Source organism: Westiellopsis prolifica IICB1, from assembly GCF_004323185.1.
GTDB lineage: Bacteria > Cyanobacteriota > Cyanobacteriia > Cyanobacteriales > Nostocaceae > Pelatocladus > Pelatocladus prolificus_A.
The window spans coordinates 110,319-167,989 of sequence record NZ_NAPS01000002.1; the positions used below are offsets into that span (position 1 = coordinate 110,319).

Below are 57,671 nucleotides of genomic sequence, written 5' to 3' on the forward strand. Positions count from 1 at the left end.
TTTCTGGGTTCGCCGAAATGATTTTTGTGTGCGCTGAAATGATTTTTGTGTGCGCTGAAATGATTTTTGTATGCGCTGAAATAGTTTATAGTCCCCTAGTATTTATCCAGGGGAGGGTCAATCTGTGCAAGATAGTAGAAAACTTAAATGGTTCCCGTGATTTATGAAGGCGGTATGTTTTATCCTGAGATGGCATGTCAGCCTATTGATTTAGGAGCATACACTGTAGTCGTTGGCACTGCAATCACGGGGATTGATTCTTTAGTCAAAACGTATACGAAAGAATTATAAATCTATAAACTACAAATTAAAGCTCTACGGGAGCCTTGGATACAGAAAACTCGTTGGCTAATGCAGTAGGAACTAAAGTCCAACCTGCTTTTAAAAGTTTCTGATAAGTTGCCCAACCTCTAGAACCGCCAGGGATTTTATAATCTGGTACTGCATACTGAGGGAAAGCTGTGTAAGGACGCCATGGTTGATGAGGTGCAGTTTGCAAATGCAAAATTTTAGTCTCATTCTCACCAGAAGTAGATAACCAGCACATTCTTTGCTGCATAGTAAACTCCTTTGTATTTTTATATTTAGATGCATAATGGCAGACTTTTGTCAAGCTTAACATCACCCCATTGGGGTACTTTTTTGGTTAGTTTTCCAGATGCATATATTCATATAATTCTTTCTTCAGTCTGAGCCAAAATTACGCACCTTAATAAATATCAGACAGCAATAAACAACACTTGTGTTCCACTAATATTAAGTGCTGTCAAACAAAAGTGGTGTATCGACAAATACGATTTTTTGTTTCTCAAATCTTTTTAAGTGTAATCACTTATCCAAATTGACATCAGCTACGTGTCTATGGTTTAGCATACATAGCTTATTCAAATGCAAGGAACATAAAACTTGTCACCAACAATATCACGAATTTCCGCTACTAACTGATAGTAAGTAGAATCTAACAATGCTGGTTTTGCATCTTGTATATGAATTGTTTCATCCAAATCAATCCATGACTTACAACCACCATACTCAGGTAGATAGGGGATTTCGCGAACTTGGGGTAGATTGTATGTCCGCAGCAGCAGAATATATAATGGCTGACGTGCTTTCCACTTGAGGCGATCGCTAATAAAATGCTCGTTCCAAATATGAAAGGGAAGCAAAGCATTGACGATTGATTCATCACAAACTGGAAAAATATCCGTAATTTTTGCCCAACTACCGATGCGTATTGTCTCTGGATGCCAACCAGGTGTCACGGGACAAACAAGGTTAGCATACTCAGGCTTCAATAGAAAAGGTTGTTGATGTTCGTAAGTTGGGTAAAGCAAAATCTCGTCATGGACTACTTGAAAGCGTCCATTACGTTCGTGAATACCACCTTTGCGAAGCAGCATGATTGTTTTTCCTGCTTCTAAAGCATTGACGGTAATTGCCCATTCTTTGAGTGCGTGAAAAGTTGTAGTCACCATAAGCATCTACTTTAACTCCGATTTTATTTGATGCCAAGATCAGTACACTATGTCACTATCTGTGTAAATGAATTTTAGAAATATCTATAAATATCTATAGAAAACAACAGAAGACATAGCTGCGACTTGCATATTTTATCCTCCCTATACTCAGCAACTTCACTTTGAATCGGAGGATACAAGTTTTGATTTTTTTATATATGCAACATTAAATCTGTTTTTTTGATTACAGCATAATGTAATCTAACACTAACCTTGAGGCAGACGAACAACTAATCAATAGAGATAAATATTAATAATAAAGTTCCATATCTAGTAAATTCTTTTGGCTGACATACTGACTTACATATAAGGGACTTCCAAATAAGAAATATTGGCGTTGCAAGGGATAAGGAATACAAGGGAAATAAATTGTATTAGATGCAGGAGTTAAAGAATCTGTTTTTTGGATTTCCCTAAATAAATGTTGTGATTATTTGTGAAAACTTCTGCAAAATTCTTCGCAACTAATATTTTTTAGCTGGAATACAAAAATGAGCGTAAACAACAATAAAAGTTTGTGTTCAAAGCTTGCTACTGTTGTTGTGATTGCTAGTACCAGTGTTGTGCTAAATATTTTCACAGAACTTCCATCTATTAGCACACCATACTCTCAAATTGAAGCAAAATCTTCAGCAAGTTCTATCGATCAACCTATTAACTTAAAAATTGTTATTAGCCGACGTCAAGTAATCCTCTATCGGGGAAAAACTCAAATCAAATCTTATCCGATTGCAGTCGGTCGTCCAGGTTGGGAAACTCCAACTGGTAATTTCCAAATACTTAATATGACAAAAGATCCAGCTTGGATGCATCCTTTTACAGGCGAATCTATCCCAGGAGGAAGTCCTAAAAATCCTCTTGGTCGCTACTGGATTGGATTTTGGACAAATGGTACAAATTGGATTGGTTTTCATGGTACTCCTGATCCTGAATCAGTTGGTAAAGCAGCTTCCCATGGTTGTATTCGTATGTATAACAAGGATGTTCAAGAATTATTTGCTCAGGTAAATATAGGAACACCAGTAACTGTATTACCATAGATTTGGTAGTCTTCTTCCCAACAATATATCAACCCAAAGAGCTACTCAAATGTGCAATGTGAAAGCGGCATTTTCTATCAAAACTTAAAGAAATCAAAGCAATATTTCTGATTTTCCAAAATTTCAATTCCAGAACACCGACTTAATTAATAAGTCGGTTATTTTGTTGTTTGCAAATGATTTACAAAGCTAAATTGGCAATGTGTTTGTATTTATTGTCACAGTTAAAGTTTACTAAAATATTTAATTTAAAAAATTCTAAATTCACCTAAAGACAGACGAGCAAGTAAATTAATAGCGTTAATTATTAGTAATAAATTTGTCAAATTACCAATCAATTTAGACACTTGTGATTATGATATTTAATTCGGATCATAAGTTCTCAATACTTGGTTAAAATCTAGCAAATTACTCAGTATTTGATTAGTTGTTCAGGTTGAATTTCAGGAGATAAAAATGCGCGGAAACAACAAAAAATGGTTCACAATGTTTATTAGTTTTGTAGGAGTTACTAGTACTAGCGTCTTACTAAATCTTCCAACATTAGCAATGCCCAATTTCAGTGATAGTAGCATAGAAATTAGTGAAGCTTCTCCATCAAATAGCAGGTTATACTCGCAAAATAACGGTACTACCACAACACCTGGAACTACAAATGAAGGTACTACCACAACACCCGGAACTACAAATGATGGTACTACCACAACACCTGGAACTATAAATGATGGTACTACCACAACACCCGGAACTAGAAATGAAGGTACTAATGCAACACCCGGAACTGGAGGTAGACAAAATAATGGTAATATCAGAGCATTATGGTAAATTGCAAGACAATTTYAGTGATAGTAGCATAGAAATTAGTGAAGCTTCTCCATCAAATAGCAGGTTATACTCGCAAAATAACGGTACTACCACAACACCTGGAACTACAAATGAAGGTACTACCACAACACCTGGAACTACAAATGATGGTACTACCACAACACCTGGAACTATAAATGATGGTACTACCACAACACCTGGAACTACGAATGAAGGTACTACCACAACACCCGGAACTGGAGGTAGACAAAATAATGGTAATATCAGAGCATTATGGTAAATTGCAAGACAATTTTCTAACTTCACCAGACTGACAACTTTGTTGATATTGCTACATTTTGTTGCATCATTTTAAATTCTCAACAACAAAGTTTGTGAAAAATTGTAGATGCGATCGCTGTAAATTACCTGAATTTTCCATTTGTCAAAATTTTTCTCCAGAATATAAGCTCCTGATAACTATTAGTGAGATTTTAGTAGTTATCAGGAGTATTTACTATATCTGGGAATCTGGTTTTATCTATAAATAGGACTTACGCACACTCTATGAATCCTTGGCGTTCTTGGCTCCTTGGCGGTTAAATAAATTAAGCTTTTTGGCGACTTTTGCGTAAGTCCTAATAAACTTAACCTGATTTTGATAGACTTCATGACCAACGACATCTCACCCTCAAATAAATTTGGGGCTTATAGCTAAAACCCACTTAAAGTGGGTTAAAAGACAATACCTGAGTCTTACACCGAGCTTCGCAAAATTCAAATACAACTTATATATATTTTTTACGTATTAGTTATAGGACTAAAATATATTGGACATTATTAACTCACTTATTTATTGTAGTGATTAAGGCAACAGGCGTAATCAAACTGTAACCTTTCAAATACCGAAAGGTAATGAAAAGTTCTCGCCATAAGGATTAACTGACATCTTGTACCAGTTGCAATCAGCCGTCAAATAAATTTTCGGCTCAAAGCTTAAACCCATTAAAATGGCTTAAAACTTTAACTAGTCGGTTTAAAACCGACTTTAGCTTTAAGCCCAAATTTTAATTTAGGGTTAGGTGCAAGATATAAGTTGAGCTTATCGGTGAGTGATTGACTATTTTTGATACCATCTAAAAAATGCGACGGCTTAAAACAGGTTCAAGTATGAGCAAAGGTACACTTTTTGACAAAGTTTGGGACTTACATACTGTTGGTACACTTCCTTCAGGACAGACACAACTATTGATCGGACTACACCTGATTCATGAAGTTACTAGTCCCCAAGCCTTTGCTATGTTGAGGGAGCGGGGTTTAAAGGTATTGTTTCCAGAGCGGACGATCGCTACAGTAGATCATATTGTGCCAACAACAAATCAGGCACGTCCTTTTGCTGATACACTAGCAGAAGAAATGATGCAGGCGCTAGAGCAGAACTGTCAAGAGAATGGCATTACGTTCCATAATATCGGTTCTGGTAATCAGGGTATTGTGCATGTAATTGCACCAGAACAAGGACTTACCCAGCCAGGAATGACGATCGCCTGTGGAGATAGCCACACTTCAACTCATGGTGCATTTGGTGCGATCGCTTTTGGTATTGGTACTAGCCAAGTCCGCGATGTTCTCGCCTCCCAAACCCTGGCTTTATCTAAACTCAAAGTCCGCAAAATCGAAGTTAACGGTACTCTCAAACCAGGTGTTTACGCCAAAGATGTCATCCTCCATATCATTCGTACTCTTGGTGTCAAAGGTGGTGTGGGATACGCCTATGAATACGCAGGTACTACCTTTGAGCAAATGAACATGGAAGAACGGATGACCGTTTGTAACATGTCCATTGAAGGTGGGGCGCGTTGCGGTTACATAAATCCAGATCAAGTCACTTACGCATACCTTAAGGGTAAAGACTTTGCTCCCAAAGACGCAGACTGGGAGAAAGCAGTTGCTTGGTGGGAATCAATCAAGAGTGATGCTGATGCTGAGTATGATGACGTTGTAGTATTTGAAGCCGCCGAAATTTCTCCCACTGTGACTTGGGGAATTACACCCGGTCAAGGTATCGGCGTTAACCAGTTTGTACCCTCCGCCGAACAATTAGCAGAAGAAGACCGCCAAATTGCCCAAGAAGCTTACATATACATGGATCTAGCTCCTGGTCAACCCATTCAAGGCACAAAAGTCGATGTCTGCTTTATTGGTAGCTGTACCAACGGTAGAATTAGCGATTTGCGAGAAGCAGCCAAAGTTGCTCAAGGACGTCAAGTTGCTGAAGGGGTCAAAGCTTTTGTTGTCCCTGGTTCCGAGCGGGTGAAACAACAAGCTGAAGCAGAAGGACTAGATAAAATCTTTCAAGCAGCAGGTTTTGAATGGCGCGAACCGGGATGTTCGATGTGTTTAGCTATGAACCCGGACAAACTCCAAGGACAGCAACTCAGCGCTTCTTCTTCTAACCGTAATTTCAAAGGTCGCCAGGGTTCTGCTTCTGGTCGTACTTTGTTGATGAGTCCAGCAATGGTAGCAGCTGCGGCGGTGAAAGGTGAAGTTTTCGATGTGCGCGAGTTGTTGAATTAGTTCTTAGTGTCTTGGTGTCTTGGTGGTTAATAAAACATCTGTTTGAACCACATAGACGCGCCAGCGGCTACTTGCAGAAGTCGCTACGCGCCTACCCGCAGGGTAGACACAAAGACACAAAGTTTGATTTTTCCTCTACTCCTCAATCCAAAAATTCTTCAAAATTTCTTATGGTAAGTGAAGTAAAAGCAATTTCCGGACGTGGTATTTCTTTGGTAGGTGATGACATTGATACTGACCGCATCATTCCTGCTCGTTTTTTGCGCTGTGTTACCTTTGATGGTTTGGGCGAACATGTATTTGCTGATGACCGTGCTGCACTCAAAGGAGAACATGCTTTTGACCAACCGCAGTATCAAGGCGCAAAGGTTTTAGTCGTTAATCGTAATTTTGGTTGTGGTTCTTCACGGGAACATGCACCCCAAGCGATCGCAAAATGGGGTATTCAAGCATTAGTTGGTGAAAGCTTTGCCGAAATCTTTTTTGGTAACTGTGTAGCGATGGGCATTCCCTGCGTTACTGCTGATTCTACCACCGTCAAACAACTGCAAGAAATCATTGTTGCTAATCCCCAAGCACCTGTGACAGTAAATTTAGAAACTATGCAGGTGCAATGTGGTGATTTTTCTGCCCCTATCTCAATTGGAGAAGGTGCGAAAAATATGTTTGTTTCGGGTACTTGGGATGCTTGCGGTCAATTAGTCGCCCACGCAGATCAAATTCGGGCGACGGCGGCGAAATTACCGTATTTGAGTTGGAGTCAAGTAGCTGTTAGTTAAGTAATTAAGTTCGATAAATATGATCAGACTAAACTATTGAATCGCCCGTAAGCCCGCAAGTAAACTGCGCGGCTCATAGCCGAAGTCTACTTTTAGTAGACTGAACAAATAACTCCTTCAACCCACTTTAAGTGGGTTTTGGTTATGAGCCAGCTATTTATTTGAGGGCGGGATTTCGTTGCTCATGAAATCTATCGCACTCAGTTTATGAATAGTCACTGAAGCACTTAATACAATAAACTTTCCCAACAATCAATTTTGGCAACAAGACGACACATAAAAATGCACAAACTACTGATATTTAATAATGATAAACTCCTACGTCGAGCGTTAACCCATCGTTCCTATGTTCATGAAAACCCAACAGAAGGCGAACACAACGAACGCCTAGAATTTTTGGGTGATGCTTTACTTAATTTTCTTAGTGGTCAGTATCTCTATTGTCGTTATCCTGACAAAGGAGAAGATGAATTAACTAGACGGCGTTCGGCGTTGGTAGATGAGAAGCAACTAGCCAAGTTCGCTATTGAGGTAGGTTTAGACTTACGAATGCGATTGGGTAGAGGTGCTATTCTTGATGGTGGTTTTCAAAATCCGAATTTGCTTAGTAGTACCTTTGAAGCTGTGGTTGGTGCTTATTATTTAGATAATAATTCTGACATAGAAGCGATTCGGGCTGTTGTAGAACCACTGTTTGATGGTGTACCAGAAAATATAGTTGATAATCGGGCGAATGTAGACTCAAAAAATCGCTTTCAAGAGTGGGTGCAAAAGAATGTTACCCTCACTCCACCTAAATATGTAACAGAACAGGTGGGAGGTTATATTCACGCACCTGAATTTGTTGCTAAGGTGTTTGTGGATGAAAAAATTTATGGAATAGGTAGCGGACGCAGTAAAAAAGATGCTGAGAAAGCTGCTGCTGAAGATGCACTGGCGAAGGTAAAAAAAGATTAAGTTAAATTCAGGACTTACGCACAGGGAACGGAAAAATGAACCGCAGAGGACGCAGAGTACACGGAGAAATAAGAGTTTGAGAGGTTTTTTGCTTTGCGTAAGTTCTAAAATTCTCTGACTCTTTGTCCCTTCACTATTACCAATTTGTCAGGGTGTATTTGTGAATTGCTTTCCTTCTAGCAGTACTTTAAGTTTTCCATACTCAATTACAAAGATTGTATAAATTTTTGATTTTTAGCTTCTCGGTGTAAACAGTTGTTGTTTATATTTACCTTATAAACTTCTGACTAAGTAAAAACCGAAACCAAGCTGTGTTTGATTTTAGTTCTAATGAAGAATGTCCTAAGACTGATAATTCGTTCTTTCTGAGATATTCAAACTCAACTCAATGTCTCTCACAACCATTACACTCTTCTGTTAAAAGTATTACTAAAAGAATCATTGATATACTAGGAGCGATTGTTGGTCTTGCAATTACAGCGATATTAACTATTCCCATTGCAATTGCCACCTTTTTTGACGATCCTGGTCCCCTATTTTATAGTCAAATTCGTTGTGGTTTGAACGGGCGTACCTTTCGGATGTGGAAGTTCCGCTCTATGATTGTTGGTGCAGATAAACTCAAGCACTTAGTCAAAAACGAAGCCACAGGTTACATTTTTAAATCCACTGAAGATCCACGTATCACTCGTGTAGGTAAATTTTTACGTAAAACTAGTTTAGATGAATTTCCTCAATTTTGGAATGTTTTGCGAGGGGAAATGAGTTTAGTCGGTACTCGTCCACCCACTCCTGATGAAGTCATACATTACCAAATACATCACTGGCAAAGATTACGAGTTAAACCAGGTGTAACAGGAGAATGGCAAGCAAATGGCCGTTCGAGCATCACCGATTTTGAGAAAATAGTTAGCATGGACATAGACTACCAACGCAAATGGTCAGTAATCTACGACTTAAGTCTGATTGTCAAGACGATATGGGTAGTTGTCAAAAAACATGGAGCCTATTAAAATTTTTATTCTGATTTTTTTACCCTTTCACACCGCTACCTGTTTCTGTGGGTACAATATAGCGTTGTAAAAACAAAAACAATAGCATGACTGGAACAATAGAAATTACTGAGCCAGCAGCTACTAACCGCCAATCAAGAGAAAAAGTACCCGCTAGTTTCGCTACACCTAAAGGTAGTGTATACAAGCTTTCGTCTTGAATCACAATCAAAGGCCACAAAAAATCACTCCAAGAACCGATAAAAACGAAAATTGCCAGAGTAACCAATGCAGGACGAACTGCTGGTAACATCACGTACCACCATATACCTAATTCGGAACAGCCATCCATACGTGCTGCTTCTTCCATCTCTTTGGGGACACTCATAAAAGCTTGTCGCAATAGAAAAATCCCAAAAGCAGAAGCTAGGCTAGGAAAAATCATTCCTAAGTAGGTATTTCTTAAGCCCAACTGGACTGTCAAAATATACAGGGGTATCATCACAATTTGAAACGGAATCATAATTGTGGAAATAACTGCGATAAAAATCCAGTCTCTTCCCGCGAATGAAAGTCTCGCTAAGGGATAAGCAGCTAAAGCGCAAAATAGTAAATTTAATCCGACAGTCAGTAGAGCAACGAAAGTACTATTGAATAGATATTGTCCAAAAGGATTAGATTGCCAAACGTTAACAAAGTTTTCTAAAGTTGGTTGGCTTGGTAGTAACTGCGGTGGTGACTGAAAGATATTTTCACTTTGAGATTTGAGTGCTGTACTTAACAGCCAAAATAAAGGAAAAAGCGTTGCTAGTGCGATCGCACTCAATATAGTATATGTGACGATGTTTTTGAAGGGTGAATTGCGGCTGGAAAAACTCATAATCTTGATTGGGAATGGAATTCAGCAATATTTGATTTTAGTCAAATTTTATTCATACCAGCCGATTTGAACTAGTATGCAAATTAAACCTGTTGATAGAGTAATAGAGACTGACGTTGGATAGAAGATTGAGTGGTTGTTTAGATCACTATTTTTCTGATGTCAGTCAGTACTATTGAAGCTTTTGCAGGCCAAGTTGCGATCGCATCACTCAATACTTATCAAAAGCGCTTTTCTCCTCACAAAGGTTTTTCCTGTCCCCATCGATTACTTTATGGGGGTGATTCTTGCTCGGACTACATCAAGCACCAATTAATTAACCAGAATTTGCTCACAGCTATACAAATGGCTCCTCAAAGATTCAAAGCGTGTAAAATCGCTGCTCAAACTCTGCAAAATCAACGCGCAGCAAGTGGATGTATTGTAATTCCTTGTTGTATACCGATTTAAGCCTGGAAGCGATCGCTTTGAGTGCGATCGCTTCCAGACTATGTCCAATGTGTAGCTACTTGATATCTAAAAACATAATATTTATTATCGTTTCACTTCATATCAGCAGTACTGACAAAATTCTTAATTCTCTTTGCTCACTACATCAATAGGTTTCAGTTTTATATATCATAAAATGACATTTTCTGTAGTCTACTTAACGACATTTTTATAAAAAATAGCATACACTAGGAAATATAAGCCTTCCTCAAGATATAAAACACGGAAGGATACAAAGAAAAGCAATATACCAGGAGAAAAACCGTATGCAAAGAGTCCTGGGATCAACAGAATTGGAATACGCCTTTTTATTTACCCTACGAAAGGTAAACTCCATAATTACAGAAGGTTTCCAACCATTTTTTAATAACTTACCTGTTGACCCTTATATTAAAGGTAACTATCGTACTAGAAGGTTATCACGTTTTATAGTTTCTGAAGATAAGTTAATCAAATTACCTCATGGTTATCTGTTTCAAAGCAAAGATTATAACCCCTTATTAGGTGATATTAAAAGAGAGTTTGCAGAATTAGATGATGCACTCATAGAACTAGATATATTTAAAAACCTAGTTTTCGCATTTACTGATTCTTGTAAACTGCATCCAGAAGCAGAAATCGGAGTGCATCAAATCAGAACTAGTTGTTCACCAGAGAATTTTGGTAATCCTGCACCTGAAGGTATTCATAGAGATGGGACTGATTTTATCGGTATCTTTTCTGTTGATAGAAACAATATTCAAGGTGGAGAAACCCATTTATATACTGCTAAGAAAGAAAAGCCCGTTTTCAATAAAATTCTCTATCCGGGAGAATTACTACTGATAAACGATCATCAATTCTTTCACTTTACTACTCCTATTAAACCCATAGGAGAGGGTGTAGGAACGAGAGATGTTTTTGTACTAACTTCGCCAAGTTTGCTTTCTGACTAGTTGTTTATTGTTTCTCTGACTAACTAAATAACAAATCTAATCAACAGCAAATATTTTGCAATCAACAAGATATGGGGAATTGAAAGCAGTCATTTCCCCAGCTTCTTTTCCTGGAATTGGAAACAATCGTGCTGATAAAGGCTTATCTAGCTTGATGGCTAAAGTTGCTATATCCATTAATATTGCTGCAATCTTTTCTACAGAAATATTACCAGGTATGGGTACTGTATCAAGTCCACAACCACAAACTGCTGAGTACAATAGTAAATTAGTAATATCATAAGTTTTTTCGTTTGCTCTGGCAGCCAAACCTACATCTTCGCAAACAGGAAGCATCAAACCAGAATAACCACAAATTTTGACTGGAACACTTTTTAAAACACGAGTCAACATTCCAGAAACTGTTAGCGTTCCTTGATAGCCAAATTTGCTATTCATCAGTTTTTCATAAGCAAAAGCAATACTGTCTTGTCGCTCTAAAGGTGGTGCTAATGATGTATCAATACCGTTATAATTAATACCAAATTTTGCAGAGATTTTTTCACATATATCTGCTATTTTATTTAATTCCTCTGCTAAAAGTAATTGCAGATTATTTTCTGCTAATTGAATGTTAGTGTTTGCTGTAGCAAAAGCTTTCATTACTAAATTACTGCACTCTACACCAAGAGCAAAAGATGTATCACCTTCATGGTAGGCAACCGGGAAAAATGGTATGGTTGAGTTACAATTTGCCCAAGCACAAAATCGAAAGTTACCATAACCATTTTCAGTTTCTTGAGAAATACGTTTAATTGCTTTTGCTGATTCTAAAGTACTTTCATAGTTAATACCAGTTTTTTTGTCGCCAATTTTAGAGGAAGAAAAAATTAAAGATGTGCTTTTATTTATTTCTGGAATGATAGCAATCTTTTCCGGGCGACTGGCATATCCAATATTAAAAAAATTGATGTTAAGTTCATCACAAAAATTTTCTATATTTTGAATAATAGTGATGATTTCTGTAGCAGAGAAATCTTGTAGATACTCTTCCCATGAATTTGTAGCTATTCTCGTTGTTTGCACTTCATAACCAAATTGTTCAAACAAAAGTTTTGCTTGCTGATTAAACTCCGCAGCTTGCTTGATTTTATCTTTTTCCTTGGGAGAAGCTAAGGAAATTCCTGTTGTAATAGTTCTAATTTTCATATTTAAATTGAAGTTATAAATTTCAGTATTTTTATATAATTATATCTAGAATAAATATAGTTGAGATAAACAGGACTTACGCAAAAATCGCCAAAAAGCTTTACTTATTAAACCGCCATAGACGCGCAAGCGACTACTTTCAGAAGCCACTACCTACGGAAGCCGCAGAAGCGTCTACGTGTCTACCGGAACGGTAGAAGCCAAGAAGCCAAGAATTGGTAGAGTGTGCGTAAGTCCTAATAAAATTGGAGTGCGATCGCACTTAGTTCAACTTTATCCAAAATTAAAAACTGTACTTTTCTTTGTGTCTTTGTGTCTCCGTGGTTAAAAATCGACTTTTGAAACACCAAGACATGAAGGTGAAAGAGTAATTTCGCGTCTCTACTCACCAAAACATATGATTAAGAAAGTGATTTAAGAACTTCGGTTCTTTCGGTTCTTGATAATCTTTCGGTAATAAATCCGTTAGTGCGACTTCTAATTTATCTACAACTGCTTGTATTTCTTGTGCTTTGGGACGACTAGATTGAGGAGAAATAATCGGTTCGCCAAATCGAACAGTTAATTGTTTGCAGAGGTACAGATTTTGTGTCCCAACTAAAGCTATGGGTAAAATTGGTACTCCAGAACGCAAAGCATAAATAGCAACACCGCGTTTGAGAGGAACAAATAACTGACCTTCAGCCTTGCCCAATCTTCCTTCTGGAAATAGAATTATACTTTCCCCACAAGCAAAAATGCCTTGAACAATACGATCTAAGCGTCGCATAAATTCTATAGATTTACCTGTGGGGACATTTTTTTCTATAGCATCTGCTAATTCAACTAAATCTTCATGTCCAGTTTTCGCAGCTTGTATTACTGCTAATTCTTCTTTCCAGATCCGTTCTATAGGTATGACTCCCTTAGCTAAATGTAGAAATTTTCGTTTCCACCACTGGTTGTAAAGGGTACGAGCATCACCAAAAATATAGGTGTAGGGATGTGCGGGTAATTCTGATAGTAATAAAAACGGATCAATATGATTTAGATGATTAGCAGCAATTAAGACTGGTTGAGTAGGAATCCGTTCTGAAAACTCAACTTTCACTCGAAATAAACTATGGATGAGAGTCCGTATTACCTTTCGCCGCATTTCACCGCTAACTTTGTGTTCTGAAGCACCTTCCGCAATTGCTTCCGCCGACTGTAGCGCTTGGTGGATAATTTCATTAGTATAGCGATCGCGTGCATAAGCAACACCTTGTTCTGCACGTTGAATCATTGCTTCTGTTAGCGGTGTCAAAACTGCTTCTTGTGCATCATTTGAATTTGGCTGTGGAATTAATGGACTGTTGGACATGAATTTTTGGTAGACGGTTAGCTAATTGTCATCTTCAATAAAAAAGCTCTCTTGCCTTTAGCACACAAGAGAGCAGCGGTGTGGTATGAGGAGCAAATCTAATGTTTGCTACCAGAAATTCTACCAAAATTTCTATGAATAATTAATGACATGGGTATGAAAATTCTGTGTAGATACGTAGCAGCTTGTTACGAGACATTAATTCATGCTCCCATTCCCGAATACCGCTTCAATCCTTGTCGCCATAACCAACGATTCAAACCCAGAAAAAACAAAATCCAACCCAAAATTGATATCAATCCCTGTGTCAAATTTACAGGTATTCCTACCAAAATACTTGCTGGGAAATTAATTAAATAGGGAAAAGGAGTAAAGAGTACTACCGTCCTGACTGATTCTGGGAAAACTTCAAGAGGGGCAATCATACCAGATAAAAATAAAAAGAACAAAAACCAGAAATCTTCCAAAGCGCTTGCTCTTTCTGTCCAAAAGGAAAATATAGCAAAAGTGTACTGAATCACGAAGCGTAAAATAAAAGCTAATATCACCACTAAACTAAACAATAAAAAAGTTCCGAAACTCGGTATCCAAAAAGCTTGAGGGTAGAGTATAAAAAACAATCCTACTAACAGAATTGCGAATGGTATACGAGCAAATCTTTCACTAATATGGGCAGCAACATGATGCCATACTGGATCAATTGGTTGTAGCAATCGGTTAGAAAGTTTACCTTCTACTACTTCCTTTTCCACTTCCCAAATTACCCATACAACTGTGAACTGTCTCACCAGAAAAACAGCCAGAAAGTAACGAGCAAAATCCACGGGTGTTAAACCGAATTGTCCACCTTGAGCAGCTTGTATCCAAACTCCCATTAGGATAATTGGTAAAGAGCCAGCTAAAACCCATAAAATTAGTTCTGCGCGATACTCCATCATGTAGGAGTAGTACACAGACAGAAAAGTTAATATTGTTTTGATAAGTCTTTGCATAATTTGTCATTAGAGACGCGAGGAACATCGCGTCTGTACAATAGTATTAATGGTGTTTGTACAATAGTCATTAGTTATTAAGCACCAACAATGTAAAAACAACAATTTTTAGCTAGTAACTACCCCTGCTTGAAATACTCTTCCAATGACTTCTTCCACTGGTGGTTCATTTACGGTTAAATCAATCACATCTAACTCTGCTAGGATTCGTGAAACGGTGCGTGTTAAGTCTTCTTGTTGCACCATAAAACAGACCATTCGTCCATCTAATTTTTGGACATCACCATAGAACATGAGTCTTTGTTTTGACAGAGGTTGTGTTAATTCCACATGTACTTCTCGATAAGGTGCAAACTTTTCTAATAGTCCATCGAGACTACCGTCATACATCAACTTACCTTGGTGAATTAATAATACTCGTTGACACAGAGCGGTAATATCTGCCATGTAATGACTTGTCAAGAGTACTGTCGCTTGATAACGCTGATTATACTCTCGTAAAAAGTCGCGCACCCCCATCTGAGCATTAACGTCTAGTCCCAAAGTTGGTTCATCTAAAAATAGCACCGAAGGACGATGTAAAAGTGCTGCTAAAATTTCTGCTTTCATACGCTCACCTAAAGACAGTTTGCGTACTGGTTGGTTAAGTTTTCCTTCTAGAGACAGCATTTCGGTGAGTTCGCCGACTCGCTTTTTAAATTCGCGATCGCTTATATTGTAAACAGCAGCGTTAATTTTCAATGAATCCACTGCTGGCAAGTCCCAAATTAATTGTTGCTTTTGTCCCATTACTAAGGTTATTTTTTGCAAAAATGGTTCTTGGCGACGAAAGGGAACATAACCAGCGACTTTAACTATACCGCTAGAAGGATGAATCAATCCTGTGAGCATTTTGAGTGTGGTGGTTTTTCCAGCACCATTTGGTCCTAAAAACCCAACTACTTCCCCAGGTGCTATTTCAAAGGAAACATCTTGAACTGCTTTGATTTGGCGATAGGTGCGGCGAAAAAAGTGGGTAATTGTTCCCGCAATACCTGGTTCTTTCACAGCGACAGGATAAACTTTGCTCAGATTTTGAGCTTCAATGATTGGCATAAGGTAGATGGTAGTTAGTGGTTAATAGTTGTTAGTTGGTGGTTAACGGTTGTTTAGGGAGCATCGTAATTTTTTCAATATACCGCTAAGGGTTCAAACCCTTAGCTAATAGCACAAGTCGTCTTCATACGACCTCATATAATCAAGCTATGAAACTGCGATTCCAATCGCAGGCAGGTTTTTTGAACTTCCAAACGACAACCAACAAAATTATCTTAAACGTCCTGATCGCAAAATACTAATTACCAGCCACAAACCCAAGAAGGTTGCTGTAGCAAATAACACGTTACTTAGAAGAGAAAATTGTGGTGTTCTGGCGTTACTTGAAATAATTGCTGCTCCCATAATCAGTGAACCTACTAGGATACTAAAAGAAAGCCGATTGGCAGCATCATCGGTGGTACGACGCAAGCTATCTAGGCCACGTACATTTAAATTCCACTGCAATGTTTCTGATGTGACTCGATCTAGCAATAATTCGATTTGTCGGGGAGATTGTAAAGAGAGGCTTTTCAAGTCTAGCGCTGTTCTCAGGAGCGATCGCACTGGTGATTCTCCGAACAACTGACGACGGAATAAATCTGTAATTAATGGTTGAATTTCATCTATAAAATTCAGATCTGGATTAAATGATCGTGCTACTCCCTCTAAGTTAGCTAGGGTTTTGGCATATAAACCCATATTACTAGGTAAACGAATTTTATTATTACGAGCGACTTGTAACAGTTCATAAATGATCTGACTGAAATTCATTTGCGCCAAGTTCAAGTTATAGTACTTCCGCAACATCCGGTCATAATCATTTTCGAGACGAGACAAAATGACAGGTTGATTTGAATCCGCTAATTGCAAAGTTAACTGGGCGCACCGTTGAGCATCTAAATCAACTATTGCTAATAACATTTCTGTTAAAATTTGCTGTGTCCGCGGATCGAGTCGCCCCATCATCCCGCAGTCAATTAAAGCAATTCGCCCATCTTTAAGATAAAAAATATTGCCTGGATGAGGATCGGCGTGAAAAAATCCATCTATATATAATTGTTGGAAAAAAGCACGAAATAACAAGGTAGTAATTTCTTGTCTTTCTACAATCGGGCTTTTACCGTTTTGGCTACTTAAATTTGCCGACAACAACGGTACACCATCCAACCATTCCATTACTAGTAATTTTTGTGTAGTCAAATCCCAGTAAATTTGTGCGACTTTGATCTGATTTGGATCAAACCAGCGACTCGCAGATAAATTGCGCCGCAAATCGTCAGTATAACTAGCTTCTACTGTGAAATCTAACTCTGCTTCCAAAGCTTTGACAAACTCTTCGGCGATCGATTTGATTTCGTAGCTTTGACCAAATTCAGTGCGTGCTACTAAATCAGCAATACCTTGAATCAAAGCAATATCTCCGGCAACAGTAACATCAATTCCTGGACGTTGCACTTTCAAAGCAACTTCTCGACCATCTTTGAGGGTAGCTCGATGGGTTTGAGCAATGGAACCGGCTGCTACTGGTACAGGATTAATTGTTGTAAAGGTTTCTTCTAAAGGTTGTTTGAGTTGTTGACGAATCAGAACTTCTATTTCTGACCAAGAAACTGGTGGGACTTCATCTTGTAGTGTTGATAGTTCTTCGATATAAGAACCACTTAGCAAGTCTGGACGGGTAGAAAGTAGTTGACCCAATTTGACGTACACAGGCCCCAAATCAACCAAGATATTTTTTAAAACTGCTGGTGTGGGTAACTGAGGCTCATCAGCTTTACCACCTGTGAGCAATCTTCGCATATAGTCCCAGCCATTACGGAAAAGAACTTCAACGATTTCTCGTTGACGGGGAACTGTTTGAGTAAGAAACATAATTTTAATAAATCGCTAATAAGTAGAAGGAAAAGAATTGTTAAATGTTTTAGGGTATTTAGAATTTCACTTCATACCTCGAAAACGTGCTTTTGCTTGCTCAAATGCGTCTTGCATCACAGATTGAATTTTTTGAGGATCGGGTTTTTTACCTCCCATTAAATCACCGAAGTATACACAAGCACCTTCACCCAATGCCCAGGTATAGGCAGCAGACCAAGAAGCAGCAATAACACTACCAAATCCAGGTATAAATTTAACTAGCTCCCGTGCAACTGTTCTTGCAAAAAAGCCACCTGCGATCGCACTCACGACACCACCAGCTTGAGAACGTGTAAGTGTTTGTCCATATAATTTACCTAATAACCCGACCATTGATACTTGCAATGCAATTAACACAGGCATTGTAGCTAAAGGTAGAGGTGTGGCGGCGATTGTGGCGGCGATCACAGCAAAAGCCAAAATATAACGACGTCCCACATCTCGGTAGAGATTACCAATCTTCTCACCAGTTTCCTGATCTAATAACTGGTGAATTGCTCTGGCTTCGGCTTCTGGTAGTAAATCTGCTAGAGTATCTCTCAATACTTCTAACCCGTAAAACACTGGTGTGTAACCATCTTCTTCTAGGGTAAAGTCGATGAGTACAGAGCGATCGTACAGTCCAGTAAAAGTTTCCTCAATCGCAGCAAAAGCGCGGTTAAGTTCTTCGTATACTGGTGGATACTCTGGATGATCCGCAACATCAGGAGGATAAACCTCATGTAAACAAGTAACTGCTAATACACAGGGAACATCTGGATATTTTTGACGTAACTCCTGAGCAATTTGTCGTAGTGTATCAGTGGCGAAGTCGTTAATTTTGACAGTGAGAATCATGACTTTGGCGCCACGACTATCTTTTTGCAAATCACCAATTAGTTCTTGAATGACTACATCAGTATCTTGATTAACATCACCTAGCCCAACAGTATCAGTAAAAATCAGTAAAGGTAGATCATTAGAAGGATAAGCGTAGCGCTTGGTGTTTTGAGTATGGGGACGAAATCCTTGACCAACAATTTCAGCAGAAACACCTGTTAATCCCCTGACAATAGAACTTTTACCAGCTTGAGGCTTACCAATCAATAAGGCTTCTGTGGTTGGTAGTTCTGCTCGTACTTGCTCTAAAATCTCTGCAACTTGAGCTTCACTAACACTAAACCACTTCACAAACGACTGTGATATTTTTTCTACGGGTAGAACTTGGATTAATCGTTCTGTTGTCTTATTCCAAACACTTGCGATCGGATTTGGATTGGAATTATCTACCGACTCTTTATTGAGATCATTAGTCGGTTCATTTGAGTTTTGAATATTTGCTGACGGGAAATCAGACTCACGTTGCTCAGTCATTGTCCTACAAGCATTAGTAATGCTTCTTGAACTGTAACATTACAATCTTGAGTACAACCAGAGTCTCAAGATAGACCCATGAAGACAGTGATCAGTTATTAGGTTTGGTTGTTGACTGACCACTGATCACTGTTTACTGATTGAGGAATTTAGCTACTGTCTGCACATCTTTATCACCACGTCCAGAACAGTTAATCACAATCCGGGGACTACCGCTCAGTTGGGGACACAGGGTTTCGAGGTAGGCGATCGCATGGGAGGTTTCGAGTGCAGGTATAATTCCCTCTAAGCGCGAAAGTTTTTGGAATGCGGCTAAAGCTTCAGCATCAGTCACACTATAATATTCAGCACGTCCAACATCTTTTAAATAACTATGTTCTGGTCCCACACCTGGATAGTCTAAACCAGCACTAATTGAATGAGCTTCTATCACCTGTCCATCGTTGTCTTGTAGCAGGTAACTCATGGCTCCATGCAATACACCAACTCGTCCTTTTGTCAACGTGGCTGCATGTTTTTCTGTATTCACACCTTCGCCAGCAGCTTCCACCCCAATTAACCTGACAGATGACTCATTCACAAACTCGTGAAAAAGTCCCATTGCATTAGAACCACCACCGACACAAGCCATGAGAATATCAGGTAAGCCGCCCCATTTTTCCATTGCTTGAGCGCGGGTTTCTTGTCCAATTACCGCATGAAAATCCCGTACCATCATTGGATAAGGATGAGGGCCAGCCACCGAACCCAAGATATAGTGAGTCGTTTCGACATTTGTCACCCAATCCCGAATTGCTTCCGAAGTAGCATCCTTAAGTGTACCTGTTCCCGCCGCTACTGGTCGGACTTCTGCTCCCATCAGCTTCATTCTAAATACATTCAAAGCTTGACGTTCCATATCGTGAACGCCCATATAAATCACACATTCTAAACCAAATCGAGCGCAGACTGTTGCTGTTGCTACACCGTGTTGACCAGCACCAGTTTCGGCAATAATCCGCTTTTTGCCCATGCGCTTCGCCAACAATACCTGACCGATCGCATTATTTATTTTATGAGCGCCTGTATGATTTAAATCTTCGCGTTTTAAGTAAATTTGCGCCCCTGTGCCATCTGGACGAGCATAATGGGCGGTAAGGCGTTCGGCAAAATATAAAGGAGTAGCACGTCCGACGTAATCACGGAGTAATTGTTGTAACTCAGCAACAAAAGCAGCTTGATTGCGATATTGCTCGTATGCTACTTCTAATTCTGCCAGTGCTGGCATTAATGTTTCTGGAACATATTTACCACCAAAGCGACCAAAGCGTCCTTGGGGGTCAGGGTGTTGATTAGTTTGGAAATTGGGGAAAATGGGAGTAGTAGTCATGGGATTTTGGATTTGAAGGTTTGTAGCCTGCGAGGAATTATCGGTTAAGTACTGAAGTTTAAACTACAAGACGAACTTAATTATAAAAAAGTCTGAACCGGATTAGGATAAAAACAGACTACTACTTCGCCACGCAAATTTTGACTCTTTGCGAGGGGTTAGATCCCCGACTTTTTAAAAAAGTCGGGGATCTGGCCAAGTTGCCAAAATCAATGTGGTGAACTACTACTCAAGACTACTAAACAGTTGTCAGTCTTTGATAACTGATAACTGATAACTGTTCACTAATTATTAAAGTTTATGGCTTCCCCCAAGGATAAATCATCAAGCGATCGCTTTGTTTACCGTGAATTTGGTGACAACTACTCGCCAGCATTAGAAAGACCAACTCAAGAACTACCACCCGAAAAACAAAATGTACGGGTACAAGCAACTCGCGCTGGACGCAAAGGAAAAACTGTCACTGTCATTAGCGGTTTTCAAACAAAACCAGAAACTTTGCAAGCATTACTCAAACAGTTGAAAACTCAGTGCGGTACAGGTGGAACAGTTAAAGATAACGAAATCGAAATTCAAGGGGAACACAAGCAGAAAATCCTGGAAATCTTGCTCAAGCTGGGATACAAAGCCAAAATCAGCGGTGGTTGATATTTAATAGAGACGCGATTCATCGTGTCTGTTATCAATTTTAATCCTTGGTGATAGTTTATGACTTCTGCTGGAGTATCTACTGAAGAAAGAGTACTTGTTACTGGCGCTACTGGCGGAGTTGGACAGCTGGTGGTAAGTAAGCTGTTAGAAAAAGGTTTTAAAATTCGTATTCTGACACGCAATACTGCTAAAGCCCAAAAAATGTTTGAGGATAAGGTAGAAATTGCTGTTGGTGATCTACGCGAAGAGGCTACACTTCCAGCAGCAACGGAGGGTGTTAACTACATCATATGTTGCACTGGAACTAGTGCTTTCCCTTCTGCGAAATGGGATTTTGAGGAAACACCTAACTTAATTGCATCGATAAAGCTGTTTTTGAATCCTTCAGATGCTAAAGCTAAAGCAAAAAATAGTCCTGAAAAAGTTGATTTTCAGGGTGTCAGTGATTTAGTACAAGCAGCACCCTCTGGGTTGAAGCGGTTTGTTTATGTATCTTCCTGCGGAGTTTTACGCAAAGACAAGTTTCCCTATAGTATTCTTAATGCCTTTGGTGTATTAGATGCCAAACAAAAAGGCGAGGAAGCGATCGCTAATTCTGGCTTGCCTTACACTATTATCCGCCCAGGTCGCCTGATTGACGGCCCCTATACTTCATACGACCTCAACACTTTGTTGCAAGCCAAAACAGGAGGTAAGCTTGGTGTAATACTGGGAACGGGTGACAAACTTACTGGTCAAACTAGTCGCATTGATGTTGCAGCAGCGTGCGTGGAATGTCTCACAAATCCTGATTGTGAAAGAAAAGCTTTTGAAATAGTTAATAGTGGATCGCGACCTTCTGTAATTGATTGGGAGGCGCTTTTCAAGGAAGCTGGATAAATCCTAATACTTCTCGGATAAGACAAATCAATTGACATTTAAATCATGTAGAGACGCGATATATCGCGTCTACAATCCCAAAAATATGACGAAAAATCTTATCCCTTGCAGTATGGGGATAAGCCCTAATTTTTGCAAAAAACTGGCAAAAATTAGGACTCAGTATCAAATGTAAAATAAAATATTTCTATTAAAAAATTTTTCTTTAAATATTATTACTACTGGCGATCGCCAATGTAGTTTCACTAAAGTGCTTGTCTATAAGTGCGGGTACTTGTGTGGCTTTGATACGACTATAGCGGGTTTTATCGGGCATGACTAAGTTAGGCCCTGCTTTACAATTTTTCATACAGCCAGTTCCCTTGATCGTTACCTGGTCTTCTAAACCGCGATCGCTCATAGCTGTTTGTATAGCTTGACATACTTCTGTACCGCCACGTTTCATACAATCAGATTTTTGACATACCAAGATAGTTGATTTTGCTACTTTTGACTTGGTGTAATTAGCAGAAGATACGGTGAAGTTCTGTGTGTCTTCTTTTGTTGGTGTCACCGTGTCTATTCTGGCTGCTAAAATTCGTTCAGCTTTGAGTTTGATTTCACCTGTTTTGCGATCGTATTTTTTTTCACCCACAACTTGTAACCAAGTACCGCGCGGTAAACGCCAGTCAAATGCTACTCGTAAATGTTTAGCTAGTTTTACATAACATTCGCCTTCAGGCGTAGCTAGCAGTAGTCCTTTGAGTTTATAGCCATCTTTAATCACAAAATCGAGGAATCTAGCCTCCATACAAAATGCTGTTGTTTCAGTATTGTGGGGATTACTCATGGTACTTACCTAATTTTTGACTAATACAACCAATCAAGCGAGATATTACTTGAGAGAGCTTGGCGACCAAGCTACCAACACGCTTCTAAAGCCCAAATCAATACTTGCCGAGACGCGGTAAATTGCCGTATGACACTCCAAACTTGAATAGCTGTGTAAGCATTTTCAATTTGAATTGTCAAGGGTTGGTTAGTCTCGCACCAACAGGGAATATCTAGTTCCTGTAAGCGTTGATAGACTTGCCAACGATCTGACCAATTCACTTCTACAACGTGTTTTGCTTCTATTTCTGAACTAAAAGACTTCAACATTGCCGCCCTCAAAGTGCTATAACCTCGCAGTAAACACTGCGTTTTGACTCCCTTGACATAGGTATTTTTGGAGTTGAACTCCTTAAATAAGCATAACCTAAGTGCAAACTTTTCTCATTAGTTTTTGCAAAAGTTTTTCAATCAAGCCTATAAGCTCAAGTAAGTTCGAGCTAAAAATAACAAAACTGAGTAATATCTGTAAAAAGAATTAATTTAGCTAAATTAAGCCTGTATATCACAAATAAAAGCTATTTTTGATTAAAAATGTCAATAAAAAACAAAATATGTCTTTTCTCTGCTTCTTCTTAATGCAAATCTTTACTTTTTTTGCAAACTCTTTTTACTGCTAACAAATAAAACATACCCCTGCTGATGACATTGAACTGTCTAACTTTGTTCGCAAGTGAAAATCAAGTTATTTGATGATATGAATTTTCAATAATAAATAAAAACCAAAATTTTATGTACTTAAAAATGAAAATTTAATCATATTGATCTACCTGGTTTTCATTTTTAAAATGCTAATATGTAAAAACCTAAGCGGTTAGAAAGCATAACTGCTCAAAAGCGAGGAGAACAATGTCTGAAACGCAAACTTTATTACAAAATTTTGGTCAAGTTTACGACAATCCTGTCTTGCTGGATCGCAGTGTCACCACTCCAGTTTGTGAAGGATTTAACGTTGTCCTAGCTAGTTTTCAAGCTCTAGCTTTACAATACCAAAAGCATCATTTCGTAGTCGAAGGTGCAGAATACTATTCTTTGCACGAGTTTTTTAACGATAGCTATAAAGAAATCCAAGAACATATCCATGATATTGGTGAACGCTTAAATGGACTGGGAGGAGTACCAGTTGCTACTTTTGCCAAATTGGCAGAATTAACTTGCTTTGAACAAGAAATAGATGGCGTATTTTCTAGCCGTGATATGGTAGAAAATGACCTCAAAGCAGAGCAGGCTATTATTAGAGTCCTCCGTGGTCAAGCTTCTCAAGCAGAGAGTTTAGGCGATCGCGCTACACGTTATCTCTACGAAAAAATCCTTTTGGAAACTGAGGAAAGAGCTTACCATTTAGCTCATTTCCTTGCCAAAGATAGTTTAACTTTAGGCTTCGTTCAACGTGTTCAAAACTAACACTCCAATAAGTTTCAAACATTTTTGTTAAAATGTAAAGAATTTCCAAGTGTTGGTTGTAAAAAAAAATATAAAAAAGCAGAGATTAAAATTTTTAGTCTCTGCTTTTTTATTATGGTATATAAACATACACAATATAATTATTGCAAATAATTCTTATATCTTAATATAGCAATTAATGTAGAATTTCAAAGCCAACTCCCCGATTTCTACAATAAGTCAGGGAGCTTGTTGTTCACGAATGATTTAGAAATGAAATGCTATCCTAAGCATTTCTGTTTCAAAAACCCTCATCTTTTTAAACTTACTTTATGTATAGTTAAAATTACATTGTCCTTGTATTGAGAAAAATAACTAACAAGAGTTACATTCAGCAAAACAATTGCAAAATATTGCATCATTACTACATGTAATTAAAGTATCGAAAAATCGTAAAAATCAGTTTAAAAATCTAAAAAATAAATTGACAATATAATTGAACTGTGTTTTTTTTGTGAAACTTCCATAACTTTGCCTTCTTGCTGTGACCAACAGGAAGTAACACCATAAAATCCTGGAAATAGGAGAAAAATCGATAAGAGCAGCTTTTCCTTACTTGGTAGCTGTGATTAAATGCAGAAAAGTTGATAATAGACAGCATTAGTAGTAGGTAGCAAAGACCCTTAAAATAATCAAGATTTGTATTCTCTTACTCCAAAACAAGAACTATGCCCCGTCGTGATGACATTAAAAAAATTCTACTATTAGGGTCAGGCCCAATAGTGATTGGACAAGCTTGTGAATTTGACTACTCTGGAACCCAGGCTTGTAAAGCGTTACGAGAAGAAGGTTATGAAGTAGTGTTGGTGAACTCCAACCCTGCTACTATTATGACCGATCCGGAAACAGCCGATCGCACCTACATTGAACCACTCACACCCGAATTAGTCGCAAAAGTAATCGCCAAAGAACGCCCCAACGCCTTGTTACCAACAATGGGAGGACAAACCGCCCTTAACATTGCTGTAACTTTGGCAAAAAGCGGATTGTTGGAACAGTACAACGTCGAATTAATCGGTGCGAAGTTACCAGCAATAGAAAAAGCCGAAGACAGAAAACTGTTTAACGACGCCATGGCTAAGATCGGCGTCAGCGTGTGTCCCAGTGGAACAGCTTCATCACTAGAAGAAGCAAAAGCGATCGCCCACCGCATCGGTACTTATCCTTTAATTATTCGTCCTGCTTTTACCTTGGGTGGTACTGGTGGTGGGATTGCTTACAACGAAGAAGAATTTGCGGAAATGGCCCAAGGTGGAATTGATGCTTCGCCAGTATCGCAAATTCTGATTGACCAATCTTTACTAGGTTGGAAAGAATACGAACTGGAAGTCATGCGCGATTTAGCAGATAACGTGGTGATTATCTGCTCAATTGAAAACCTAGACCCAATGGGTATCCATACCGGAGACTCAATTACCGTCGCCCCAGCCCAAACCCTTACCGACAAAGAATATCAACGGCTGCGGGATATGGCAATTAAAATTATCCGCGAGATTGGCGTAGAAACTGGTGGTTCTAATATTCAGTTTGCCGTCAATCCTGTGGATGGGGAAGTCGTTGTCATTGAAATGAACCCCCGTGTTTCTCGTAGTTCGGCTTTGGCGAGTAAAGCAACTGGTTTCCCCATCGCCAAAATGGCAGCAAAATTAGCTGTCGGTTACACTTTGGATGAAATTAAAAACGACATCACAAAGAAAACTCCTGCTTCCTTTGAACCGACTATAGATTACGTAGTCACCAAAATACCCCGGTTCGCTTTTGAAAAGTTCCCCGGTTCTGAACCAGTACTAACCACACAAATGAAGTCCGTAGGGGAAGCAATGGCTATGGGACGGACATTTAACGAGTCTTTCCAAAAAGCCTTGCGTTCTCTGGAAACAGGACGCGCCGGTTGGGGATGCGACATCAAAGAAAAACTCCCCAGTGGTGAACAAATTCGCGCCCAACTGCGGACACCAAATCCTGAGCGCATTTTTGCTGTGCGCCATGCTATGCAATTGGGTCTGAGTATTGAAGAAATCTACGAATTAACTGGGATTGACCCTTGGTTCCTCGACAAAATGCAGGAACTATTGGAAATCGAAAAATTCCTGAAGCGGACACCATTACAGAGCTTGACACAAGAGCAAATGTATGCAGTGAAGCGTCAAGGATTTAGCGATCGCCAGATTGCCTATGCCACCAAAACCACAGAAGATGAAGTCAGAGCATACCGCAAACAATTAGGTGTCATCCCAGTATATAAAACAGTGGATACCTGCGCGGCTGAGTTTGAGGCATTCACTCCCTACTATTATTCAACCTACGAAGAAGAAACAGAGATTTTGCCTACAGATAAACCCAAAGTCATGATTTTGGGTGGTGGTCCAAACCGGATTGGTCAGGGAATTGAATTTGACTACTGTTGTTGTCATGCAGCCTTTGCACTCAAGAACACAGGCTATGAAACCATCATGGTCAACTCTAACCCGGAAACCGTGTCAACGGATTATGACACAAGCGATCGCCTTTATTTTGAACCCCTCACAAAAGAAGATGTACTAAACATCATTGAGGCAGAAAATCCTGTAGGTATAATTGTCCAGTTTGGTGGACAAACACCTTTGAAATTAGCTGTACCATTGCAGAAATATTTAAAATCGTCCTTTGTCACTAATAACCAAGAACAAATAACCAAAATTTGGGGTACTTCTCCAGATTCGATTGACATGGCTGAAAACCGGGAACGGTTTGAGAAAATTCTCAAACAATTAAATATTGCTCAACCAGCAAATGGTATTGCTCGTACCTATGAAGACGCCTTGATTGTCGCCAAACGCATTGGCTATCCGGTGGTAGTGCGTCCTAGCTATGTGTTGGGAGGTAGAGCCATGGAAATTGTCTACTCTGATACAGAATTAGAACGCTACATGACCTTTGCGGTGCAAGTAGAACCAGAACACCCGATTTTAATCGATAAATTCCTGGAAAATGCGATCGAAGTAGACGTAGATGCGATCGCAGATCACACAGGTAGAGTCGTCATTGGTGGGATAATGGAACACATTGAACAAGCGGGTATCCATTCAGGAGACTCAGCGTGTTCTTTACCTACTATTTCCCTACCAGTAACAGTTCTTGATCAAATTCGTCAGTGGACAGTGCAATTAGCACAAGCACTAAATGTGGTTGGGCTGATGAATATTCAATTTGCTGTGGCTGCTGCTCAAACTGAATCGCCCCAAGTATACATTTTAGAAGCTAATCCCCGTGCTTCTCGCACTGTGCCATTTGTTTCTAAAGCTACAGGCGTACCTTTGGCAAAACTGGCATCCTTAATTATGTCAGGTAAAACTTTAGAGGAACTTGGCTTTATACAGGAAGTCATACCATCCCATATTGCTGTGAAGGAGGCTGTATTACCCTTTAACAAATTCCCCGGTACTGATACCATACTTGGCCCAGAAATGCGTTCCACTGGTGAAGTTATGGGTATAGACAGTGACTTTGGACGCGCTTTTGCTAAGGCAGAATTAGGTGCTGGCGAGCGTTTACCCTTGAGTGGTACAGTATTTGTCTCAATGAACGATCGCGACAAAGCAGCAGCAGTAACAGTAGTTAAAGAATTTATCGATTTAGGCTTTACCGTCATGGCTACTGACGGTACACGTCGTGTTCTCCATGAGCATGGTCTAGAAGTAGAGTTGGTATTAAAACTCCACGAAGGACGCCCCCATGTGTTGGATGCAATTAAAAATCACAAAATTCAACTCATTATTAACACACCTTCAGGAGAAGAAGCCCAAAGCGACGCTAGGCTGATTCGCCGTACAGCCTTAGCTTATAAAATCCCCATTATCACTACCATTGCTGGCGCCAAAGCCACTGTTGCAGCGATCCATTCTCTGCAAAACACAACCTTAGATGTTAAAGGCATCCAAGATTATTGCATGGTTACATAGGGGATCGGGGAAAGGGGATCGGGCATCTAGATGTGTATAAGAGCATAGGGGATCGGGGAAAGGGGATCGGGGAAAGGGGATGGGCATAAAGCATTGGGCATGGGGCATTGGGCATGGGGCATGGGGCATGGGGCATGGGGCATAAAGCACTAGGCCTGTCTCTTATACACATCTAGATGTGTATAAGAGACAGGGGCATGGGGCATAAAGCATTGGGCATGGGGCATTGGGCATTGGGCATCCATTATTCTCCTTTGTCTCCCTGCTCCCCACAATCCCCGTTACCCCTTATCCCCAGAGGGGGCCCCTACCTTCCCCAATCCCCGATCCCCGATCCCCAATCCCCGATCCCCATGTTCAGCGCTTTTAATAAAAATTTAATAATTATAGAGGGAGATGATTATAGTTATTATTGAGTTTTATTAAGAAAAATTAGAAAAAATTCTTGCTCTTGCTAAAGTTATGGAATAAGCTTGTAGATGCAATTTCAAAAAATCACTTAGCTGAAGTCAATAAAAATAACACACAATTGTAGTCTGTACTATAGTCAGAAAATTATTATAAATGTTACAATGCTTAATAATATAACAGTCGCAAAATGTTTTACAAAATACCATCTTTATGACTGTGGGTACTTGTGCATAAAAAAAAGTGATTGTAGTCTTTAACAACTGAGAACAAATCAGAACTACGAGTCGTCCTCATCTTACCGGGCGTGTGAATAGTAGCGTAAATCCAAAATCGCTTGACTGGGTAGATACCCAGGCAAAGACATCTATCAAAGACCCCACTTCCAAACCAAGAGTTACTAAAGAGTAGTGCCATGAAGACCGCTCAGACAGCTACAGACCTAGTGCGGACTTACCTACGTGAAATTGGTCGCGTGCCATTGTTAACACACGAGGAAGAGATTTTCTATGGCAAACAGGTGCAGCGAGCAGTAGCCCTACGGGAGGTTAGAGAGTTACTAGAGCACCAGTTAGGTCGTGAACCAACACTAGAAGAATGGGCGACAGCGACGCATTTAGAAGTCACAGAATTAGATAAAGCGATCGCTAATGCTGAAATTGCTAAACGCAGGATGGTCGAAGCTAATCTGCGACTGGTGGTTTCTGTGGCGAAAAAGTATATTAAGCGCAACGTTGATTTGCTGGACTTAATCCAAGAAGGTAGCATTGGGATGCAGCGCGGTGTAGAAAAATTTGACCCTACCAAAGGTTACAGATTTTCTACCTATGCTTATTGGTGGATACGTCAAGCCATAACTCGTGCGATCGCCGAAAAAGGTCGGACTATTCGCTTACCGATTCATATTACCGAAAAACTAAATAAAATCAAAAAAGCACAACGTCAATTATCCCAAAAATTAGGACGCGCTCCTTCGGTTTCAGAATTAGCACAAGAATTAGAATTAACCCCCAAACAAGTACGAGAGTATCTCGAAAAAGCACGTGTGCCTCTATCTCTAGATATACGTTTGGGAGATAATTATGATACCGAACTAGGAGAAATGCTAGAAGATCCAGGAGCATCTCCAGAAGATTTTGTCACCCAGTCTTCCTTATCTGGTGACTTAGAAGTTCTCATGGCGGATCTCACACCACAACAACGGGAAGTAATATCCTTGCGCTTTGGTTTAAATGACGGACACGCCCTGACTCTAGCTAAGATTGGCGAAATACTCAACATCAGCCGCGAACGAGTGCGACAAATCGAACGGGAGGCCCTAACTAAACTCCGCAAATCTAAACTCAGTATCAATGAATATTTAGCAAGTTAAGGCGAGTTGGATGGATTTCATGAGCAACGACATCCCACCCTCAAATAAATTGCGCGGCTCATAGCCAAAACCCACTGAATGGGTTTTGGCTTGTTTATTAAGTCTACTTTAACTAGACGTCCATGTGTCTACCCATAACGGTAGCGCGTCTACGCCTCTACGCCTCTACCAATCACTATGGTGATACTTTCCGCTTGCTTTGGTACGGTTACACCCACTGTCAACACAACTTCAGCCTGTTACATTAGTTTGCAGAAGCACACAACAGCAATAGTAAAGTTGAACAGATGATTCATAATCTGTGATTAAAGTTTATTGAAATTCAGTTTCCCTGCTGTTGTGGTAGTACAGGAGGAAAAACGTGAACAACCCATCTAAGAAAGTCTCAGAATTTTTTAACGGTGAGTCAGAAACCGAGAACTATTTGTGGCAGTATGTTAAATCATTGACTCCAGATACCGTTAGTCAGCTATCTCAACCTGCTTCTCCTGAAGTATTTCAGGTAATGGAACGGAATATTATTGGAATTTTGGGTAATTTGCCGCCTGAACACTTTGGTGTTACTATTACCACTAGCCGTGAAAGCCTCGGTCGTCTGTTAGCATCTGCGATGATGAGCGGTTACTTCTTGCGTAATGCTGAACAGAGAATGAACTTTGAATTGGCGCTCCAAAGTACGGAAGTCAACAACCATGAAGTTGAATAGCATTAAAAATTAGCTATTACAAAGATTAAATAAAGCAAATAAGTTGATTTTAGGCTTTGTCCTAGCCACAATCAGCTGATGAAGTGACTAATAAGATAGCTGAATGTAGTCATACCAATTTAAAAAAAGGATGCGACAGATAGATTCATATAACTCTTATGCACAAAGAGTTTCCCAATCCAAAATCCAAAATCTAAAATGGTATCAGCCTCTGAAACGAGACTACTGAAAATTTAATATACAAATTGTCTTAAAATACAGACTCGGCAAAAATTTATTTATTTGTCGAGTTTTGTTTTTGGTATTTGTCGTTATTACCAAACAACCCACTACCAGCCACTATCTATGAACGAGACTAAGATTCTACCTCATAAAATTATAGGTGTTGCCGTAATTTGGAATCAACAGGGACAAATTCTCATTGACCGCCGCCGTCAAGAAGGCGCGATGGGTGGATTGTGGGAATTTCCGGGGGGTAAAATTGAGCTTGATGAGACTATCGAAGAGTGTATTCAACGGGAAATAAAAGAAGAATTAGGAATAGTAGTTGAAGTTGGTGAACACCTCATCACCATTGACCATACCTACACCCAAATCCGTGTTACTCTCACAGTACATCATTGCTGCCTCATACAAGGAGTTCCCCAGCCAATAGAATGTGATGAAGTACGTTGGGTGAGTGTTGATGAGTTAGAGACTTTTGCTTTTCCAGAAGCAAATATCCAAATTATTGCTGCATTGCGGGAGTGGGAGAATGGGGAAGGGGACAAGGGAGACAAGGGGGAGTCAGTAATTCAAAATCTACACTAACTACTTTATATACACTGGTAAGGTGAAGTGGAACCATGCGCCGTTGCTGGGTGAAGAATCTACCCATATTTGACCATAGTGGGCGCGGATAATGCGTTGGCACAAACACAGACCAATACCGTAGCCTTCTTTACTTTCATCTCGTTCCAGACGAAAATGGTTTTCAAAAATGCGATCGCGGTTTTCTTCGGGTATTCCAGGTCCCGTATCACCAATACTAAATTGAACTTTCTGGGTAGTACGATGTAGTCCGGCAACAGTAATTATACCACCTTCAGGTGTATATTTAATAGCATTATCCAGCAGATTTATCAAGACCTGACGGATACGTTCGGGATCGGCGTAAACTAGGGGTAAATCCTTGGGAATATCCTTTTCAATTTTTAAGGATTTGGCTGTGTAGCGATCGCTCAATTCTTCTAAAACATTCAAGCATAGTTGTCCCAAATTCGTTTTTTGTGGCTTCACCGGAAATTCTCTTTCGTTGTTGTTACGACCTACTTGCAAAAGGTCAGTAATCATACGATCTATAATACGAGCTTGGTTACGGGCTTGTTTGAATAAGTTATTTGTCATTGTCGGCGTTAGCCGCTCAAAACCTGCTTTCTCTGGATTATAGTTGGATTGCAGAGTCTCTGTAGCTATAGAAATCGCTGTTAGAGGATTGCGGAGGTCATGGGCTAGCATCGCAATTACCCTGTCTTTAAATTGCAATTGCTCTTCAAGTTGATCCTTTTCTTGTTTTAAGCGAAAAACTTCATCTGATAAGTGCAGAAGTTCGGCGGATACAGCAATTGAACGAATAGAGGATTTAGAAACTGAGGCGGTGCGACCATTATCCTCTGTATTTTCTTGCAGGTCACTCTGTAATTTTATATAGGCATCAACTGCAACTTGCCAGCGAGGCCACCAATTTTTGAGCTGTGTAACAATATTACTACCAGCCAGAATATGTCGAGGTTCCGGGTGAATTTTGATTAAAGCTGGTGTCGCTACTAGTTTAAAGTGTTCAGCCAAATAGGGTTGTTGTCCGACATCAACCATTTGTAGTTCAAACTTGTAGTCAGCCTGTAATTCTTTCAAATACGCACGAATTCGTTGGACTTGCTGTCGAGACTTTGGTCGTCCATCGACAAAAAGTAACAACTGTAGTGGAGCTTCAGAATAAATGGGCTGATCCTGGGAAGCTTGCATGTAATCGTGTTTTAGCACTGGTAACAAACCGACGACGCTGAGAGATAGAGTAAAATCAATTCGCGTGTGTCGATGATAATGATCTTTGTTTGTTTTCAATTTAATATCTATTTTAGATTTTTCATACTCCAATTCTCTATAGGTTTTTGAGATACAATATGTATTTTTCAACCATTTGCTTTGCCTTTGCCTGAGCCTAGTTTTTTCTTGACAAGACTTGTGCAATCAGTCTAAGTCGTGATTTTCGCTGAATCAATATATTTCGTCAACAGGATTGGGCTTTTTTTATACAACAGCTTTTTGACTGTGAACAGAACAGACAACTTAAATAAATATGAACTCAGCCTCACATAACAGCGATCGCACCACCAAAAATATCAGTTTAACTGCGAATTGCACAGCTAAATTAAGCACAGACTAAAACCGCATTTTCCCCATACATAATTCCAAGATTCTTGGGAAAAAACTATCAAGCTTGACCGTTTCGTCATTGAAATACCAAAACAGTTCTTGATGGGTTTTTAGTTGCGCTCAAGCGCCGACAACAAAATAGACGGACTAGTACAAGCCATACAATACTATCAACTTTTTGAGAATGGCTAGCACTGGTAGATTTTTGGTTTTAGTCCATCTAGCTTACCATCTTTAGCCTAATAGTTTTAGCGATCGCTAATCTCGAACTATAAGCGATCGCCTTCCTTATCTATAAATCAGGCAAAGCAAACGCGGCTTTAACACCAGCTTAACACTTTCGAGTCAGGGATTGGGGATCGGGGATCGGGGATCCCCTTTCCCGATCCCCTTTCCTCCCAAATACGCTAGGGTAGAAATTGACACTCAATTTTTTATTTCCTGTGCTGTACTTTCAACGTTCAGCTGTCTTTATCAGTTTGGCAGTTTTACTCACTTCCCTCACGGCCTGTGCTAATAGTAATATTGGTAAAAGCCTTGAGCAATCTTTGGCAGCAGATTCTCGACTGAAAGATAACCCAGTAATTTTTGGTGCTAACCAAACGCCAAATGGCGATCGCCAAAACTCAAACCAATCTACCCAACCAACAGTCCAGTTACCAGCTGATTTTCCCAAGGATATCCCCATTTATCCAAACGCCCAAATACAAGAAGTGTCTGCTGCAACTCACTCACAGAACAAAGTATCAACTCGCTGGCTGAGTTCTGACCCTAGCAATTTCATCGCTAGCTTTTATCGTAGTCAGTTGCAAAATAATAATTGGCAGATTTCCCAACAGCCAACTGATGAGCAAAGTGGTACTTTTACCGCGACACGCGATGATTTACAATTGACGATTTCTATTAAACCTCAATCAGTTACTAACGCTGCACCCAATCAACCACAAACAGCCACCGAATTACTCATTGAGTACCAGCCATCCAAAACTATAGCTCAAGCTACCCCAACTCCTAGCAATCAAATTACTAGTAGTGATACTGCTCCTCAACCAGGTGATCCGCAGTTCATCGGCCCAGTACAACCAGAAGGCTCAGTCAGCCAAGCAAATGACACTTCTAACACTAGCAACTCTACATCAACAGCAATATCTGGTACTCAAGAATTTAGTGACTTAAACAAAGCGCCCCAAGAATTGCAAAAATATATTCAAGATGTAGCTCGTTTGGGTATTTTGTCTGTAGAGTCTCAAGGTACAAAAAATAATTCCGCTACAACCAATCTGTTTGAACCTAACAAAAATATCACCCGTCGAGAATATGCTCGTTGGCTGGTAGCTGCTAATAATGCTATGTATGCCAATATTCCATCTAAACAGATTCGCTTGGCATCAGAAAACGCCCAACCAGCTTTTAGTGATGTACCAAAAACAGATCCAGATTTTCCAGCTATTCAAGGATTAGCTGAAAGTGGTTTATTCCCTAGTCTTTTATCTGGTGATTCTACACAAGTTTTGTTTCGTCCGGATGCGCCTTTGACACGCGAACAATTACTGTTATCAAAAGTTCCTCTGGATACCCGCCAAGCTTTCCCTGCTGCGAATGTGAGTGCAGTCAATCAGACTTGGGGTTTTCAGGATGCAGGAAAAATTGACCCCAAAGCATTACGGGCGATATTGGCTGATTTTCAAAATGCAGAACAATCTAACATCCGTCGGGTATATGGTTATACCACACTTTTCCAACCGAAAAAACCAGTAACTCGTGCCGAAGCAGCAGCAGCATTGTGGTACTTTGGTACTCAAGGTGAGGGTATGTCAGCAACCGATGCTCTGAAATTAACGCGATCGCCCCAGTAGTCTGTCCCATTAATTTTGATGAGTCGTGAGAATTGAGATTCTCGACTTATCTTAAGATACGGCTTACATTGCAATTGTATCGGCTTACATTGCGATTGTATCGACTTACATTGCGATTGTATCGACTTACATTGCGATTGTATCGACTTACATTGCGATTGTATCGGCTTGCATTGCGATTGCAGCCGTCTGTACAGTTTATTTAAGAACATCTTTATATTAGACCTCTTGCATAGTCCTCACCCTAGCCCTCTCCCAAGCTTGGGAGAGGGTAAGAAACTGTAACTTAATTTCTAGACTTTGTGTCTACCCTTACGGGTAGGCGCGTAAGCGACTTCTGCAAGTAGACGCTAGCGCGTCTATGTGTCTTGGTGTTTCAAAAGTCGATTTTTTAACCACCAAGACACGAAGGTGAAAAAACCAAAAAAAATAAGTCGGAAGTACGGTTTTTATATGTGGATTTAAACCCCTGGAAATATTTTGCACAAGTTTCAGCAGCTATCTGCTTATATCTCAGAGGCTTTAGCCGCTGAGTTTTACGCTTCCCGCGAGGCGAGGTTCTATTAATAGTATTAAAACTTGCTTTTTAATCTTTTAAGGTTGATTCTTTCTCAAGATTCCCTGTAATAGTTGCTTTTGTGCTTGACTGAAAAAGCCTTTTACTGCGATATTACTCTGTAACTGGAAATTATCCACCTTGATAATATGCAATTTATTGGTGCGATCGCTTATCAATTTAAGCACAAAATTAGTATCAAAAAAGAAATCATAGCAGCAGGATTTTTGCTTTTATCTTTTATGTCACCGCTTAAATCTTTGGCTGCAACAAAGATTAGTAAAATTTATGTATTTGGTGATAGTCTTTCTGATCCTGGCAACTTTTACAATGCCTCAAAATCCTATATTCCACCAAGTCCACCATACTATCAAGGACGCCTTTCTAATGGCAAGGTGTGGGTAGAACATCTGGGAGATGAACTAGGATTGTCCCCAACTTTATTTACTGACTTAAAAAATAGCATTCCCAGCGAAGGCATTAATTATGCCTTTGCAGGAAGTAGTTCTGGTTTGGGTAATGCTACAGTTCCAAAATCCCTATTACCAGGAGTGCTTGGGCAAGTTGGCTTATTCACACGCTATTTACGAGAAAGCAATCAACAAGCTGATCCAGATGCACTTTATATCATCTGGGGTGGTGGCAATGATTATGTTTTTGGTAGCGTTACTGATGTCAGCCAAACAATTACAAATTTGTCAAGATCAGTGACACTGCTTGCCTTAGTAGGTGCTAAAAATATTATGGTAATTAACTTGCCAGATTTAGGCAAAATTCCTTTAACATCAAATCAACCAAATTCTGATCAATTAACTACTTTGACTCAAAAACATAATATGGCATTGGCAGCAAGTTTAAAAACTCTCAGTTCAATTCCTGGTGTTAATATTATTGCTGTTGATGTCAATTCCCTATTTATAAAGCTGCAAACTTCCCCCAGCCAATTTGGTTTAACCAATGTAACTGATGCTTATTTATTATGTAACTTTGAGGATATTCTTCAAGGAAATTTGAATATATGCGGTAGTCAAAGTGGAAATTCTGATGAGTACTTATTTTGGGACAGTATACATCCGACAACACGCGTTCACAACTTTGTAGCAGAAACAGCACTCGAAGCATTGAATAAGCAGCCCCTATCTACATCTTGGCATGAGGAATCTGGGAATTTGCAGCTTGTAGAACAGCAGCTTATTCCAAAAAATCGGGTTCTTGCCGGACAATCATTTCATACAAAGGTTGAAAACTAAACCAGCCCATATAATGAGAACCTACCTGGCTTTGTGCTATGCTGGCATACTCATGTTTAATTGGATGTGGTTTACCAGCTGCTTCTGCTAATAATTGGGCTTGACAGGTGCGTTCCATTGTGATGAACCACCATGCAGCCTCATCAACTGAATGACCAACTGTAAGCAAGCCGTGATTTTTGAGAATGACGGCTTTATTATTACCCAGAGTTTGAGCAATGCGTTTACCCTCTTCCAGTTCCAAAACCACACCAGTATAATCATCGAATAAGCTGTGATCTTCGTAGAACATGCAAGCATCTTGGGTGAGGGGGTCAAGCAAGCGACCCAAGCTAGACCAGCTTTTGCCATAGAGTGAGTGAGCATGAGCTGCTGCAACCACATCAGGACGAGCAAGATGGATTTGGGAATGAATTGTGAAACCCGCTTGATTGACGGGGCGATCGCCTACAATGACATCACCTCGGTGGTTAACTAAAATCAGATCACTGACTCGAATTAAACCGAAATGCATACCAAAAGGATTGACCCAAAAGCAATCCAGTTGTTCTGGATCACGAGCGGTAATATGACCTGCAATACCTTCATCAAATCCAAAACGAGAAAACAAGCGAAACGCTGCTGCTAGTCGTTGCTTGCGATGTAGACGTTCTTCTTCAGGTGTAGAAAAAACTGGGGGTTGGGGAAGATTGGGTTTTTCGACAGAGATAGCTTGCATTTTGCCCACCTAATATTATGATTGTTGGGATTCAAAAGCTCATATACTCTGAGTATACTTATGTGGGATTACGACCACTTATTCAAAATAATTGCAGAATTGGTTATGCATCACTCTCCTAGTGGTGTGGAAACAGAAATTAACCAATACTTGATGCAGAGATTTACAGACTTGGGAGTCAAAGCTTGGTGCGATCGCGCTGATAACATCATTGCTAAAATACCCGGTAAAAATCCTGACCGAGCGATCGCCATCACTGCTCACAAAGATGAAATTGGTGGAATCGTCAAAACCATTGGCGAACAAGGTAAAGTTGAAGTCCGCAAACTCGGTGGTGCATTTCCTTGGGTTTATGGTGAAGGTGTTGTGGATTTACTCGGAGATCATGCAACTATCAGCGGTATTCTCAGTTTTGGTTCGCGTCACGTTTCCCACGAATCACCACAAAAAATCCAGCAAGAAGATACTGCTGTGAAATGGGAAGATGCTTGGATTGAAACAAAATGTACTACCGCCGAACTAGAAGCAGCTGGGATTCGACCGGGAAGTAGAATGGTGATTGGTAAGCATCGCAAGCATCCAATTCGGCTAAAAGACCATATTGCCAGTTATACACTAGACAATAAAGCCTCTGTAGCAATTTTGTTAGCTCTAGCAGAAAAGATCACACAGCCAGCAGTCGATGTATATTTGGTTGCATCAGCAAAAGAAGAAGTGGGAGCAATTGGGGCACTTTATTTTACTCAAAACCAGTGCTTAGATGCCTTAATTGCTTTAGAAATTTGTCCTTTATCATCAGAATACCCGATTGAAGACGGCAAAAGTCCTGTAATTTTGTCTCAGGATGCCTATGGGATGTATGATGAAACTTTAAATGGACAATTACACCAATCTGCCAAACAATTAAATATACCAGTGCAACTTGCAATCTTAAATGGTTTTGGTAGCGATGCTTCTATTGCGATGAAATTCGGTCATGTCGCCCGCGCAGCATGTTTAGCCTTCCCCACCCAAAATACCCACGGATACGAAATTGCTCACTTAGGAGCGATCGCCAACTGTATTGATTTGTTACAAGTCTTTTGCCAAACCCCATCATTAGTTGATTGTTAGTTGTTAGTGGTAATCACCAATCACAAATGACCATTGTACAGACGCGATTTATCGCGTCTCTAATGACAAATGACCAATGACCAATGACCAAAATTCTCTACAATAATCCCAGAGTGCTTTGATAAAAGGTGTCAGCAAACAAATGCCTAAGACCGTCGCCGACGTAATGAGTCGTGACCCCATTGTAGTCCGACCCGAAACTCCTTTGAAGGAAGCTATCCAAATTCTGGCAGAACGACGCATCAGTGGTCTACCTGTTGTAGATGACGCTGGTAAATTGGTAGGTATTATCTCGGAAACCGATTTAATGTGGCAAGAAACAGGAGTTACGCCTCCAGCGTATATTATGTTTCTTGATAGCGTGATTTATTTAAAAAACCCAGCTACATACGATCGCGATTTACACAAAGCTTTGGGACAAACCGTTGGGGAAGTCATGAGTAAACACCCCATCACTGTCTCCCCTGAGAAAAGCTTAAGAGAAGCAGCCAAAACCATGAGCGATCGCAACGTTCATCGTTTACCAGTTCTTGACAGCGAGGGTCAAGTAATTGGTATTCTTACCCGTGGCGATGTCATTCGAGCAATGGCCGCAAGTCAAGATTAGTCATTAGTCCTTTGTCATCGGTCATTAGTTCTTTGACAAGTGACAAGTGACAAATGACAAACTTTAAAAAAAGTGAGATCAATAAATGAGTGTTAATCCTGAATCTGTAAAACAATTACTGATTTCTGAGGATTTGGGCGATCGCTTACGAGCAGTGAATCAAATTCGTGAACTAGAACCAACAATTGGTTTTGAGTTAATTCAAAATGCTATCAATGACAATAATTCCCGTGTTCGCTACTCAGCAGTGAGTCAGTTTGATACGTTGGGTGGACAAGATTTAGATTTATCTTTGAGTTTATTACGCGATCGCTTGCTCAATGATCCAGAACCAGATGTGCAAGCAGCAGCAGCAGACTGTTTGGGTGCTTTGAAGCTGAGAGCAGCTTTTGAAGATTTGCAGCAGCTTTATGAAACAAGCAACGAATGGATCGTCAAGTTTAGCATTATCGCTACTTTAGGAGAATTAGGTGAGCCGCGATCGTTTGATTTACTCCAACAGGCGCTTTCCTCAGACAATGAATTAGTGCAAACTGCTGCAATTAGTTCTTTTGGCGACTTGGGAAACACACAAGCAATTCCACTTTTAGCTCCCTACGCTACAAATCTAGATTGGCAAATTCGCTATAGAGTAGCACAAGCTTTGGGTCGTCTCAAAGGAACAGACGCCAAAAATATATTAGAAACCTTGGCGAAAGATGAAGTGGAAGTTGTTGCAACAGAAGCACGAAAATCTTTAGAAAGTTTCTAAATTCAGCACTCTTTTAAAAATGGGTCTAGGAATCCAGAAAGGGACAACATAAAGGTTCACGTGTTTGTGAACCTTTTTTTACAAAATACTTGTCTTATACGTATATAGCAATCCCTGGATATTGCTAATTTCGCAACTCAAATAGAATTGCTATATTCTTCATAAATCAATCGATAAAATTTTTTGAAATCAAGGGGTTAATAGCATTCAAAATCTCTTGTTTTGATAATTAAGTATTATATTTTATAATCGAGTATTTTCAATAACATTTAAATTCAGTATTTTTCCTAAAATTTTTCTTAAAATCAAGAACAAGTAAATGTTCTGATTTTTAGATGACAATTACTCGGATACGGAAATAACATACGGTTATGTTTCAGAACAAACACGTAAGTTTGTTTTTAATAACCGAAATTATCCTTAATTATTTCCAATAAATCATGCAAAAAATCTCTGCTTTCACAAAAATACTAATAGCATTGTCTGTTAGTTTAGGTATTGCTGCTGCTACACCTTCAGCAAAAGCTGCTTCCTTAGTTCCTCAACAAGAAGGAGAAGTACAAACCAACCTCGGATGTCTTGATCCGAATCAGTGCATTAACACAAACTCACTAGGTTACACAGTTACAAGTTTAGATTACGATGGGGCTGGAGGTTATGGTCTTAGCCGATTATTTGTAGATAGCAGAACCACTTCTAATACCTATCAAGGACAAGGTTTGAAAGTTAGTTTTGGGACAAAAGATGCAGGTACAAACCCAGCATTAAGCGAATATTGGTTCCGTCCTGTAGCGATTACAGAAAAAGGTAAGTTACCTGAAGGTGGTCAATTAGAAGTCGGTCGCTTCTTATTTAATTTCATAGAAGAAATGTCGGAAGTAAGTTTAGATTTTTTTGACGTAGAAGATACAGGCACTGCTATCTTATTTCTAAATGGTGAAGATATTACTGATTTAGTTTTACAAGCTGGTAAAAATAACGGCATTCAGTCATTAACTCTTTACGATGTAAAATCTTTTGAAGTGCAGTTGGGTAACGCTTATTCTAATAAATTCAAAACAGGTGATGGTGTTGATCTCAGAGGAACAATCGTTCCCAAAGCAGTACCAGAACCAGGAAACATTCTCGGTTTCGGTGCTTTGTTTGTAGTAGCTATATTTGGTTTGCGACAACGCAAAAAAAACACATCACTAGCTTATACCATTTCACTAAAATCTTAATACAAATACAGACAAAGTAGAGACGCGATATATCGCGTCTCTGGTGGATTTAAATGTCAATTGATTTGTCTTATCCGAGCAGTATTGATATGTATCTTGATTAACGATTAATATTCATAAATTAAAAAAATAGTACTTTCATCTACGAAAAATCACTTGCTTATCTTTTTTGATAGTCTGCTATAGCTGCTTTTATATATACGTTATTTTTTTTGATTTCCTAGTTATTAATACGTATCTACCTTGTGAATTTACGGAGTAACATTACGTTTTTATCTACAAATCAAGAGAATGTAAAATATATTTTTCCTACTACCCACTTCAGCAAATTATCTATTAGCGTAGTGATGCAATAGCAATACATAATCATTTTTTACTACGAATTTAATGTAAGGGTTGCAGAAGGGGAATCATGCATAAATTTCATTTTTTAGCAGCAATGATGGGAACAGCTTTGGGCTTGGGCGTAATTGCTGGTGCGCCTGCTGCTCATGCTGGTTCTCTCATTCCCAGACAAGAAGGTGAAATTAAGACTAATCTTGCTTGTCTTGATTCAACTAAATGTCTTAGTACAAATTCACTCGGTTACACAGTCACCAGTTTAGATTTTGATGGGGCTGGTGGATACGGTGCTAGTCGATTATTTGTGGATGATAGAGCCACTTCTAACACCTATCAAGGCCAAGGTTTAAAAGTTAGTTTCGGAACAAAAGACGCAGGTACAAATACAGGAATTAACGAATACTGGTTACGCCCTGTGGCCATTACAGAAAGTGGTAAATTACCTGAAAATGGTCAATTAGAAGTTGGTCGCTTTTTGTTTGAATTCACAAATGTAATGTCGGAAATAAATCTAGATTTTTTTGATGTAGAAGATATTGGTACTGGCGTTTTGTTAATCAATGGTAAGTCGGTTAACAATATGATGTTATCTGCTGGCAAAAACAATGGTATTCAGGCTTTAACTTTTTATGATGTCAAATCTTTTGAAGTGCAGTTGGGTAATGGTCATTCTCAGAAGTTTCCCAAGTATGGTGATGGTGTGAACTTATCTGGAATCGAGGGAACACCAAAAGCTGTACCGGAAGCGGGAACAATCTTTGGCTTGAGTGCTTTGTCAATAGCTGGTATGTTTGGCTTACGGCAACGTAAAAAGATTTTATCAACAGGCTAAAGGTGATACTGTTTTAGCTGCTGAATACATCAGCAGCTTTTTTAACCAAACACTTGTGGCCAAGTATTGACTAAGAAAAACACAACTGCTGCGATCGCCAATATCCCCTGAATTAAATTTCCTACGACTGTACCAACTACAATTCCAATACCTGCTTTGAGTGCGATCGCAAAGTCTCTTCTATAGATTAATTCACCGATGATTGCTCCTACTAAAGGGCCAAACAGTATTCCTAAAAGTGGCCCTCCTACAGGTAAAGCTGGTAATAATCCTAAAAACCCAGCAATTAAACCAATAATTGCACCTATCTGTCCCCATTTACTAGCGCCCGCTTGTTTTGCACCCAAATAACCAGCTAATAAATCTACACCAATACTTAGAGCTAAAACTATAGCTGTGACAATCAATGGCGCACTAATAGCAGCAAAAGAACCTTTTATAAATCCCCAAATAATAATAGCTATTAATATTAAACTGGCACCTGGTAAAGCTGGAACCACAGAGCCAATAATACCTACAACCATTAAGGCGATTAGTAATAAATAAACTATTTGCATAAGTAAGTCCGCACAAATAAAGCTAAGTAGTTGGGGTCGTCATTTGTCAAAAGTCATTTGTCGTTGGTAAGGGTTTTAGGCATATTTACTTATGGTGCGGGGCTTCTTCCGCTTTAAGCTAAATTTTTAATTTTTCATTGTTTACCCTCCATAGTCTCACTCAGGGTAACAGCTAACTTATCTGCAATTCCAGCGATCCAGTTTTCATCTTGTTTAGTATAGCTACGAGGAGCATTTGCACCTAAAATCAAAACGCCTTCTTTACCAATTGGTTGACAAATTACTCCTTGGGTATTTTCTGGCAAATAATCAAATTCAATTTTTCCCGGATAGACTTTTAAGGCAACTAAATACACAGGCTGTTGTTTTTCGAGTACTCTTTTTAAAATTGGGCCTGGTGTCACCTCTGATTTTGTGCCTAAAATTCCTCGCCGCAATAAAACTTTACCTTGATAAAAAACTACAAGCGATCGCGTGACTGTATTAGTTAACAATAAATGCGATGCCCAGGCAAGTTCTGTTTTGATTGTTTGGGGTAAATCAGGAGCAAGTACAAAACCTTCTTCTCCAATTAGTTCTACTGCATCAGGCGATCGCGGTTGTACTTGCTGCCAAAGTAAACCCGTTAAAATCAATACTCCACTCAAAATCACACCCAAGACATCTGCACGAGCTTGAGACTCTGTGATTGCTGGTGTCAGCAAACGGTTAGTTAACAAAAGTACAGCGCCTAACCCCCCCACAACAATAGGTAGACGCCGCAAAATACGGTTCGGATCGGATTTTGCCATGCTTGATCAATGCTGAAAATTGACATACCTCCTTATCCTAAAGGAGCGAGGATACCTTGACATTTTACACAAACTTGCTACTAGTAGTCTTACAGTCTCTCCATGTCCGTTTAAAGTCTCCTTTGTCCTCCTTGTCCCCCTTGTCTCCCTTCCCTTCCCTAGAAACTTACTCTTCTCCCGGTTCTATAATCCGTTGAAAAAGATAACCAGTTCCTCTGGCTGTCAAAATCAATTCTGGGTTACTAGGATCATCCTCTAATTTTGCTCGCAAACGAGAAATATGTACATCCACTACACGGGTATCTACATGGCGTTCTGGTGTATACCCCCAAACCTCCTGCAATATTTCTGAACGAGAGAAAGCTTCTCCAGAACGGCTCACTAGCAGTTCTAGCAAACTAAATTCCATACCTGTCAAGCGAATACGCTCATCACCTTTATAGACTTGTCGCTTGTTGGTATCAATTTTGATATTTCCCACATGGATCACTCCAGAACTGGGAATACCAGAAGCACTGTTTTTATCTACCCGACGCAGTACTGAACGGATTCGAGCTTCGAGTTCTTTGGGTGAAAAAGGTTTAACTACGTAATCATCAGCACCTAGTTCAAGACCAGTAATTCGGTCAGCAACGTCCCCCAAGGCTGTTAACATAATTATTGGGACATCTGACTCCTTACGCAATTCTTGACAAACGCCGTAGCCATCGAGCTTAGGCATCATCACATCCAAAACTACCAAATCAGGCTCAGTCTTGCGGAAAGTATCCAAAGCTTCTTCGCCGTCGCCAGCAGTGACAACATCGTAACCAATCATTGACAGCCGAGTTTCTAAAATTCGGCGAATGCTGGCTTCGTCATCTACTACCAGAATTTTTTCTTTATGACTTTCCAAGCTAATCAACGCTCCTTAACTAAAAATTTTCATGATTAATTTTTCATACCATAATATTAAGATATCATTCCAATTATTCCGTTGGAAAAAGCTGTAACTACTTCTATTATTGGATTTTTGTTTTTCTGAAGAATTAAGAAAAAATTAAGATTATTTAATAATATTTAAGAATGCCAAAGCCGAAAACTTATTATGTTTGTAACCAATGTGGCGCAGAATCTCCACAATGGTTTGGAAAGTGTCCATCTTGCGGCACATATAATTCCTTAGAAGAAGAAATTGCTATCCAGTCCTCAACTGATATTCCCAGTCGGGGGGTGAGTAGTTGGCATTCTCAGCAAGGAAACACTAAATCTGCGAATAAACCAGCAAAGCCACGCGCTTCTTTGAGATTTGATCAAATTAGCGATCGCCAAGTTACACGCTGGCCTTCTGGTTATGGTGAATTAGATCGAGTCCTCGGCGGCGGTGTTGTACCTGGTTCAATGGTATTAATTGGTGGTGATCCAGGCATAGGTAAATCTACTTTGTTATTACAAGTATCAAATGAACTTGCACAGAGATACCGCATCCTCTACGTATCCGGCGAAGAATCAGGACAACAAGTTAAATTAAGAGCTTCCCGATTAGGTGTTACCAAACCACTCAACGTAGTTAGTAATGGTAATGGTAATGGTCATGAGCATGGTGACACTGAGAAAACTGAAGCAACAGAAGTAACTGGAGATACGCCAAAATCCTCAGAAATCACACAAATAGAAGGAACAACTGCCGATTTATATGTATTACCGGAAACAGATTTAGAAGAAATACTGAAGGAGGTCGAATCTCTCAAACCCAATTTGACAGTAATTGACAGTATTCAAACAGTCTTTTTCCCTGCTTTAACCTCTGCACCCGGTTCTGTCGCCCAGGTACGCGAATGTACCGCCGCTTTGATGAAGGTGGCAAAGCATGAAGATATTACCATGTTGATTGTCGGACACGTCACCAAAGAAGGAGCGATCGCCGGACCGAAAGTTTTAGAACACCTCGTAGATACGGTGTTGTATTTTGAAGGCGATCGCTTTGCTTCCCATCGGTTATTACGGACAGTGAAAAACCGCTTTGGTGCTACCCATGAAATCGGTATCTTTGAAATGGTGGAACACGGTTTGCGGGAAGTTTCCAACCCCAGCGAACTATTTTTGGGAAACCGTGATGATCCCGGACCTGGGACTGCGATTGTAGTTGCTTGCGAAGGTACACGCCCGATTGTTGTGGAGTTGCAAGCTTTGGTAAGCCCCACTAGTTACGCTTCGCCCCGTCGTTCTACCACAGGCGTAGACTACAACCGCTTGGTGCAGATTTTAGCAGTATTAGAAAAGCGGGTAGGCGTTCCCATGTCAAAACTTGATTCCTACGTCGCTTCTGCGGGTGGGTTGAACGTTGAAGAACCAGCAGTAGATTTGGGTGTAGCAATTGCGATTGTTGCAAGTTTCCGCGATCGCATAGTCGATCCTGGTACTGTATTAATTGGTGAAGTCGGCTTGGGTGGACAAGTACGCCCTGTGTCACAAATGGAACTACGGTTAAAAGAAGCAGCAAAATTAGGATTTAAGCGAGCGATCGTCCCGAAAGGACAAAAGTTTCCCAGCTTGGACATTGAGATTTTGCCAGTTTCTAAAGTCATAGATGCAATTATCGCGGCAATACCACAAGCATCGTTGGAAGATGAAGATTTAGAACCGGATGAGGAGTAACCATTCCAGGATGCGATCGCACGATAAATTTTGTCTCAAAAAACCTATAAAATCGTTGGGGGTGAGGAGTCAGACTCACTATTCGCCTGCTGTATACTTCAAGAAGTCGGGGATCTGGTTTCTACAATCTCAAATCCAAAATTTCTATGACTTCTTCTCCTCATTTCATTCCTCAATCTGATCCTCCCCTTCCTCCTTGGCAAACTCTACCAACAATGTATAATCTACCAAGTGACAACCCAGAGGAACCCGGTTTGCCAGATGATTTCCACTTTTTACAACCTTTGCTTTTATATTTAACTTTTCAACCAATCAACTGGAACCCGGAATTAGTTTATAGTGCTGCTGACCTCAATCTCTACTACGATGTTCAGCATCCTCTGTGGTACAAACGCCCAGATTGGTTTGGTGTGGTTGGAGTGCCAAAATTATATGATGAACGTGATTTACGTTTAAGTTATGTAACCTGGCAAGAACGAGCAAATCCTTTTGTTGTCGTTGAATTATTATCTCCAGGAACAGAAGAAGAAGATTTAGGGACAAAAAAAATAGAAATAGGTAAACCTCCGACAAAATGGGAAGTTTATGAAAGAATCTTGCGGGTTCCCTATTATATTGTTTTTAGCCGCTATACAAATGAAATTCGAGCATTTCAGTTAGTAGGTGGACATTATGAACCGATGAATTTCACGGAAGGACGCTTACAAATGCCAGAGTTAAGTTTAAGTTTAGGATTATGGCAAGGTTCATTTCGAGATATTGAAAGGTTGTGGTTAAGGTGGTTTACTTTAGAAGGAAAATTAATTCCTGCACCCACGGAAGAAGCTGCTGCTGCTACCGAACGAGCCATGATTGCTGAACAAGAAGCAGCTCAAGCAAAAAGGAAAATAGAGCAATTAGCAGAACGATTGCGTCAATTAGGCGTGAATCCTGATGAGATAGAGTGACATCTCACTATCCTGATGCTACGCCTATAGTAAAAACGTTCTTATCGTTAAGTTATGCTGTCGGCAAAAAGATAAAGGCTCAAAAACTTTACAGATTTTATTTACAACTTATAGTAAATTAATACTAGTAGTTTAGTAAATTACTTTTAAACGTACAAATGAATTTATTTTTGTATTCAAAAAGCAAAGGATGACATATTCAAAACACTTCCCGGATAACTGTCCTCCATCAGAATCGGATATTGCATCGGGGGAGTTTTACAGGTTTATTAAAAAGGTTCATGAAAAACCGCACGCAAAAGATTTTTTATCTTGGCGGCAAGAATTTCTAGACAAGGAATGTCCTGCGGGTTTATCCGAGTGTCAAGCCTGTGGAGTATCAATTCATTCGTCATTGGATGATGCCAAAAATTTATCTCTTAGAATCCCACGTTTTAGGAATATGAAAATTGCGAAGGGTATTTTGAGTGGCGAACTGGGAAGAATAAAACATACTCCATCAAGGCATGAAAAATCTCATCATGCTTGGTGGATACCAGAGGATAGCGAACCCTGGAAGGTTTTTGAACTAATTAATGTGAAGAAAGAAGATTCTACTCAAACATAAATATAACAGTTATAAACATGAGTTTTTTGCCGGAAAGGACAATACTAGGACAACTTGAAATCATAGAAGTTTATGACTTTTATGACAAGCCAGTATTGTTTTCCTGTAAAAATAAATCTGGATTAATTTTTATTGTACTTTGTGTAGATAGTTCGGACTATGCGGAGATATGGTTATATGCTCCCATGTCTTCATCTCGATTGCAGAGTGTAGTCCAAGGCCGAGTTGAACTTAGAGATATATTTATTGATACAGAAGATGCTTTTGTCTATCAGGTAGAAGTTCCTTATGAAGATGGGCTGAATGCTATTGTTAAAACTGTTAATTGCAATGAAATACCAGATGAATATTTGCCAGAATTAGGGCAAGTAATTAAATCTGAAGATAATTGTGATGATACTAATATTGAAACAGTTTCTACACAAAAAGGAAGAGAAATTATAGACTTTGTTTTACAGTTTCCAGAGAAAGAGATTACAGAAGCTCCTGTAGGGGAACTGGGGTTAATCTTATATTCATTACAAGAAACAATTGATGCTATAGGACAAATAAAGCTAGGGAAATCAGAAAGCCACATCATACAGCCAGAAGTAAAGCAAAAGACTCAAGTAGTTCTGTCTGGTGTATATAGTGGTTCATTTGGGATGCGCCTGGAAGGAATTGTATATGAAGAAGATAGTTTAGGCTTAGGAGAGTCTTTGTTAGGGCAATGCTTAAAAGAATTTATAAATTTAATAAATATTGGATCAAACGCAGATGAATTGCCTGCAAAATTGAATGTATTAAAAAGGAAAACAGCTTTTAAATATACTGAATTTTTAAAAGCTTTAACTAGAATTGGAATAAGTAAATTACACATAGATTGGGCTTCTCCTAGTAGAAAAGTGCAAACTGGAGAAATAGAACTAGAAACTGTACTTAAAGTTCTTGATGTCATCAAAAATACTAAGCTAAAAGTAGAAACAGAAATTTTTACTAATGTAAAATTAACTCAGATTAATTACAGTAGTAGAACAACAACTTTACAAGAAGTAGGTTCTAGAAAAAAATACAAATGTTTTATAGCGGACTCTGCTATTAAAGATGTAGAAACGATTAGTAAAACATTAGTGTATGTGGCGACTATTCAAGACTATGTAATATTATCTCCTGTAGTTGATAAGGAAAAGCACGAATATGAATTATTAAGTTTAAAGTTACCAAAAAACTCAGAAAATATCTAAATTAATTTTTAATTTAATTGAGTAGTAGGGGCGCACAGCTAACAGTGCATCCGTACAGTTTTGAGTAGGTGAAAACAAAAAACGTCATCATCAAACAATATCTTTCCGTTTCTGCAACAACAATGCCACAATTAAATAAATCAACGTATGCAAACCTAAAATTCCCCAATTTAATCCCAAATTATTCCAATTTGCATTGTACACATCAGACTTTTCAAAAATATCTGTGAGAGAAGGTAAACCTGGGGTACTTTCTGGAACCATTGCATTGACATTGACTAAGGTTCCGTAAGCACCAATTGACCATCTACTAATTGTTAGCCATCCTAATTTAGCTGCTAAACCTGTCATTTTAAATAGCACTCCTGAGAGAATGATTTGGGGAATCATAATCAAGGGAAGAATGCTATTGGCTTCGTTTTCTGTTTTGACTAGGGCAGAGATCATTAAACTTAGACTAACACTCGCCAACAGGGTTAAAAAGGTAGTAATTCCGAAACCCAAGAACCAAGCTATGAGATTAGATTCTGGAGATTTAAAACCAATTAATACAGCGGCAATAATTAATAATGTTTGCAATAATACTAAACTAGAACGAATCGCAACTTTAGAACCTAAATAGGAAATTAAACCCAAGTTAATCAGTCGTTCTCGTGCGTAAATAGCTGCTTCCTTAACAATCTCTCTTACAGAACTAGAAAGCCCTACCCAAATCCCTATACAACTAAATATAAATAGTACCTTGAGTGCTAAAGGCCCTTGGGTGATTTCTGCGGGGTTGAGTTTTTTGAGGGGTGTTTCGTCTCGTAATATCCAAGCTGTGAGGGCGATCGCAATCGGCCCTGATACTGACGATAAAATTATACTTGTGCGATCGCGCATCACTAATTGCAGATATCGCTGACTCAACAACACCAGTTGTTTAATGGGAGATATACCTGTGTGAATGCGATCGTCTGCTTTTGATGTACTATCTTTACCTGGTTTTAACTGTGATTTTACGTACTTCTGGCATTCTGGTGATCTTTCGTATTTCTGCGACCAATAATCAACCGTTGATACAACGTCTTTGCCATTACTGCCTTGATCGAGTTTGATATAAATATCTGAAAAATACTTTAAGTCTTCTGAGGGCATTTCAAAAAAGCCCAATGCTTCCTTGGGAGGGCCAAAGTAACAGAGTTTACCACCTCTACCCATGAAGACAATGCGATCGCACACTTCAATATTGGCTGTTGCATGGGTTACTAACACTACTGTCCGCCCTTGCTCTGCTAGTTCTCGCAACAGACGCATCATTTCTTTATCTAAACCAGGGTCAAGACCGGAAGTTGGTTCGTCTAAGAAGAATAGTTTCGGATCGGCTAATAGTTCTACGCCAATACTGACGCGTTTACGTTGTCCACCACTAAGATTACGGATAAAATTTGTCCGTACGTGAGTTAGTTTAATTTGTTCTAAGGTAGTATCTACTACTTGCTGGACATTTGTATCGGGTGGAAGCCTGAGTTTGCAAGCATAGGCGAGTACTTCCTCTACCCGGAGATCGGGGTGTACAATATCATCTTGGGGAACGTAACCTAGTTGTGAACGGTACATCGGCCAATTTTGCCGCAAGTTGTCACCATTCAAGTAGACTGTACCCGAAGATACTGGTTCAATCCCTAACAAAGATTTCATCAAGGTAGACTTACCAGCACCGCTACCACCAACTAAGGCTACTAACTGTCCTGGTTCAATCACCAAAGATACATCATTTAGAATTATTTTTTCTCGTCCCTCTTTGTCTTTGACTTTGCGCTGCAAGCGGTTGACATCAAGACGGATTTGACTACCACTGTCTAATAATTCTAGGCAATCTGGGCGATAAAGCAGGCTAAACGGCCCGATTTGAATTCTGCTGTGGTCTACTAATTGAAAGCGTTTGGAAACTCGTTGACCATTGACAAAAGTACCATTTGTACTTAAATCTTGGAGAAAATGTCCCCCTTGACCATCAGGATAAATTGTCGCGTGGAGGCGAGAGACTGTAGGCGCATCCAACTGCATGGAAGAATAGCGATCCGGTTTTGGCGATCGCCCCAATTGCACAGGCCAGTCCTTCAAACCTTTTAACATTAAGCGGCGGTTTGTGGGGATCGCTACCGGAGCATCAACAGGATTATAGTAAGTTAGCTGAATTCGGTTATGAGGAGATTGTCCGATTTCTAACTGCACGCCATTTTTTAACAAATAGCCACTAGGATCAATGAGTACTTTGTTTAAAAATATACCATTTCGACTAGGATTGACTGCATCACCATCGTAGATTCGATAATCTCCTCCTTCTTTACGTAAAGTAGCTTGTTTTCTGGAGAAGACTTCCCAGCCTATTGGTACTTCTAAATCTGCCCATTCGCGACCACGTCCCAAGCGATGCTCATCTTTTTGAAGATAAAGCCGTAGAATTTGACCTTTATTATTCAGTTCCAAAAAAGGTTGAGGACTAACAAGCGTCGCTTGTTCAAAGCTCCCTGTCATGAGATTTATAATACCTATTCTCTGGTTAAAGCCACACCCGTATCCTACAGGAATTGTGAATTATTTTCTGGATTATTTTTGATAATTTCTTCGTAATTTAATGGAATAAGCATAAATGTGAAGGTAGTTATTAGATTGTTGTTCGTTGGTTATTCCAAACAACAGAACTTCTTTCTTCCATGATGAGCAAAACCAAACCACATTAGTCAAGATATATTTTCAAATAGCAACATTTGTCGTAAAAAAGGTTAACTTTTTTGTGCGATCGCCTTTTACAAGCAGATGAAGTAGGATCATCGAAATTAATTGTGCCTGATCATCTCCTATTGTGTAACTAAAGATTATGAAAACTACTATTTTTATGCAGTCACGTTTTTTACTATTCCAACTCGTGGCATTAATAGGGATATTTGGATTCGGATGTGACTCACAACCAAAAACAAACAATATTCCTGACAGTCTAACTATTGGCGTAATTAGCTACGGTGAAGGAAAAACCTCACTCGATAAGTATGATCGCTTTAAAGATTACATTGCATCACAAACTAAGTCAATTGTGGATTTGGAACCAGCTTACAACGAATTGCAAGCTATTGACCAAATTCGCAACAAAAAATGGGAATTAGTGTTTGCACCTCCAGGTTTAGCTGCGATCGCGATTGGTAAAGAACTTTACATTCCTCTATTTTCCATGGAAGGAGTTAGTAATAGACAACGTTCTTTATTAATTGTCCGAGATGATAAACCCATCAATAAAATATCAGACTTGTCTAACAAAACTGTTGCTTTAGGAGAAATTGGCTCTGCTGCCGGCTACTATGTCCCTTTGTACGATCTCTACGGTTTAACTTTGGCTCAAATTCGTTTTGCTCCGACTCCGAAAACTGTACTTGAATGGATTGAGAATGGAACAGTTGATGCTGGTGCTATGTCAGAGCAAGATTTTGAGGTGCATCGTCGCAGTTTCAGTACAACTAAGTTTAGAACTTTACACACTAGTCGCTGGATTCCCTCTGGAGTGATGCTACTTTCGCCAACAGTAGACCGCAACCTCCAACAACAAATCCAAAAAGCCATGAATGATGCACCTGCCGATATTGCTGGCGACGCGGGTTACATTCCTGCTGCTAAAATACCTAATTACCAGGAATTTATTAAGTTAGTTGAAAAAGTTCAGCCTATAGAGCCAAAAGTGAAGCAAACACCTGCTGTTCTCACTCCTGAAACCTCTAACCTGACAAAATAAATTAGCCAGCAATTAACTCAATAATCACATAATACTTAATAAAATGTAATAAATTATTTGCATATTTTTTGAGCTTATACCTAATAAATAGTTAAGGTGATAGCAATTTTTGAGGTTAGCAAACAACTCAAACAGAAACAAATTGGCTTTGACAAGAGTCATTTAATATTAAAACTTCAACGCGTGTTCTCCCAGAGTGGGGTTAGAAATCAAAACTTGAAAATCATCAAAAATTGATGTTCAAATAACTTTACCGAAAAAGTTTAGATTCATAGATATTCTGGATATCTTGTACGAAAACTAATAGGCTAGGAGTTGAAGTTATATATAACCAAATTATGTATAGGAATCATTAGGAGTATCATGATATGTCTCAGCCCTCCTTAGTCAAACCAGAAATACCTTCAGGAACATTAATTGATAATCGTTACATCATCCAACAACTGCTAGGACAAGGGGGTCTGGGGCGAACTTACTTAGCGTTTGATACTCGTCGCTTTAATGAGGCCTGTGTCCTGAAGGAATTTGCGCCGATTGGGACAGGAGGGGGAGGGTTAGAAAAATGCCGCAATTTGTTCAAAAGAGAAGCTAAAATTCTTCACCAGTTAGAACATCCACAAATACCTCGTTTTTTGGCTTGTTTTGAAGGAGATGGTCGCCTCTTCTTGGTACAAGAATTTGTAAATGGAAAAACCTACTCAACCTTATTACGCGATCGCCAACTTCAAGGACAAACTTTTACTGAAGAAGAAGTCATTAAGTGGTTGAAAAACTTATTGCCTATTTTAGAATACATCCATCAGCATCATATTATTCATCGGGATATTTCACCTGACAATATCATGTTACCCGAAGGTAATATTTTGCCTGTTTTAATTGACTTCGGAGTTGGAAAACAAATAGCTGATCTCAATGAAGTTACAAATTCCAATCAAGCGACCTTTGTAGGTAAAATGTCTTTGGTGGGAAAAGTAGGATACGCCCCCCGCGAACAAATTAGCTTAGGGTTATGTTCTCCTAGTAGTGACCTCTATGCTTTGGGAGTCACAGCAGTTGTATTGCTAACAGGAAAAGATCCATCCTTGCTCATGGATCAGTACAGCTTAGAGTGGAAATGGCGTTTTTACACTTATGTCAGCGATGGATTTGCTCAAATCCTGGATAGAATGCTGTCAGATACACCCAGGTATAGATATCAAACATCTCAAGAAGTTTTAAGAGATCTGGAGCTTTTAACAAGACCTCAAACAGCATCACCATCAACAATGTTTGATGTTCCTCCTACCATACTGACTCCAGACGCTCAAACAACCGTAACAATATCTCAATCTCAGTCTCCTGATCCAGATTTAGATGAAACGGTGTTGAGTAAAGCGTCAAATCAACAAACTTCTCGCCATCCACAAACAAATCAAAATCAACAAAATTTCCCAAATCAACAAACTTATCAGAGTCAACCAAATTTCTCAGAGCGACAAACAAATCAAAATCAACCAAATTTCCCAAATCGACAAACAAATCAAAATCAGCAACAAATAACTTCACTCAACGCTGCATTTATACGGCGTTGTCAAGATGCTTTAGCCTTCTATATTGGTCCTATTGCTAGTCTGATTGTAGAAGATACCTTAGCTGAAAATCCGCAAACCACGCCTTACCAATTTGTAGAACTCTTAGCAAGAGAAATACCAGAGTCAGAAGCTGCATTGGAATTTACCAGACGCTTATTTTCGTAGAATTAAACTATGTAAATAGCCTGCGTGAGCAGGCTGTGTTTATATATTCGTGAATTATATTCGCCAGGTATTTTTGAAAATCAAAATTCTGGCAAAATTCACCGTTGAGGATAGTCACTAGTTCCAGTACTCCCCATACCTCCTGTACCATGTGTGTTTCCAGGAGGACGTTTGAGCCGTTTCATCGCCATTTCTAAACTTAACTTCATGCGTTTAAAAGCTTTGGCGAGATTACCAATTTCATCATTAGATAACTGTTCAAACTCAACCTCCATATGTCCTGTGCTGACTTCTTCCGCTACACGAGTGATGCGTTTGAGAGGAAGAACAACTTGTCGATTCAAAAAGATGTTAACTAAGACAATTACGAGGACAAAAACAACAGATACAAGTCCAACAATTAACACAGAAGATTGGTTTGCTTTTTGAATTACTCTGCTAGCTGGTACAGAAATAATTTGCGCGCCTATAATCTCACCCAATTGCCAGTTAAAACCGTTAGCTGTACCATAGCGATCAATCATACTTTTTGGTGCTTGGTCTGGCGTACTATGGCATTCTAGGCATTTTGGAGCAGAAACAGCAAGTGGACGAGCAATGTAAAAAATATCCCCACCAGGAAGCGATCGAAATCCACTTGTTTCTTTTAAATTTTTGTTAGCCCGGAAACTATTAACAACTTGTGTCTCAAAGCTATCAGCCTTATCCCGCAAATTAGTTGGGTTTAAGGTTGGTTCTTTATAAAAGAACTCTCGATAATCTTGTTTTTGTCGCAAATTCTCAAAGACTTCCCTTGCTGAGTAACTTGGTATTGATTGCGGTAAAAACTCAGTTTCCAATTTATCAACAAGTTCTGGATTAACTTGATTACTAGTGTACTGTCGAACAGCAATCATAGTTTCCATCAACATCAAAGCTGTAGAGGTAATTTCTTGTTTGGCATTTTGCCTTAAAACAGAAGATAAAGCCAAACCGCTCAAGCTTAAACCAAATGTCAGAATTACAAGTAATAAAATTGTAACTTTTTGTTTTAATCGTAAGTTTTTTAGCATAATTCTAACCATTGAATATCATAATAGCTAATTTTTATATTTATACACTTCATGACCTCTGGCAAATAATTGTAAGTAGCCATCATGAGCTGCGTACACTAGGGTGAATAAAAATATAACTTTCCCTACACCCCTATACCCCTTTTTTAAGTCAGTTCATTATATTTGCCAATCTCACCTCCATTGAGATACGTAACATATTTTTTATCTTTAATTTATAAATATTAAATTTCTGTAGTTCCAGTATTTCTTTTCAGCCTTTTCATCGCCATTTCTAAACTTAACTTCATGCGTTTAAAAGCCTTAGAAAGATTGCCAATCTCATCATTACCGATTTGTTTAAATTCAACATCCATATGTCCTGTGCTAACTTCCTCAGCGACACGAGTGAGACGTTTTAGGGGGCGAATAACTTGACGTTCTAAGAAAATATTGACTAAAAGAACAACACAAATAAAAACAGCAGAGACAATTAGAATAATTACAAAAGAAGATTTATGTGCTTTTTCAATTACTTTACTAGCTGGGACAGAAATTATCTGTGCGCCAATAATACTATTTAACTGCCATCCAAATCCATTTTCTGTGCCGTAACGCTCAATCATCGTTTTCGGTGCAACGTCAGGAGTACTGTGACACCTCAAGCAGGCTGGTTGAGTTAGCTTCAGTGGACGAGCGATATAGAAAATATCTCCACCAGGTAATGGGCGAAATCCACTTAACTCTTTTAAATCTTTTTCATCAGTAAAACGCTTGATAATATCCGATTCAAAAGTATCAGCTTTATCCCTTAAACTTGTAGGATTGAGTGCCGCTTCTTTATAAAAAAAGTCTTTATACTCTGGTTTTTTTCGTAAAATTTCAAATACTTCTCTGGCTGAATAAGCAGATACCGTTTGTGGCAAGAATTTCGTTTCCAATTTATCAACTAGTTCCGGCGTGACTTGAGAAACTGTATACTCACGCAAAGCACTAATCGTTTCAATCAGTGACAAAGCATTGTTAGCAATTTCTTGTTTAGCATTTTGCCTAAGTAACGAAGATAGACTGAACCCGCTCAAGCTCAAACCAAACACAAGAATAAGGATTAGTAAGATTGTAAATTTTTGTCTCAATTTCAAATTTTTTAACATTGTGGTCATATCTAGGTTTCAGCAGGAATGATAAAAACTACATTATCAGCTTTCTGCTTTCCAGATATGAAGTATGTTTTTTATTAATAAAAAAGTAACCTAAAAATAAACATTATGTTCTACAGTCAAAACCACAAAAATTACGCGAGATAAATATTAATATTTTTAATAATTACTCATCATGAATCCTGTACACTAAGGTCAATAAAAAAATGATTCTTCTTGCACTCCCATACTCGTTCGGACTTCGCCGTGAATACTCAGACGTTTGGCGATCGCTCAGTCGATCCATCTAGCCGTCGAATCCTGACACATCCTTAATAGATCTCAAATTAAATAGAAATTAATTAATCAAGCGGCAAGCCAGGAAAGTACCAGTGTCTACAACCAGAGTCGCCTGCTGTCATGTAATTTGATTTTAGATGACTTCCCTATGGAATATGAGGGCTTGTACCATTAAGGAATTATCGGTCACAATAAATAGCAGATTTAACAATTATTACTAATGGTTTGGAATCCGGGACAAAGGTTGTTTGGGGGACGATATATCATCCAAAGAAAACTAGGTGAGGGGGGAATAGGTATCACTTACCTCGCCACAACTGAAGATGGAGAACTACGGGTTATTAAAACCTTAAAAGAAGAAATCTTCAATAACCCTGCCTGGAAACCCCACCGAGACAAGTTAAAACTTGATTTTAGGGATGAAGCTGTCAGATTGGCCGTGTGTCGCCATCCGCACATAGTCCAAATAGAAAATATCTTCGATGAAGCAAATATGCCTTGTATGGTAATGGAGTACATCGAAGGCGAAGATATGGGTAAGCGCTTACAACGACTGGGAATACTACCAGAACCAGAAGCACTGCTTTACATACGGCAAGTAGGCTCTGCTGTAGCCATGATTCACCGCAAAGGCTTGCTACACCGGGACATAAAGCCGCGCAACATTATGCTTCGCAACGATAAATTAGAAGCTGTTTTGATTGACTTTGGTATTGCCAGAGAATTTATTCCCAACGTTGTTCAAAAGCACACAGTCTATCGTACTCCTGGTTTTGCTCCCCCCGAACAATACGAATTGGAA

At 39.3% G+C, this 57,671-nt stretch carries 51 protein-coding genes (1 of these 51 only partly in view); 31 read left to right on the top strand and 20 right to left on the bottom strand.

Translation table 11 applies throughout. The features are described from left to right. Positions 1 to 189: 189 nt before the first annotated feature. Entirely contained in the window at positions 190 to 291 is a 102-nt protein-coding gene (locus tag B4U84_RS14690; RefSeq protein ID WP_242677695.1) for a beta/alpha barrel domain-containing protein, read from the top strand. A 16-nt stretch (positions 292 to 307) separates the two neighbouring features. On the opposite strand, the gene B4U84_RS14695 is transcribed toward B4U84_RS14690, so the two are convergent. Together B4U84_RS14695 and B4U84_RS14700 are read right to left on the bottom strand one after the other, a co-directional pair. Then, entirely contained in the window at positions 308 to 547 is a 240-nt protein-coding gene (locus B4U84_RS14695; protein ID WP_077166363.1) for a hypothetical protein, read from the bottom strand. A 337-nt stretch (positions 548 to 884) separates the two neighbouring features. After that, positions 885 to 1,475 carry a DUF1802 family protein gene (locus tag B4U84_RS14700; RefSeq protein ID WP_131119086.1) on the bottom strand — a complete coding sequence of 197 codons (591 nt, stop codon included), beginning with the start codon at positions 1,473 to 1,475 and terminating at the stop codon, positions 885 to 887. A 533-nt stretch (positions 1,476 to 2,008) separates the two neighbouring features. Between B4U84_RS14700 and B4U84_RS14705 the strand changes: the two genes are divergently transcribed. From B4U84_RS14705 to B4U84_RS14735, 7 genes are all read left to right on the top strand, one after another. Continuing rightward, positions 2,009 to 2,557, top strand: coding sequence for a L,D-transpeptidase (locus B4U84_RS14705; protein ID WP_131119088.1), 549 nt, complete (start codon positions 2,009 to 2,011; stop codon positions 2,555 to 2,557). A gap of 456 nt (positions 2,558 to 3,013) precedes the next feature. Further along, complete coding sequence (locus tag B4U84_RS14710; RefSeq protein ID WP_131119090.1) at positions 3,014 to 3,382, top strand: hypothetical protein; 369 nt, start codon at positions 3,014 to 3,016, stop codon at positions 3,380 to 3,382. A 1-nt stretch (position 3,383) separates the two neighbouring features. Further along, positions 3,384 to 3,662: a hypothetical protein gene (locus B4U84_RS14715; RefSeq protein WP_242677643.1), complete on the top strand. Its 279-nt coding sequence runs from the start codon at positions 3,384 to 3,386 to the stop codon at positions 3,660 to 3,662. An 869-nt stretch (positions 3,663 to 4,531) separates the two neighbouring features. Next, positions 4,532 to 5,938: a 3-isopropylmalate dehydratase large subunit gene (gene leuC, locus B4U84_RS14720; RefSeq protein ID WP_131119092.1), complete on the top strand. Its 1,407-nt coding sequence runs from the start codon at positions 4,532 to 4,534 to the stop codon at positions 5,936 to 5,938. A 170-nt stretch (positions 5,939 to 6,108) separates the two neighbouring features. Next, positions 6,109 to 6,717, top strand: coding sequence for a 3-isopropylmalate dehydratase small subunit (leuD, locus tag B4U84_RS14725; protein WP_131119094.1), 609 nt, complete (start codon positions 6,109 to 6,111; stop codon positions 6,715 to 6,717). A gap of 282 nt (positions 6,718 to 6,999) precedes the next feature. Continuing rightward, entirely contained in the window at positions 7,000 to 7,674 is a 675-nt protein-coding gene (gene rnc, locus B4U84_RS14730) for a ribonuclease III (protein WP_017309864.1), read from the top strand. A 365-nt stretch (positions 7,675 to 8,039) separates the two neighbouring features. After that, the gene (locus B4U84_RS14735; protein ID WP_242677696.1) at positions 8,040 to 8,687 is read left to right on the top strand and encodes a sugar transferase; all 648 of its coding nucleotides are present in this window, start codon (positions 8,040 to 8,042) and stop codon (positions 8,685 to 8,687) included. Positions 8,688 to 8,706: 19 nt separating this feature from the next. Here B4U84_RS14735 and B4U84_RS14740 read toward each other — a convergent pair whose 3' ends face one another. Continuing rightward, positions 8,707 to 9,546, bottom strand: a complete 840-nt coding sequence (locus B4U84_RS14740; protein WP_131119098.1) for a carbohydrate ABC transporter permease — start codon at positions 9,544 to 9,546, stop codon at positions 8,707 to 8,709. Positions 9,547 to 9,705: 159 nt separating this feature from the next. Here B4U84_RS14740 and yidD point away from each other — a divergent pair, with 159 nt between their 5' ends. Together yidD and B4U84_RS14750 are read left to right on the top strand one after the other, a co-directional pair. Beyond that, complete coding sequence (gene yidD / locus B4U84_RS14745) at positions 9,706 to 9,996, top strand: membrane protein insertion efficiency factor YidD (RefSeq protein ID WP_131119099.1); 291 nt, start codon at positions 9,706 to 9,708, stop codon at positions 9,994 to 9,996. A 305-nt stretch (positions 9,997 to 10,301) separates the two neighbouring features. Then, positions 10,302 to 10,970, top strand: a complete 669-nt coding sequence (locus tag B4U84_RS14750) for a 2OG-Fe dioxygenase family protein (protein WP_131119102.1) — start codon at positions 10,302 to 10,304, stop codon at positions 10,968 to 10,970. 36 nt (positions 10,971 to 11,006) lie between these two features. Here the strand turns inward: B4U84_RS14750 and B4U84_RS14755 are convergent, their stop codons facing one another. The 7 genes from B4U84_RS14755 to trpB form a co-directional block, all read right to left on the bottom strand. Further along, on the bottom strand, positions 11,007 to 12,158 hold the full coding sequence (locus tag B4U84_RS14755; RefSeq protein ID WP_131119104.1) for a DUF711 family protein: 1,152 nt from the start codon (positions 12,156 to 12,158) through the stop codon (positions 11,007 to 11,009). Between the two features lie 385 nt (positions 12,159 to 12,543). Further along, entirely contained in the window at positions 12,544 to 13,500 is a 957-nt protein-coding gene (locus B4U84_RS14760; protein WP_131119106.1) for a lysophospholipid acyltransferase family protein, read from the bottom strand. A gap of 203 nt (positions 13,501 to 13,703) precedes the next feature. Continuing rightward, entirely contained in the window at positions 13,704 to 14,492 is a 789-nt protein-coding gene (locus tag B4U84_RS14765; RefSeq protein ID WP_131119108.1) for an ABC transporter permease, read from the bottom strand. 108 nt (positions 14,493 to 14,600) lie between these two features. Then, positions 14,601 to 15,587, bottom strand: a complete 987-nt coding sequence (locus tag B4U84_RS14770) for an ABC transporter ATP-binding protein (RefSeq protein WP_017309872.1) — start codon at positions 15,585 to 15,587, stop codon at positions 14,601 to 14,603. 210 nt (positions 15,588 to 15,797) lie between these two features. Then, positions 15,798 to 17,441 carry an ABC1 kinase family protein gene (locus B4U84_RS14775; RefSeq protein WP_131119110.1) on the bottom strand — a complete coding sequence of 548 codons (1,644 nt, stop codon included), beginning with the start codon at positions 17,439 to 17,441 and terminating at the stop codon, positions 15,798 to 15,800. A gap of 66 nt (positions 17,442 to 17,507) precedes the next feature. Continuing rightward, positions 17,508 to 18,836 carry a YcjF family protein gene (locus B4U84_RS14780; RefSeq protein ID WP_131119112.1) on the bottom strand — a complete coding sequence of 443 codons (1,329 nt, stop codon included), beginning with the start codon at positions 18,834 to 18,836 and terminating at the stop codon, positions 17,508 to 17,510. Between the two features lie 133 nt (positions 18,837 to 18,969). Then, positions 18,970 to 20,205 carry a tryptophan synthase subunit beta gene (trpB, locus tag B4U84_RS14785; RefSeq protein WP_131119114.1) on the bottom strand — a complete coding sequence of 412 codons (1,236 nt, stop codon included), beginning with the start codon at positions 20,203 to 20,205 and terminating at the stop codon, positions 18,970 to 18,972. Positions 20,206 to 20,505: 300 nt separating this feature from the next. Between trpB and B4U84_RS14790 the strand changes: the two genes are divergently transcribed. Continuing rightward, complete coding sequence (locus B4U84_RS14790; protein WP_017309876.1) at positions 20,506 to 20,853, top strand: translation initiation factor; 348 nt, start codon at positions 20,506 to 20,508, stop codon at positions 20,851 to 20,853. Positions 20,854 to 20,913: 60 nt separating this feature from the next. Further along, complete coding sequence (locus B4U84_RS14795; protein WP_131119116.1) at positions 20,914 to 21,735, top strand: SDR family oxidoreductase; 822 nt, start codon at positions 20,914 to 20,916, stop codon at positions 21,733 to 21,735. A 205-nt stretch (positions 21,736 to 21,940) separates the two neighbouring features. Here the strand turns inward: B4U84_RS14795 and B4U84_RS14800 are convergent, their stop codons facing one another. Both B4U84_RS14800 and B4U84_RS14805 read right to left on the bottom strand, forming a co-directional pair. Beyond that, positions 21,941 to 22,564 carry a (2Fe-2S) ferredoxin domain-containing protein gene (locus B4U84_RS14800; RefSeq protein ID WP_131119118.1) on the bottom strand — a complete coding sequence of 208 codons (624 nt, stop codon included), beginning with the start codon at positions 22,562 to 22,564 and terminating at the stop codon, positions 21,941 to 21,943. Between the two features lie 71 nt (positions 22,565 to 22,635). Beyond that, a complete protein-coding gene (locus B4U84_RS14805) occupies positions 22,636 to 22,872 on the bottom strand; it encodes an Asr1405/Asl0597 family protein (protein WP_026081822.1) in 237 nt (78 codons plus the stop codon). Positions 22,873 to 23,454: 582 nt separating this feature from the next. On the opposite strand from B4U84_RS14805, the gene dpsA reads away from it, so the two are divergent. The 5 genes from dpsA (at position 23,455) to mutT (ending at position 31,285) form a co-directional block, all read left to right on the top strand. Then, entirely contained in the window at positions 23,455 to 24,009 is a 555-nt protein-coding gene (gene dpsA / locus B4U84_RS14810) for a DNA starvation/stress protection protein DpsA (RefSeq protein WP_017309880.1), read from the top strand. A gap of 707 nt (positions 24,010 to 24,716) precedes the next feature. Continuing rightward, positions 24,717 to 27,989, top strand: a complete 3,273-nt coding sequence (carB, locus tag B4U84_RS14815) for a carbamoyl-phosphate synthase large subunit (RefSeq protein WP_131119120.1) — start codon at positions 24,717 to 24,719, stop codon at positions 27,987 to 27,989. A gap of 823 nt (positions 27,990 to 28,812) precedes the next feature. Then, entirely contained in the window at positions 28,813 to 29,769 is a 957-nt protein-coding gene (locus B4U84_RS14820) for an RNA polymerase sigma factor, RpoD/SigA family (protein ID WP_017309882.1), read from the top strand. Between the two features lie 361 nt (positions 29,770 to 30,130). Next, positions 30,131 to 30,475 carry a DUF760 domain-containing protein gene (locus B4U84_RS14825; RefSeq protein WP_131119122.1) on the top strand — a complete coding sequence of 115 codons (345 nt, stop codon included), beginning with the start codon at positions 30,131 to 30,133 and terminating at the stop codon, positions 30,473 to 30,475. Positions 30,476 to 30,820: 345 nt separating this feature from the next. Beyond that, positions 30,821 to 31,285 (top strand): 8-oxo-dGTP diphosphatase MutT, encoded by a 465-nt coding sequence (gene mutT / locus B4U84_RS14830; RefSeq protein ID WP_131119124.1) that lies wholly within the window; start codon positions 30,821 to 30,823, stop codon positions 31,283 to 31,285. Here mutT and B4U84_RS14835 read toward each other — a convergent pair whose 3' ends face one another. Beyond that, the gene (locus B4U84_RS14835; RefSeq protein ID WP_207390992.1) at positions 31,286 to 32,497 is read right to left on the bottom strand and encodes a histidine kinase; all 1,212 of its coding nucleotides are present in this window, start codon (positions 32,495 to 32,497) and stop codon (positions 31,286 to 31,288) included. Between the two features lie 836 nt (positions 32,498 to 33,333). Between B4U84_RS14835 and B4U84_RS14840 the strand changes: the two genes are divergently transcribed. Continuing rightward, positions 33,334 to 34,746: an S-layer homology domain-containing protein gene (locus B4U84_RS14840; RefSeq protein ID WP_131120974.1), complete on the top strand. Its 1,413-nt coding sequence runs from the start codon at positions 33,334 to 33,336 to the stop codon at positions 34,744 to 34,746. Between the two features lie 705 nt (positions 34,747 to 35,451). Then, a complete protein-coding gene (locus tag B4U84_RS14845; protein ID WP_207390954.1) occupies positions 35,452 to 36,552 on the top strand; it encodes an SGNH/GDSL hydrolase family protein in 1,101 nt (366 codons plus the stop codon). Here the strand turns inward: B4U84_RS14845 and B4U84_RS14850 are convergent. Continuing rightward, positions 36,494 to 37,270 carry a class II aldolase/adducin family protein gene (locus tag B4U84_RS14850; protein WP_044451714.1) on the bottom strand — a complete coding sequence of 259 codons (777 nt, stop codon included), beginning with the start codon at positions 37,268 to 37,270 and terminating at the stop codon, positions 36,494 to 36,496. The genes B4U84_RS14845 and B4U84_RS14850 overlap by 59 nt on opposite strands. Positions 37,271 to 37,330: 60 nt before the next feature. On the opposite strand from B4U84_RS14850, the gene B4U84_RS14855 reads away from it, so the two are divergent. The 5 genes from B4U84_RS14855 to B4U84_RS14875 all read left to right on the top strand — a co-directional run bounded on the left by B4U84_RS14855 (position 37,331) and on the right by B4U84_RS14875 (position 42,135). Next, positions 37,331 to 38,383: a M42 family metallopeptidase gene (locus B4U84_RS14855; RefSeq protein WP_044451715.1), complete on the top strand. Its 1,053-nt coding sequence runs from the start codon at positions 37,331 to 37,333 to the stop codon at positions 38,381 to 38,383. Between the two features lie 166 nt (positions 38,384 to 38,549). Further along, positions 38,550 to 38,990 carry a CBS domain-containing protein gene (locus tag B4U84_RS14860; RefSeq protein WP_044451716.1) on the top strand — a complete coding sequence of 147 codons (441 nt, stop codon included), beginning with the start codon at positions 38,550 to 38,552 and terminating at the stop codon, positions 38,988 to 38,990. Between the two features lie 85 nt (positions 38,991 to 39,075). Continuing rightward, positions 39,076 to 39,741 (top strand): phycobilisome degradation protein NblB, encoded by a 666-nt coding sequence (nblB, locus tag B4U84_RS14865; protein ID WP_017309891.1) that lies wholly within the window; start codon positions 39,076 to 39,078, stop codon positions 39,739 to 39,741. Between the two features lie 440 nt (positions 39,742 to 40,181). Beyond that, positions 40,182 to 40,961 carry an LEVG family PEP-CTERM protein gene (locus B4U84_RS14870; protein WP_017309892.1) on the top strand — a complete coding sequence of 260 codons (780 nt, stop codon included), beginning with the start codon at positions 40,182 to 40,184 and terminating at the stop codon, positions 40,959 to 40,961. 412 nt (positions 40,962 to 41,373) lie between these two features. Then, positions 41,374 to 42,135, top strand: coding sequence for an LEVG family PEP-CTERM protein (locus tag B4U84_RS14875; RefSeq protein WP_131119126.1), 762 nt, complete (start codon positions 41,374 to 41,376; stop codon positions 42,133 to 42,135). A 41-nt stretch (positions 42,136 to 42,176) separates the two neighbouring features. On the opposite strand, the gene B4U84_RS14880 is transcribed toward B4U84_RS14875, so the two are convergent. From B4U84_RS14880 to rpaB, 3 genes are all read right to left on the bottom strand, one after another. Then, entirely contained in the window at positions 42,177 to 42,692 is a 516-nt protein-coding gene (locus B4U84_RS14880; protein ID WP_026081824.1) for a DUF456 domain-containing protein, read from the bottom strand. 134 nt (positions 42,693 to 42,826) lie between these two features. Then, entirely contained in the window at positions 42,827 to 43,483 is a 657-nt protein-coding gene (locus tag B4U84_RS14885) for a cofactor assembly of complex C subunit B (RefSeq protein WP_017309895.1), read from the bottom strand. A 166-nt stretch (positions 43,484 to 43,649) separates the two neighbouring features. Then, positions 43,650 to 44,378, bottom strand: coding sequence for a response regulator transcription factor RpaB (rpaB, locus tag B4U84_RS14890; protein ID WP_026081825.1), 729 nt, complete (start codon positions 44,376 to 44,378; stop codon positions 43,650 to 43,652). Positions 44,379 to 44,548: 170 nt separating this feature from the next. Here rpaB and radA point away from each other — a divergent pair, with 170 nt between their 5' ends. The 4 genes from radA (at position 44,549) to B4U84_RS14910 (ending at position 48,897) form a co-directional block, all read left to right on the top strand. Further along, entirely contained in the window at positions 44,549 to 46,120 is a 1,572-nt protein-coding gene (radA, locus tag B4U84_RS14895; protein ID WP_017309897.1) for a DNA repair protein RadA, read from the top strand. A 146-nt stretch (positions 46,121 to 46,266) separates the two neighbouring features. Next, complete coding sequence (locus B4U84_RS14900; RefSeq protein ID WP_131119128.1) at positions 46,267 to 47,067, top strand: Uma2 family endonuclease; 801 nt, start codon at positions 46,267 to 46,269, stop codon at positions 47,065 to 47,067. A gap of 190 nt (positions 47,068 to 47,257) precedes the next feature. Next, the gene (locus B4U84_RS14905) at positions 47,258 to 47,674 is read left to right on the top strand and encodes a hypothetical protein (protein ID WP_131119130.1); all 417 of its coding nucleotides are present in this window, start codon (positions 47,258 to 47,260) and stop codon (positions 47,672 to 47,674) included. A gap of 17 nt (positions 47,675 to 47,691) precedes the next feature. Continuing rightward, positions 47,692 to 48,897 carry a DUF6575 domain-containing protein gene (locus tag B4U84_RS14910; protein WP_131119133.1) on the top strand — a complete coding sequence of 402 codons (1,206 nt, stop codon included), beginning with the start codon at positions 47,692 to 47,694 and terminating at the stop codon, positions 48,895 to 48,897. A gap of 90 nt (positions 48,898 to 48,987) precedes the next feature. On the opposite strand, the gene B4U84_RS14915 is transcribed toward B4U84_RS14910, so the two are convergent. Beyond that, positions 48,988 to 51,417 carry an ATP-binding cassette domain-containing protein gene (locus tag B4U84_RS14915; RefSeq protein ID WP_131119134.1) on the bottom strand — a complete coding sequence of 810 codons (2,430 nt, stop codon included), beginning with the start codon at positions 51,415 to 51,417 and terminating at the stop codon, positions 48,988 to 48,990. 343 nt (positions 51,418 to 51,760) lie between these two features. Between B4U84_RS14915 and B4U84_RS14920 the strand changes: the two genes are divergently transcribed. Both B4U84_RS14920 and B4U84_RS14925 read left to right on the top strand, forming a co-directional pair. Then, complete coding sequence (locus tag B4U84_RS14920) at positions 51,761 to 52,663, top strand: phosphate/phosphite/phosphonate ABC transporter substrate-binding protein (RefSeq protein ID WP_131119136.1); 903 nt, start codon at positions 51,761 to 51,763, stop codon at positions 52,661 to 52,663. Between the two features lie 368 nt (positions 52,664 to 53,031). Then, on the top strand, positions 53,032 to 54,399 hold the full coding sequence (locus B4U84_RS14925; protein ID WP_131119138.1) for a serine/threonine-protein kinase: 1,368 nt from the start codon (positions 53,032 to 53,034) through the stop codon (positions 54,397 to 54,399). Positions 54,400 to 54,497: 98 nt separating this feature from the next. Here B4U84_RS14925 and B4U84_RS14930 read toward each other — a convergent pair whose 3' ends face one another. Together B4U84_RS14930 and B4U84_RS14935 are read right to left on the bottom strand one after the other, a co-directional pair. After that, the gene (locus B4U84_RS14930) at positions 54,498 to 55,451 is read right to left on the bottom strand and encodes a c-type heme family protein (RefSeq protein WP_017309904.1); all 954 of its coding nucleotides are present in this window, start codon (positions 55,449 to 55,451) and stop codon (positions 54,498 to 54,500) included. Positions 55,452 to 55,675: 224 nt separating this feature from the next. Next, entirely contained in the window at positions 55,676 to 56,584 is a 909-nt protein-coding gene (locus B4U84_RS14935) for a c-type heme family protein (RefSeq protein ID WP_131119140.1), read from the bottom strand. Positions 56,585 to 57,089: 505 nt separating this feature from the next. Here B4U84_RS14935 and B4U84_RS14940 point away from each other — a divergent pair. Continuing rightward, positions 57,090 to 57,671 carry the start of a serine/threonine-protein kinase gene (locus tag B4U84_RS14940; RefSeq protein ID WP_131119142.1) on the top strand. 1,221 nt of this gene lie beyond the right edge of the window, so the window shows 582 of its 1,803 coding nt (coding positions 1–582); it begins with the start codon at positions 57,090 to 57,092; its stop codon lies beyond the right edge, outside the window.

Excerpts from the sequence above, each read along its gene's own strand:
- B4U84_RS14690 (WP_242677695.1), top strand. The coding sequence starts at position 190 with ATGGCATGTCAGCCTATTGATTTAGGAGCATACACTGTAGTCGTTGGC.
- B4U84_RS14695 (WP_077166363.1), bottom strand. The coding sequence starts at position 547 with ATGTGCTGGTTATCTACTTCTGGTGAGAATGAGACTAAAATTTTGCAT.
- B4U84_RS14700 (WP_131119086.1), bottom strand. The coding sequence starts at position 1,475 with ATGGTGACTACAACTTTTCACGCACTCAAAGAATGGGCAATTACCGTC.
- B4U84_RS14705 (WP_131119088.1), top strand. The coding sequence starts at position 2,009 with ATGAGCGTAAACAACAATAAAAGTTTGTGTTCAAAGCTTGCTACTGTT.
- B4U84_RS14710 (WP_131119090.1), top strand. The coding sequence starts at position 3,014 with ATGCGCGGAAACAACAAAAAATGGTTCACAATGTTTATTAGTTTTGTA.
- leuC (WP_131119092.1), top strand. The coding sequence starts at position 4,532 with ATGAGCAAAGGTACACTTTTTGACAAAGTTTGGGACTTACATACTGTT.
- leuD (WP_131119094.1), top strand. The coding sequence starts at position 6,109 with ATGGTAAGTGAAGTAAAAGCAATTTCCGGACGTGGTATTTCTTTGGTA.
- rnc (WP_017309864.1), top strand. The coding sequence starts at position 7,000 with ATGCACAAACTACTGATATTTAATAATGATAAACTCCTACGTCGAGCG.
- B4U84_RS14740 (WP_131119098.1), bottom strand. The coding sequence starts at position 9,546 with ATGAGTTTTTCCAGCCGCAATTCACCCTTCAAAAACATCGTCACATAT.
- yidD (WP_131119099.1), top strand. The coding sequence starts at position 9,706 with ATGTCAGTCAGTACTATTGAAGCTTTTGCAGGCCAAGTTGCGATCGCA.
- B4U84_RS14750 (WP_131119102.1), top strand. The coding sequence starts at position 10,302 with ATGCAAAGAGTCCTGGGATCAACAGAATTGGAATACGCCTTTTTATTT.
- B4U84_RS14755 (WP_131119104.1), bottom strand. The coding sequence starts at position 12,158 with ATGAAAATTAGAACTATTACAACAGGAATTTCCTTAGCTTCTCCCAAG.
- B4U84_RS14760 (WP_131119106.1), bottom strand. The coding sequence starts at position 13,500 with ATGTCCAACAGTCCATTAATTCCACAGCCAAATTCAAATGATGCACAA.
- B4U84_RS14765 (WP_131119108.1), bottom strand. The coding sequence starts at position 14,492 with ATGCAAAGACTTATCAAAACAATATTAACTTTTCTGTCTGTGTACTAC.
- B4U84_RS14770 (WP_017309872.1), bottom strand. The coding sequence starts at position 15,587 with ATGCCAATCATTGAAGCTCAAAATCTGAGCAAAGTTTATCCTGTCGCT.
- B4U84_RS14775 (WP_131119110.1), bottom strand. The coding sequence starts at position 17,441 with ATGTTTCTTACTCAAACAGTTCCCCGTCAACGAGAAATCGTTGAAGTT.
- B4U84_RS14780 (WP_131119112.1), bottom strand. The coding sequence starts at position 18,836 with ATGACTGAGCAACGTGAGTCTGATTTCCCGTCAGCAAATATTCAAAAC.
- trpB (WP_131119114.1), bottom strand. The coding sequence starts at position 20,205 with ATGACTACTACTCCCATTTTCCCCAATTTCCAAACTAATCAACACCCT.
- B4U84_RS14790 (WP_017309876.1), top strand. The coding sequence starts at position 20,506 with ATGGCTTCCCCCAAGGATAAATCATCAAGCGATCGCTTTGTTTACCGT.
- B4U84_RS14795 (WP_131119116.1), top strand. The coding sequence starts at position 20,914 with ATGACTTCTGCTGGAGTATCTACTGAAGAAAGAGTACTTGTTACTGGC.
- B4U84_RS14800 (WP_131119118.1), bottom strand. The coding sequence starts at position 22,564 with ATGAGTAATCCCCACAATACTGAAACAACAGCATTTTGTATGGAGGCT.
- dpsA (WP_017309880.1), top strand. The coding sequence starts at position 23,455 with ATGTCTGAAACGCAAACTTTATTACAAAATTTTGGTCAAGTTTACGAC.
- carB (WP_131119120.1), top strand. The coding sequence starts at position 24,717 with ATGCCCCGTCGTGATGACATTAAAAAAATTCTACTATTAGGGTCAGGC.
- B4U84_RS14820 (WP_017309882.1), top strand. The coding sequence starts at position 28,813 with ATGAAGACCGCTCAGACAGCTACAGACCTAGTGCGGACTTACCTACGT.
- mutT (WP_131119124.1), top strand. The coding sequence starts at position 30,821 with ATGAACGAGACTAAGATTCTACCTCATAAAATTATAGGTGTTGCCGTA.
- B4U84_RS14845 (WP_207390954.1), top strand. The coding sequence starts at position 35,452 with ATGCAATTTATTGGTGCGATCGCTTATCAATTTAAGCACAAAATTAGT.
- B4U84_RS14850 (WP_044451714.1), bottom strand. The coding sequence starts at position 37,270 with ATGCAAGCTATCTCTGTCGAAAAACCCAATCTTCCCCAACCCCCAGTT.
- B4U84_RS14855 (WP_044451715.1), top strand. The coding sequence starts at position 37,331 with ATGTGGGATTACGACCACTTATTCAAAATAATTGCAGAATTGGTTATG.
- B4U84_RS14860 (WP_044451716.1), top strand. The coding sequence starts at position 38,550 with ATGAGTCGTGACCCCATTGTAGTCCGACCCGAAACTCCTTTGAAGGAA.
- nblB (WP_017309891.1), top strand. The coding sequence starts at position 39,076 with ATGAGTGTTAATCCTGAATCTGTAAAACAATTACTGATTTCTGAGGAT.
- B4U84_RS14870 (WP_017309892.1), top strand. The coding sequence starts at position 40,182 with ATGCAAAAAATCTCTGCTTTCACAAAAATACTAATAGCATTGTCTGTT.
- B4U84_RS14875 (WP_131119126.1), top strand. The coding sequence starts at position 41,374 with ATGCATAAATTTCATTTTTTAGCAGCAATGATGGGAACAGCTTTGGGC.
- B4U84_RS14880 (WP_026081824.1), bottom strand. The coding sequence starts at position 42,692 with ATGCAAATAGTTTATTTATTACTAATCGCCTTAATGGTTGTAGGTATT.
- B4U84_RS14885 (WP_017309895.1), bottom strand. The coding sequence starts at position 43,483 with ATGGCAAAATCCGATCCGAACCGTATTTTGCGGCGTCTACCTATTGTT.
- radA (WP_017309897.1), top strand. The coding sequence starts at position 44,549 with ATGCCAAAGCCGAAAACTTATTATGTTTGTAACCAATGTGGCGCAGAA.
- B4U84_RS14900 (WP_131119128.1), top strand. The coding sequence starts at position 46,267 with ATGACTTCTTCTCCTCATTTCATTCCTCAATCTGATCCTCCCCTTCCT.
- B4U84_RS14905 (WP_131119130.1), top strand. The coding sequence starts at position 47,258 with ATGACATATTCAAAACACTTCCCGGATAACTGTCCTCCATCAGAATCG.
- B4U84_RS14910 (WP_131119133.1), top strand. The coding sequence starts at position 47,692 with ATGAGTTTTTTGCCGGAAAGGACAATACTAGGACAACTTGAAATCATA.
- B4U84_RS14915 (WP_131119134.1), bottom strand. The coding sequence starts at position 51,417 with ATGACAGGGAGCTTTGAACAAGCGACGCTTGTTAGTCCTCAACCTTTT.
- B4U84_RS14920 (WP_131119136.1), top strand. The coding sequence starts at position 51,761 with ATGAAAACTACTATTTTTATGCAGTCACGTTTTTTACTATTCCAACTC.
- B4U84_RS14925 (WP_131119138.1), top strand. The coding sequence starts at position 53,032 with ATGTCTCAGCCCTCCTTAGTCAAACCAGAAATACCTTCAGGAACATTA.
- B4U84_RS14930 (WP_017309904.1), bottom strand. The coding sequence starts at position 55,451 with ATGCTAAAAAACTTACGATTAAAACAAAAAGTTACAATTTTATTACTT.
- B4U84_RS14935 (WP_131119140.1), bottom strand. The coding sequence starts at position 56,584 with ATGTTAAAAAATTTGAAATTGAGACAAAAATTTACAATCTTACTAATC.